56 protein-coding genes (2 of these 56 only partly in view) are annotated in these 57,148 nt (G+C 57.1%); 21 read left to right on the top strand and 35 right to left on the bottom strand.

The annotated features are described in order from the left end of the window. Positions 1-1,519 carry the 3' portion of a methyl-accepting chemotaxis protein gene (locus tag AC0J4F_RS04955; protein WP_473025597.1) on the top strand. Its footprint begins 170 nt before the window's first position, so 1,519 of the gene's 1,689 nt are visible here — the last part of the coding sequence; its start codon lies beyond the left edge, outside the window; it ends in the stop codon at positions 1,517-1,519. 89 nt (positions 1,520-1,608) lie between these two features. On the opposite strand, the gene coaA is transcribed toward AC0J4F_RS04955, so the two are convergent. The 8 genes from coaA to hisB form a co-directional block, all read right to left on the bottom strand. Then, positions 1,609-2,574 carry a type I pantothenate kinase gene (gene coaA / locus AC0J4F_RS04950; protein ID WP_133952708.1) on the bottom strand — a complete coding sequence of 322 codons (966 nt, stop codon included), beginning with the start codon at positions 2,572-2,574 and terminating at the stop codon, positions 1,609-1,611. Between the two features lie 50 nt (positions 2,575-2,624). After that, on the bottom strand, positions 2,625-2,948 hold the full coding sequence (locus AC0J4F_RS04945; protein WP_306149148.1) for a phosphoribosyl-ATP diphosphatase: 324 nt from the start codon (positions 2,946-2,948) through the stop codon (positions 2,625-2,627). Between the two features lie 35 nt (positions 2,949-2,983). Next, the gene (hisF, locus tag AC0J4F_RS04940) at positions 2,984-3,763 is read right to left on the bottom strand and encodes an imidazole glycerol phosphate synthase subunit HisF (RefSeq protein WP_473025595.1); all 780 of its coding nucleotides are present in this window, start codon (positions 3,761-3,763) and stop codon (positions 2,984-2,986) included. Between the two features lie 5 nt (positions 3,764-3,768). Further along, positions 3,769-4,503, bottom strand: coding sequence for a 1-(5-phosphoribosyl)-5-[(5-phosphoribosylamino)methylideneamino]imidazole-4-carboxamide isomerase (hisA, locus tag AC0J4F_RS04935; protein WP_473025594.1), 735 nt, complete (start codon positions 4,501-4,503; stop codon positions 3,769-3,771). A gap of 6 nt (positions 4,504-4,509) precedes the next feature. Further along, entirely contained in the window at positions 4,510-4,797 is a 288-nt protein-coding gene (locus AC0J4F_RS04930) for a DUF1330 domain-containing protein (RefSeq protein ID WP_473025592.1), read from the bottom strand. Between the two features lie 19 nt (positions 4,798-4,816). Beyond that, positions 4,817-5,470: an imidazole glycerol phosphate synthase subunit HisH gene (hisH, locus tag AC0J4F_RS04925; protein ID WP_473025591.1), complete on the bottom strand. Its 654-nt coding sequence runs from the start codon at positions 5,468-5,470 to the stop codon at positions 4,817-4,819. Continuing rightward, entirely contained in the window at positions 5,467-5,970 is a 504-nt protein-coding gene (locus AC0J4F_RS04920; RefSeq protein WP_473025590.1) for a DUF2628 domain-containing protein, read from the bottom strand. Before AC0J4F_RS04920 ends, hisH begins: the two co-directional genes overlap by 4 nt. A gap of 132 nt (positions 5,971-6,102) precedes the next feature. Continuing rightward, positions 6,103-6,696, bottom strand: a complete 594-nt coding sequence (hisB, locus tag AC0J4F_RS04915; protein ID WP_209176505.1) for an imidazoleglycerol-phosphate dehydratase HisB — start codon at positions 6,694-6,696, stop codon at positions 6,103-6,105. Positions 6,697-6,940: 244 nt separating this feature from the next. Between hisB and pyrF the strand changes: the two genes are divergently transcribed. Beyond that, entirely contained in the window at positions 6,941-7,666 is a 726-nt protein-coding gene (gene pyrF / locus AC0J4F_RS04910; RefSeq protein WP_473025589.1) for an orotidine-5'-phosphate decarboxylase, read from the top strand. A 105-nt stretch (positions 7,667-7,771) separates the two neighbouring features. Here pyrF and AC0J4F_RS04905 read toward each other — a convergent pair whose 3' ends face one another. Together AC0J4F_RS04905 and rocF are read right to left on the bottom strand one after the other, a co-directional pair. After that, positions 7,772-8,860 (bottom strand): ornithine cyclodeaminase, encoded by a 1,089-nt coding sequence (locus AC0J4F_RS04905; RefSeq protein ID WP_473025588.1) that lies wholly within the window; start codon positions 8,858-8,860, stop codon positions 7,772-7,774. Between the two features lie 7 nt (positions 8,861-8,867). Further along, positions 8,868-9,734 (bottom strand): arginase, encoded by an 867-nt coding sequence (gene rocF, locus AC0J4F_RS04900; protein WP_473026405.1) that lies wholly within the window; start codon positions 9,732-9,734, stop codon positions 8,868-8,870. Positions 9,735-9,937: 203 nt separating this feature from the next. Between rocF and AC0J4F_RS04895 the strand changes: the two genes are divergently transcribed. Both AC0J4F_RS04895 and AC0J4F_RS04890 read left to right on the top strand, forming a co-directional pair. Next, positions 9,938-10,399, top strand: a complete 462-nt coding sequence (locus tag AC0J4F_RS04895) for an Lrp/AsnC family transcriptional regulator (protein WP_008190875.1) — start codon at positions 9,938-9,940, stop codon at positions 10,397-10,399. A gap of 80 nt (positions 10,400-10,479) precedes the next feature. Continuing rightward, positions 10,480-11,397, top strand: a complete 918-nt coding sequence (locus AC0J4F_RS04890; protein WP_473025587.1) for a methylated-DNA--[protein]-cysteine S-methyltransferase — start codon at positions 10,480-10,482, stop codon at positions 11,395-11,397. Between the two features lie 163 nt (positions 11,398-11,560). Here AC0J4F_RS04890 and AC0J4F_RS04885 read toward each other — a convergent pair whose 3' ends face one another. The 5 genes from AC0J4F_RS04885 to AC0J4F_RS04865 all read right to left on the bottom strand — a co-directional run bounded on the left by AC0J4F_RS04885 (position 11,561) and on the right by AC0J4F_RS04865 (position 16,529). Beyond that, positions 11,561-12,823 (bottom strand): hypothetical protein, encoded by a 1,263-nt coding sequence (locus AC0J4F_RS04885; protein ID WP_473025586.1) that lies wholly within the window; start codon positions 12,821-12,823, stop codon positions 11,561-11,563. A gap of 36 nt (positions 12,824-12,859) precedes the next feature. Beyond that, entirely contained in the window at positions 12,860-14,176 is a 1,317-nt protein-coding gene (locus AC0J4F_RS04880) for a bifunctional folylpolyglutamate synthase/dihydrofolate synthase (RefSeq protein ID WP_473025585.1), read from the bottom strand. A 139-nt stretch (positions 14,177-14,315) separates the two neighbouring features. Further along, positions 14,316-15,281: an acetyl-CoA carboxylase, carboxyltransferase subunit beta gene (gene accD / locus AC0J4F_RS04875; protein ID WP_133952696.1), complete on the bottom strand. Its 966-nt coding sequence runs from the start codon at positions 15,279-15,281 to the stop codon at positions 14,316-14,318. Positions 15,282-15,363: 82 nt separating this feature from the next. Further along, positions 15,364-16,197 carry a tryptophan synthase subunit alpha gene (gene trpA / locus AC0J4F_RS04870; RefSeq protein ID WP_055673125.1) on the bottom strand — a complete coding sequence of 278 codons (834 nt, stop codon included), beginning with the start codon at positions 16,195-16,197 and terminating at the stop codon, positions 15,364-15,366. A gap of 161 nt (positions 16,198-16,358) precedes the next feature. Next, positions 16,359-16,529, bottom strand: a complete 171-nt coding sequence (locus AC0J4F_RS04865; RefSeq protein ID WP_008193839.1) for a hypothetical protein — start codon at positions 16,527-16,529, stop codon at positions 16,359-16,361. 247 nt (positions 16,530-16,776) lie between these two features. On the opposite strand from AC0J4F_RS04865, the gene AC0J4F_RS04860 reads away from it, so the two are divergent. Then, on the top strand, positions 16,777-16,995 hold the full coding sequence (locus AC0J4F_RS04860; protein WP_133952694.1) for a hypothetical protein: 219 nt from the start codon (positions 16,777-16,779) through the stop codon (positions 16,993-16,995). 52 nt (positions 16,996-17,047) lie between these two features. Here AC0J4F_RS04860 and trpB read toward each other — a convergent pair whose 3' ends face one another. The 5 genes from trpB to hrcA form a co-directional block, all read right to left on the bottom strand. Further along, positions 17,048-18,253: a tryptophan synthase subunit beta gene (gene trpB, locus AC0J4F_RS04855; RefSeq protein ID WP_133952850.1), complete on the bottom strand. Its 1,206-nt coding sequence runs from the start codon at positions 18,251-18,253 to the stop codon at positions 17,048-17,050. Positions 18,254-18,266: 13 nt separating this feature from the next. Next, positions 18,267-18,932, bottom strand: coding sequence for a phosphoribosylanthranilate isomerase (locus tag AC0J4F_RS04850; RefSeq protein ID WP_473025583.1), 666 nt, complete (start codon positions 18,930-18,932; stop codon positions 18,267-18,269). Positions 18,933-18,988: 56 nt separating this feature from the next. Then, entirely contained in the window at positions 18,989-19,219 is a 231-nt protein-coding gene (locus AC0J4F_RS04845) for a DUF2798 domain-containing protein (RefSeq protein ID WP_133952692.1), read from the bottom strand. An 83-nt stretch (positions 19,220-19,302) separates the two neighbouring features. Beyond that, positions 19,303-20,112, bottom strand: a complete 810-nt coding sequence (locus AC0J4F_RS04840) for a HesA/MoeB/ThiF family protein (RefSeq protein WP_473025581.1) — start codon at positions 20,110-20,112, stop codon at positions 19,303-19,305. A gap of 65 nt (positions 20,113-20,177) precedes the next feature. Then, positions 20,178-21,269, bottom strand: coding sequence for a heat-inducible transcriptional repressor HrcA (gene hrcA, locus AC0J4F_RS04835; protein ID WP_473026404.1), 1,092 nt, complete (start codon positions 21,267-21,269; stop codon positions 20,178-20,180). Positions 21,270-21,417: 148 nt separating this feature from the next. Here hrcA and rph point away from each other — a divergent pair, with 148 nt between their 5' ends. The 6 genes from rph (at position 21,418) to AC0J4F_RS04805 (ending at position 27,254) form a co-directional block, all read left to right on the top strand. Further along, on the top strand, positions 21,418-22,131 hold the full coding sequence (rph, locus tag AC0J4F_RS04830) for a ribonuclease PH (RefSeq protein WP_133952690.1): 714 nt from the start codon (positions 21,418-21,420) through the stop codon (positions 22,129-22,131). Positions 22,132-22,144: 13 nt separating this feature from the next. After that, positions 22,145-22,783 carry an RdgB/HAM1 family non-canonical purine NTP pyrophosphatase gene (rdgB, locus tag AC0J4F_RS04825; protein WP_209176517.1) on the top strand — a complete coding sequence of 213 codons (639 nt, stop codon included), beginning with the start codon at positions 22,145-22,147 and terminating at the stop codon, positions 22,781-22,783. Beyond that, entirely contained in the window at positions 22,780-23,952 is a 1,173-nt protein-coding gene (gene hemW / locus AC0J4F_RS04820; RefSeq protein WP_473026403.1) for a radical SAM family heme chaperone HemW, read from the top strand. Before rdgB ends, hemW begins: the two co-directional genes overlap by 4 nt. Before the next feature lie 309 nt (positions 23,953-24,261). Then, positions 24,262-25,782, top strand: coding sequence for a polyhydroxyalkanoate depolymerase (phaZ, locus tag AC0J4F_RS04815; RefSeq protein ID WP_420340563.1), 1,521 nt, complete (start codon positions 24,262-24,264; stop codon positions 25,780-25,782). Between the two features lie 164 nt (positions 25,783-25,946). Next, positions 25,947-26,372 carry a DUF2852 domain-containing protein gene (locus AC0J4F_RS04810; RefSeq protein WP_166672846.1) on the top strand — a complete coding sequence of 142 codons (426 nt, stop codon included), beginning with the start codon at positions 25,947-25,949 and terminating at the stop codon, positions 26,370-26,372. Between the two features lie 150 nt (positions 26,373-26,522). Next, positions 26,523-27,254 (top strand): M48 family metallopeptidase, encoded by a 732-nt coding sequence (locus AC0J4F_RS04805; RefSeq protein ID WP_473025580.1) that lies wholly within the window; start codon positions 26,523-26,525, stop codon positions 27,252-27,254. Between the two features lie 40 nt (positions 27,255-27,294). Here AC0J4F_RS04805 and AC0J4F_RS04800 read toward each other — a convergent pair whose 3' ends face one another. From AC0J4F_RS04800 to AC0J4F_RS04750, 11 genes are all read right to left on the bottom strand, one after another. Beyond that, a complete protein-coding gene (locus AC0J4F_RS04800; protein WP_473025579.1) occupies positions 27,295-29,571 on the bottom strand; it encodes a transglycosylase domain-containing protein in 2,277 nt (758 codons plus the stop codon). Positions 29,572-29,706: 135 nt separating this feature from the next. Continuing rightward, positions 29,707-30,576, bottom strand: coding sequence for a l-ornithine N(alpha)-acyltransferase (gene olsB / locus AC0J4F_RS04795; RefSeq protein ID WP_473026402.1), 870 nt, complete (start codon positions 30,574-30,576; stop codon positions 29,707-29,709). A 315-nt stretch (positions 30,577-30,891) separates the two neighbouring features. Then, entirely contained in the window at positions 30,892-33,354 is a 2,463-nt protein-coding gene (locus AC0J4F_RS04790; RefSeq protein ID WP_473025578.1) for a hybrid sensor histidine kinase/response regulator, read from the bottom strand. 131 nt (positions 33,355-33,485) lie between these two features. Continuing rightward, entirely contained in the window at positions 33,486-35,282 is a 1,797-nt protein-coding gene (locus AC0J4F_RS04785; protein WP_473025577.1) for an IlvD/Edd family dehydratase, read from the bottom strand. A gap of 84 nt (positions 35,283-35,366) precedes the next feature. Continuing rightward, positions 35,367-36,935, bottom strand: coding sequence for an HAD family hydrolase (locus AC0J4F_RS04780; protein ID WP_473025576.1), 1,569 nt, complete (start codon positions 36,933-36,935; stop codon positions 35,367-35,369). 597 nt (positions 36,936-37,532) lie between these two features. Further along, complete coding sequence (locus AC0J4F_RS04775) at positions 37,533-39,254, bottom strand: ABC transporter ATP-binding protein (RefSeq protein ID WP_133952682.1); 1,722 nt, start codon at positions 39,252-39,254, stop codon at positions 37,533-37,535. Between the two features lie 10 nt (positions 39,255-39,264). Beyond that, the gene (locus tag AC0J4F_RS04770; protein ID WP_133952681.1) at positions 39,265-40,209 is read right to left on the bottom strand and encodes an ABC transporter permease; all 945 of its coding nucleotides are present in this window, start codon (positions 40,207-40,209) and stop codon (positions 39,265-39,267) included. A 12-nt stretch (positions 40,210-40,221) separates the two neighbouring features. Further along, positions 40,222-41,196: an ABC transporter permease gene (locus AC0J4F_RS04765; protein WP_040451209.1), complete on the bottom strand. Its 975-nt coding sequence runs from the start codon at positions 41,194-41,196 to the stop codon at positions 40,222-40,224. Positions 41,197-41,269: 73 nt separating this feature from the next. Beyond that, entirely contained in the window at positions 41,270-42,853 is a 1,584-nt protein-coding gene (locus tag AC0J4F_RS04760) for an ABC transporter substrate-binding protein (protein WP_473025575.1), read from the bottom strand. 132 nt (positions 42,854-42,985) lie between these two features. Beyond that, a complete protein-coding gene (argE, locus tag AC0J4F_RS04755; protein WP_473025574.1) occupies positions 42,986-44,146 on the bottom strand; it encodes an acetylornithine deacetylase in 1,161 nt (386 codons plus the stop codon). 15 nt (positions 44,147-44,161) lie between these two features. Continuing rightward, a complete protein-coding gene (locus AC0J4F_RS04750) occupies positions 44,162-45,901 on the bottom strand; it encodes an adenylate/guanylate cyclase domain-containing protein (protein ID WP_473025573.1) in 1,740 nt (579 codons plus the stop codon). A 176-nt stretch (positions 45,902-46,077) separates the two neighbouring features. On the opposite strand from AC0J4F_RS04750, the gene AC0J4F_RS04745 reads away from it, so the two are divergent. Continuing rightward, on the top strand, positions 46,078-46,437 hold the full coding sequence (locus AC0J4F_RS04745) for an ArsC family reductase (RefSeq protein ID WP_473025572.1): 360 nt from the start codon (positions 46,078-46,080) through the stop codon (positions 46,435-46,437). 63 nt (positions 46,438-46,500) lie between these two features. Here the strand turns inward: AC0J4F_RS04745 and AC0J4F_RS04740 are convergent, their stop codons facing one another. Continuing rightward, entirely contained in the window at positions 46,501-46,890 is a 390-nt protein-coding gene (locus AC0J4F_RS04740) for a YcbK family protein (RefSeq protein ID WP_133952845.1), read from the bottom strand. 214 nt (positions 46,891-47,104) lie between these two features. Between AC0J4F_RS04740 and AC0J4F_RS04735 the strand changes: the two genes are divergently transcribed. The 3 genes from AC0J4F_RS04735 to purU all read left to right on the top strand — a co-directional run bounded on the left by AC0J4F_RS04735 (position 47,105) and on the right by purU (position 50,156). Further along, positions 47,105-48,421 (top strand): aspartate aminotransferase family protein, encoded by a 1,317-nt coding sequence (locus AC0J4F_RS04735; protein ID WP_133952677.1) that lies wholly within the window; start codon positions 47,105-47,107, stop codon positions 48,419-48,421. A gap of 2 nt (positions 48,422-48,423) precedes the next feature. Further along, positions 48,424-49,233, top strand: a complete 810-nt coding sequence (locus AC0J4F_RS04730) for a beta-keto acid cleavage family enzyme (RefSeq protein WP_209002642.1) — start codon at positions 48,424-48,426, stop codon at positions 49,231-49,233. Positions 49,234-49,298: 65 nt separating this feature from the next. Beyond that, positions 49,299-50,156 (top strand): formyltetrahydrofolate deformylase, encoded by an 858-nt coding sequence (purU, locus tag AC0J4F_RS04725; RefSeq protein ID WP_133952676.1) that lies wholly within the window; start codon positions 49,299-49,301, stop codon positions 50,154-50,156. A 9-nt stretch (positions 50,157-50,165) separates the two neighbouring features. On the opposite strand, the gene AC0J4F_RS04720 is transcribed toward purU, so the two are convergent. Beyond that, entirely contained in the window at positions 50,166-51,095 is a 930-nt protein-coding gene (locus AC0J4F_RS04720; protein WP_473025571.1) for a LysR family transcriptional regulator, read from the bottom strand. A 100-nt stretch (positions 51,096-51,195) separates the two neighbouring features. On the opposite strand from AC0J4F_RS04720, the gene AC0J4F_RS04715 reads away from it, so the two are divergent. Next, positions 51,196-51,429 (top strand): hypothetical protein, encoded by a 234-nt coding sequence (locus tag AC0J4F_RS04715; RefSeq protein WP_133952674.1) that lies wholly within the window; start codon positions 51,196-51,198, stop codon positions 51,427-51,429. Positions 51,430-51,441: 12 nt separating this feature from the next. Here the strand turns inward: AC0J4F_RS04715 and AC0J4F_RS04710 are convergent, their stop codons facing one another. Together AC0J4F_RS04710 and AC0J4F_RS04705 are read right to left on the bottom strand one after the other, a co-directional pair. Next, positions 51,442-52,188 (bottom strand): ABC transporter substrate-binding protein, encoded by a 747-nt coding sequence (locus AC0J4F_RS04710; protein WP_166672843.1) that lies wholly within the window; start codon positions 52,186-52,188, stop codon positions 51,442-51,444. Between the two features lie 135 nt (positions 52,189-52,323). After that, the gene (locus AC0J4F_RS04705) at positions 52,324-52,920 is read right to left on the bottom strand and encodes a LysE family transporter (RefSeq protein ID WP_133952672.1); all 597 of its coding nucleotides are present in this window, start codon (positions 52,918-52,920) and stop codon (positions 52,324-52,326) included. 97 nt (positions 52,921-53,017) lie between these two features. On the opposite strand from AC0J4F_RS04705, the gene AC0J4F_RS04700 reads away from it, so the two are divergent. The 5 genes from AC0J4F_RS04700 to AC0J4F_RS04680 form a co-directional block, all read left to right on the top strand. After that, the gene (locus AC0J4F_RS04700) at positions 53,018-54,427 is read left to right on the top strand and encodes an aminotransferase-like domain-containing protein (RefSeq protein ID WP_209002639.1); all 1,410 of its coding nucleotides are present in this window, start codon (positions 53,018-53,020) and stop codon (positions 54,425-54,427) included. A gap of 121 nt (positions 54,428-54,548) precedes the next feature. Further along, positions 54,549-55,325 carry an ABC transporter ATP-binding protein gene (locus AC0J4F_RS04695; RefSeq protein ID WP_133952671.1) on the top strand — a complete coding sequence of 259 codons (777 nt, stop codon included), beginning with the start codon at positions 54,549-54,551 and terminating at the stop codon, positions 55,323-55,325. Next, a complete protein-coding gene (locus AC0J4F_RS04690) occupies positions 55,322-55,933 on the top strand; it encodes an energy-coupling factor transporter transmembrane component T family protein (protein WP_473025570.1) in 612 nt (203 codons plus the stop codon). Before AC0J4F_RS04695 ends, AC0J4F_RS04690 begins: the two co-directional genes overlap by 4 nt. Positions 55,934-56,057: 124 nt before the next feature. After that, positions 56,058-56,612 carry a biotin transporter BioY gene (locus AC0J4F_RS04685; RefSeq protein WP_133952669.1) on the top strand — a complete coding sequence of 185 codons (555 nt, stop codon included), beginning with the start codon at positions 56,058-56,060 and terminating at the stop codon, positions 56,610-56,612. A 27-nt stretch (positions 56,613-56,639) separates the two neighbouring features. After that, on the top strand, positions 56,640-57,148 hold the beginning of the coding sequence (locus tag AC0J4F_RS04680) for an AMP-binding protein (RefSeq protein WP_133952668.1). 952 nt of this gene lie beyond the right edge of the window; the window shows 509 of its 1,461 coding nt (coding positions 1-509); it begins with the start codon at positions 56,640-56,642; the stop codon falls past the right edge of the window.

Raw genomic sequence — 57,148 nt, 5'->3', positions numbered from 1 at the left:
TGCCTACTACCAGGAGCAGGAAGTGTCCGGCGCGATGAGCAAGGAAGATGCTCAGGCCGCCGCAAGGGCTGCTATCGGCGCCATGCGGTTTGAAGGCGACAACTACGTCTTCGTTTATGACTATGCAGGCAACAACCTCGTTCACCCAAAAACGTCGTTGATCGGCACAAATATGATGGGCTTCACCGACAAGACCGGTGTGAAGATCGTTGCTGAACTGATCAAATCCGCGAAAGCTGGCGGTGGGTCTCTGCTCTACTTCTGGCCGCGCGCAAACAGCGAAGTCGCGATTGCCAAGTATGGCTGGGGTGCGGGATTTGAGCCCTGGGGCTGGATGCTCGGCACTGGTGTTTACATGGATGATCTGGACGCAGCCTATTGGAGCGCTGCCACTGTGATCATCGCATTGGCTGTGGTTGGTGCGCTTATCGCAATGGGCATTGCCATCTTTGCCGTGCGTGCAACAGTCGTTCCGCTCACCAAGCTCACCGGAAACATGAACCGTCTCGCAGATGGTGAAGTTGACGTTGTTATTGAAGGCGCAGATCGCGGTGACGAAATCGGCCAGATGGCCTCGGCAATGGAAGTCTTCGTTAAAAACGAAGCGGCCCGGCGTGACCTGGAAACTCAGCAGGATGTCATCCAGGAAGAGGCCGCTCGCAAGGGTGCTGAAATTCAGCAGCTCAGCGCGGAATTTGATCGTCAGATCACCGACATGATGAACATCATCGATTCCTCCGTTCAAAGACTGCAGTCGGCTTCTGCGGACATGACCGGCGTTGCCGCCCAGACCACTGAACAAAGCGGGTTTGTGTCGAACGCATCTTCTCAAGCTGCACACAACGTGGAAACCGTGGCTGCAGCGGCTGAAGAGCTGTCTGCATCGGTCAACGAGATCCGCCGTCAGGTGCAGTCGTCCAGTGAGATTGCGGCCAAGGCAGCCAATGAGGCTGCAGCTACCAACCAGCGCATGAATGGTTTGTCGGAAGCAGCCGGCCGCATCGGTGAAGTCGTCACCCTTATCCAAGCCATTGCCGAACAGACCAACTTGCTTGCGTTGAACGCAACGATCGAGGCAGCGCGCGCCGGTGAAGCGGGCAAAGGCTTCGCCGTTGTTGCAGCCGAGGTGAAGGAGCTTGCAACGCAAACTTCCAAGGCGACTGAGGAAATCTCAAGCCAGATCACTGCGATCCAGGATGAGACCGGTCACGCGGCAACCGCCATCTCTTCTGTCACTGAGATCATCAACAACATGAACGAGATCGCTTCGTCCATCGCCTCGTCTGTCGAAGAGCAGGGCGCTGCGACCCAGGAAATCGCTACCAATGCGACGGAAGCCTCCCGCAGCACTGTGGAAGTGACGACCAGCATTGAATCCGTCGCCTCTGCCGCGGAGAATACCCGTGACACAGCAGGCAATGTGGAGTCTTCCGCGCAGCAGCTGGAACAGAACGCCAGCATGTTGCGGGATCAGGTTGCAAACTTCTTGAGCGAAGTGCGCAAGCGCTCCGCCGCTTGAATCCAAGCGGACTGCAAATCAAAAAAACCCGCGGAGCACCTGCTTCGCGGGTTTTCTTATATGCGTCTGTTATTTGACTAACGCGCTCATCAGATTTTGCGCAGGGCGACTTTGGAGATCCGATGGCTGGCGTTCTTGGTCAGGATCAAGTCGGCGCGTGGCCGAGTCGGCAGGATGTTTTCCCGAAGGTTTACCAGGTTGATGTTCGACCAGATCGTGTTTGCAGTCTCCACGGCTTCTTTGTCCGTGATGCGCGAAAACTTATGGAAATAGGATCCCGGATCGCGGAAGGCCGTTTCCCTCAGGCGCATGAAGCGATCGACGTACCATTGCCGCAACAGTTCTTCATCTGCGTCCATATAGACGGAGAAATCAAAGAAATCCGAGACGAACGGAACTGCCCGACCGTCCCGTGGTAACTCGCGCGTCTGCAAGACGTTCAGCCCCTCGACGATCAAAATGTCCGGTTTGTCGACGGTCACCGTGTGACCGGGCATCACATCGTAATAGAAGTGCGAATAGACAGGTGCGCGAACATGCCGCTTTCCGGCCTTGATATCGGACAGGAATTTCAGAAGACGGGGCCGGTCGAAGCTTTCCGGAAACCCTTTTTTGGACATCAGGCCTTCGGATTCCAAAATAGCATTCGGAAACAGAAAGCCATCCGTCGTGATCAGGTCGACCTTGGGGCTGGCTGGCCAGCGCGCCAGGAGTTCTCGCAGGACACGGCTCGTGGTCGATTTTCCGACCGATACGGAGCCTGCGACGCCGATGATAAACGGGGTTTTGCCATCCCGCGTGCCGAGAAAGTCCTGGGTCGCCTGGTGCAGACCGACAGTCGATTCAGCGTAGAAGGCCAAAAGGCGCGAAAGCGGCAGATAAATCGCTTCCACTTGCTCCATGGAGACCGGTGCGTTCAGACCTTGGAGCTGGGCGACTTCCTTCGCGGTCAGGGTCATTGGTGTGTCGGCCCGCAGCCGAGACCACTGGCGTTCGGTAAACACCCGGTAGGGTGACAAATCCATGTCGAGCGCTGTCGCGACTTTCTGATCCATGGTGCCTTCGTCCCTGCTGCAGTGGCCGGCCGGCATCAGCCTATCAGGATTTATTCCTGTTGGCGGGATGCTTTTTCTTCAAGACCGGTTTGCCCCGTGCGCCCGGCAAGCTCTGCCATGACATCATCCAGCGGAACATTTAAGACATTCAGAACCACCAGCAGATGATAGAGAAGATCTGCAGCTTCCGACGTCAGTTCCTTCCGGTCTTCCTGGACGGCCGCAATCGCCGCCTCCACTGCTTCTTCCCCCAGTTTTTGAGCGCATTTGGCAACGCCCTTACCGATCAGCTTGCGCGTATAGGACATCTCATCCGAGCTCTGCGCGCGTGCCGCAATAATGGCGTCGAGGTCTTCCAGTGTGAACTTCGTCATTGGTCTATGTCCTTGCGGCAGCTCAAATGCGGCAATCAGCCGTCCATCCGCATAGCAATTCCGGCATCCGTCATGTGCTGTTTGGCTTCGTGGATCGTGTATTCGCCGAAATGGAAAATGGATGCAGCAAGCACTGCGGTCGCGTGACCGTCCCGAATGCCCTCCACCATGTGATCCAGAGTGCCGACACCGCCGGAGGCAATCACCGGCACAGGGACAGCGTCGGCAATCGCTTGAGTCAGTGCCAAGTTGTAGCCGGACTTGGTGCCGTCGCGGTCCATTGAGGTCACCAGCAGCTCGCCTGCGCCGAGGGCAACCACTTTCTTGGCAAACTCAATGGCATCGATCCCGGTCGGGGTGCGGCCTCCATGGGTGAAGATCTCGAATTTGTCCGGCTCGCCCGGTTCATTGACCTGCTTTGCGTCGATGGAGACAACAATGCATTGCGCGCCAAATTTCTCGGCGGCTTCTTTCACGAATTCCGGATTTTTGACCGCAGCCGTGTTGATCGACACCTTGTCCGCTCCGGCGATCAAGAGCTTGCGAATGTCTTCCACGGTCCGGACACCGCCACCGACCGTCACCGGCATGAAACAGGCTTCAGCGGTCCGGCGAACCACATCATAGATCGTGTCCCGGCCTTCATGGCTGGCGGTGATGTCCAGAAAACAGAGCTCGTCGGCCCCGGCCGCATCATAGGCCTTGGCCGCTTCCACCGGGTCTCCGGCATCGACCAGATCCACGAAATTGACGCCCTTGACGACACGGCCGTCTTGCACGTCCAGGCAGGGAATGACACGGGATTTAAGGGTCATGGTTTTTAGCTCCGGCTGGCGCGGATCAGATCCATCGCTTCCCTGGGATCGAGACGGCCGTCATAGAGTGCGCGGCCGGAGATTGCCCCTTCCAGAATGGCGCAATCCGGCTCCAAAAGACGGTGAATGTCGTCGATCGATGCAAGTCCGCCCGAGGCGATTACCGGGATAGAGACAGCTTTTGCAAGCTCCAGGGTCGACGGGATGTTGAGGCCTTTCAAGATCCCGTCGCGGTCGATATCCGTATAGATGATCGCGGAAACACCGGCGTCTTCGAACTGCTTGGCAAGATCAACGGCGGTCAGTTCAGATGTTTCCGCCCAGCCCTCGACCGCGACATAGCCGCCCTTGGCATCAATGCCGACGGCCACTTTGCCCGGAAACTTTTTGCAGGCTTCCTTCACCAGGTCCGGGTCGCGCACGGCGACCGTGCCAAGAATGACCCGCGAGATACCCTTCTCCAGCCAGTCTTCAATGTGCTCCAAGGTCCGGATCCCGCCGCCCAGCTGAACCGGGTTTTTCGTTGACGCCAGAATGGCATCGACCGCAGCACCATTGACGCTTTCGCCGGCAAAAGCACCGTTCAGATCGACCACATGAAGCCACTCGAACCCCTGGTCCTCGAAGGCCTTGGCCTGAGCGCCGGGGTCATCATTGAACACGGTCGCCTGATCCATGTCGCCGAGCTTAAGGCGCACGCACTGGCCGTCTTTCAAGTCGATGGCGGGAAACAGGATCATCTTGTCTTACATTCCTTCCACGATGACGATCTCGCCATCGGCTACTTTCTGGCGGATTTTGACCGCTTCCTGATATTCCGGCGAGTTATAGCAATCGACCGCGTGTTGGAAGCTCGGAAATTCAATAATGACGTTCCGGGCGCGGCCCTGGCCTTCGATGGTGTCGGTTTTGCCGCCGCGGGCGAGGAAATTCGCGCCGAAGCGTTCAAACGCTGGCTTTGCCGTCTCTACATAAGCCGGATAGCCATCCGGATCCCGTACGTCCACCCGTGCAACCCAATATCCCTTGGCCATTGTTCTCTCCCCGTCTTGTTTAAGGTGTCCAGTCCAGAAAATTGGCGATCAGCTCTAGACCGAGCCGCTGACTTTTCTCCGGGTGGAACTGTGTTCCGATCATGTTGTCTTTGGCGACCATTGCCGTGAACGCGCCGGCGTAATCAAATGTGGCCAGCCGGTCCGCGTCGTTGGCGCAGGAAAAATGATATGAGTGCACGAAATAGGCGTGCAGTCCGTTTGATCCCGTCTCGATTCCCTTGAAGACGGGATGGCTTTCCGGCTTCACATCGATGGTGTTCCAGCCCATGTGCGGGATTTTGAGGGTCTGATCGGCCGGTTTCATCTCGGTGACGTCGCCCGAGATCCAGTCGAAACCATCTATTGTCTCAAATTCCAGGCCGCGGCTTGCCATCAACTGCATGCCGACGCAGATCCCGAAAAACGGCTTGCCCTGTTTGTGAACGGCCTCTTCAAGGGCGTCCGGCATCCCGTCGACCGCCCAAAGGCCGCGTTTACAGTCGGCGAACGCTCCGACGCCGGGCAGCACAATCCGATCTGCCTTGCGCACCCTGTCAGGATCGGCGGTGATGATTACATCGGGAACATGGGCATGAGCGCGGGCCGCGCGCTCGAACGCCTTTTCGGCCGAGCGCAAATTGCCCGAACCGTAATCGATGATCGCAATTGTCATTGACGGGTCTCCGGACCAAGCGTCAGACCGACAACCTGCTCGCTTCCGATCCTTGGAATGATCGGATTGGTGGCTGGCCGCGTGGTCTGCTGGTCTCTTGTAATTGGGGTCTGTTCTTTGTTCATGCGATTGGCGAAGAATCGGATTTCGGCTTCTTCCCGGCCGTTCCCTTCGGCAACACCGACCATTTGCCATCCCTTGCGCTCCAAGGACCAGCAGCGCAGCGCCTGGGCCTCAAACCCGAACAGGATAGCAATCGCAAAGGCTGCGATGCCCATGGCAGCGCCGCCCAAGGAGAGCGCGGCGATCTCGATCACCAGGGTGACAGCCAGATAGCCTAGCAACACCAGCCACATCCGATGAAAAAGGATCCACGGAATGGAAAACAGGAAGGCAAGCGGCGAAAACTTGTCCGGCACGAATTGCATCCGGCCGGTGATTTCCGGGTCGCCATTAAGCGAGTCAAATTCGGGCGGTGCCATCACGACGTAACTGGTCATGTGCCGATCCGTTCTTCGAAGTTGCCAGATCAGCGAGCGTTAAATCAGAGTCGATTTTACGTCCAAAGCTGATCGCTTTTAAGTGGTTAAGCGTTTTTGGGCGTTTCAATCAAAACGCCCAATGCTCTAGCCTCAACCGCCGAGCTGACCTTTGGTGGTCGGCACGCGGTCGGCCTGACGCGGGTCGATCTCAATTGCCTTGCGCAGCGTCCGGGCCACGGCCTTGAAGCAGGTTTCGGCGATATGGTGACAGTTTGATCCGTAGAGATTGGCGATATGAAGCGTCAGACCGCCGTTCATGGCAAATGCGCGGAAGAATTCTTCGAACAGCTCCGTGTCGAAGTCGCCGACCTTGTCGCGGTCAAAGGTTACGTCCCAGACAAGGAAAGGGCGTCCGGACACATCCAGCGCGCAGCGTGTCAGGGCCTCGTCCATGGCTAGATGCGTGTCCGCATACCGCGTAATTCCGGCCATGTCTCCGATTGCCTTGGATAGAGCCTGACCGAGGGCAATGCCGGTGTCTTCGACCGTGTGGTGAAAATCGATATGCGTGTCGCCGTCCGCGCGGACCTTGATGTCGATCAGCGAATGGCGCGCCAGTTGTTCCAGCATATGGTCAAAGAACCCGACACCGGTCTGGACGTCATAGGCGCCCGTTCCGTCCAGATTGATCTCGACCGAAATTTTGGTTTCCTTGGTGTCGCGCGATACGCTCGCTGTGCGCATGAAGGGCTATCTCCTTTTAAGCCGTCAAAGCTGACCGGCGGCGCAGTTGTAGCAGCCTGAACCATTTAAGAAAATAGCTGAAAACACGACCATTTGCTTCATTTGTCCACTGCCAGAAAGTGGGTCCGTATTGGTTGTTTGTGACATCGTTTGTGAGAAGAGCTCACAAGGGGCCTGCGATATTCGGTAGTGCGGCGATATCCTTGGTGTTAGGAACGGGCAAATTCGCCACCAGGAGTTCCCAATGCCCACAAGCCGCTTTGCCCCGAAAACTGCGCTCGAGCGCTTGATGCTGCCGCTTGATGTTCCGACTGTCGCTGAGGCGGAGACGCTGGTCAAAAAGACGGAAGGCGCGGTCGGCGTCTACAAGATCGGCATGGAACTGCAGTTTGCCGGTGGTCTCGAGTTCGCCCGAGAGCTTGCCGAGAGCGGCCATAAAATCTTTCTGGACGTGAAACTCCACGACATCGACAACACGATCACAAAGGCGGTGCGCAATGTCGCCAAGATGGGCATGACTTTCATGACGGTGCATGCCTATCCCAAAACCATGCGCGCTGCGCTGAAGGGGCTGGCGGAAGAAGGCAATCCGGATCTTTGTATTCTTGGGGTGACGGTTCTGACCTCCATGGATGAAACCGATCTGGTGGCCGCCGGATACACCGGCCCGATTGCAAGCGTTGTCGAAGCGCGGGCAAAGGATGCCAAGCTTGCCGGAATGGGCGGGATTGTGTGCGCACCGACAGAATCGGCAGAAATGCGCAAGGTTCTCGGCGGTGAGCTGGTCATTGTCACCCCGGGGATTCGGCCGGCGGGCAGCGCTGCGGGAGATCAGCGCCGGGTGATGACACCGGCCGACGCGATCAAGGCTGGCAGCGATTATCTCGTCATTGGCCGCCCGATTTCAAAGGCAGATAACCCGAGAGCCGCCGCCGAAGCCGTCGTTGAGGACATTTCTTCGGCGCTTTGAGATAAGATGCAAAGGAGCCCGAAACCTTAGCCGGACAGCAGTGGGCTTGGCCCAAGGCTCCCCACCGTTTCATCTCCTAGCAGCACGGTCATATTCGAAGTTTTGTTAGGCCGCCCTATCGTCGCCATTGCTGGCATCTGAGCGCAGAACCATGCCGTAGAGATCGCGTGGGTCGTCGGGGTCTGCGAGAAGGTCAAGTTTTTCGAAGTGACCGGTGCTCGGCAGCATATCGTTGACATACCGAAGTGCGGAAAAGTCTTCGATGGCAAAGCCGACGCTGTCGAACAACGTGATCTGAGTATCAGAGGTTCTGGCCTCCGCTTGGCCTGCATAGACCTTCCACAGCTCTGTTACGGGATGATCGGCATCAAGTTGCTGGAGTTCACCCTCTTCGCGGGTTTGTTCGGGCAGTTCTACGAAAATATCGGACCGGAGCAGGATGTCCTTGTGCAGTTCGGTCTTGCCGGGGCAGTCGCCGCCAATCGCATTGATATGGATGCCAGACCCCACCATGTTGTCGGTCAGGATCGTGGCATAGCGTTTGTCGGCGGTTACCGTTGTGATGATTTCAGCGCCTTCAATAGCGTCTTCCGGCGTTTTGCAGATCGTCACATTCAATCCGGAGTGCGCGAGGTTTCGCGCAAGGCGTAGGCTGGCCGCCGGTTCAATGTCATAGGCGCGGATATCGGTGATGCCGAGCATGTCCTTGAAAGCCAAACACTGGAAATCAGACTGTGCGCCATTTCCGATGATCGCCATGGTTTTTGAGTTCTTTGGCGCCAGATATTTCGCCGCGAGCGCAGAATTGGCAGCTGTCCGCAGCGCGGTCAGGATCGTCATTTCCGTAAACAGCACCGGATAGCCGGTCGACATGTGCGACAGCACACCAAAGCCGGTCACGGTCTGCATGCCGGTGCGTGTGTTGCCCGGGTGACCGTTGACGTATTTGAAGCCGAAATACTCGTCATCGCTCGCGGGCATCAACTCGATCACGCCTTGCGGTGCATGTGCCGGAATCCGGGGCTTCTTGTCGAAGCTCTCCCAACGGCGGAAATCCTGCTCGATGTAGTCGGCGATGCCGCGCATGAAGGTCTCGGCACCAATGGCCCGGACGTTGCGCATCATGTTGTCGACACTGACAAAAGGCACATAAGCCAGATCGGACGGGTTCGGGTTGTGAAGGGTCTTTGTCATGGGGTCCTCAATAGCTGCGTGTCGGACGGTCGAAGACGCGGCGGCCGAACAAGCTGCCGGTCAGGTCGACCATCAAGCGGGCGGTCTTGCCGCGGTCATCCAAAAAGGGGTTGAGTTCAACGAGGTCGAGGGATGTCACGAGACCGCTGTCGTGAAGCATTTCCATGACCAGGTGCGCTTCACGGAACGTGGCTCCACCCGGAACGGTGGTGCCGACGGCTGGCGCAATGTCCGGATCCAGGAAATCCACATCGAGGCTGATGTGCAGCAGGCCATTTTCGGCGCGAACGCGATTGAGGAACGGGTGAAGGAGTTTGCCGATCCCCTCTTCGTCAATCCGGCGCATATCGGACACACCTGCGCCATGCCGGACAAGAAAGTCTCGCTCAGCCTCATCAATGGACCGCACGCCCATGATTTCCACCCGGTCTGCCGAAACCGGGTGGGTCAAGGGCGCGCCAAGCACGGCATCAAATCCCGGCAAGCCACAAGCGAACGCAAGCGGTGTTCCATGCAGATTGCCGCTGTCCGTGCTCTCCAGCGTGTGAAAATCCGAGTGGGCATCGAGCCAGAGAACAAACAAGGGCCTGCCTTTTTCAGCTGCAGCCTTTGCCTGCCCGGCCACGGTTCCTGCAGCCAGGGAATGGTCACCACCTAGGTAGATCGGAAAACTGTCACCGGTTCCGAGGTCGGAGGCTTTTTTGAAGAGCGATCGTGTCCAGCCGGCATAAGCGCCAAAATTCTTCACGGTCCCATTGGGAGGTCGGACATCATCCACCGTTTCCGGTTGCAGATTGCCGTCATCGCGGACGTGATGGCCAAGGGCTTCCAGGGTCTTGGCAAGTCCGGCCGTCCGGTAGGCATCAGGGCCCATGAGGCAGCCACGCCGCCCTGTACCTTCTTCGACCGGAGCTCCGACAAGAACGATATTCTGCTTCAAGGTCTTCCGCCTCTGCACCCATGACGATTGTTCGGGCCAAGAGTGCGGATGTGACGCGGCGGAGTAAATCCTGAGACTTGATCAAAATAGTGCTGAGATCTATCATTTTGAGAACTATAATTTATCAGAATGATACAATGGACAATCTTGATACACGTTTGATCTCGCTTTTACGTCACGATGGCCGCAGGTCGGTTTCCGATTTGGCAACCGATTTGAAAGTTTCCCGAGCGACCGTTCGCTCCCGCATGGAAAAGCTTATTGAAACCGGCGAAATTCTTGGGTTTACAGCCGTTCTGAGAGATGATTGGCGGGACTTGCCGATCAGGGCCGTGACGCTTGTTCATGTTGATGGGCGGAACACAGATCCGGTCAGCAAGGCACTCGCGGCAATGACTGAAGTGCGCGCCATCCACTCAACGAACGGAAAGTGGGACCTCGTTCTGGAAATCGCCACCAGAGACCTGGAAGCTTTTGATGATGCCCTTCATCGCATCCGGCTGATTGAAGGAATTGCTGGAACGGAAACCAATATCCTTTTGAGCACGCGAAAGGGCCCTGCTGTCTCGGCCGATCACTTCAAGGATGCGCTTGGGTGAGAATGGCTCGCAAATCGGGTCGAAGTCCCTATTCGCGGGAGATATAGTCCGGTCAAATTACAGGAAACGATGGTTTTGACATGACCAAGGCACTCGACCTTTCCCAATTGGCGTCTGACCCCAAGCCGATCTCTGTCGGTGAGGAAGCTGCTGAAAACTATGCAGTTGTCCGTCAAACGCTGAAACGGATCACAGAAGACTGGCGAGATCAGCCGACGCTTGAATTGTTGGCGAAGGAAGCCGGTTTGCAGCCGATCCAGTTGCAGCGGGTGTTTGCGCGCTGGGCTGGGCTCACACCGAAACAGTTTCTTCAGGCGATTACGCTGGATCATGCCAAAGCGTTGCTGCGCGATACGGCAAGCGTGCTGGACGCCTCTTATGAGGTCGGCCTATCGGGCTCATCCCGGTTGCACGATCTCTTTGTCACCCATGAAGCGATGACCCCGGGGGATTACCGCAATCGCGGTGCCGGTTTGAACATCGCCTACGGATTTCATCCCTCGCCCTTCGGCCAGGTGCTGATCATGGCCACTGACAAGGGCTTGGCCGGTCTCGGATTTGCGGATCCCGGGGAAGAGGACAGCGCGCTCAGCGATATGTGCGAGCGCTGGCCGGCGGCAAGCTTTCACAACGATCGGCAAGAAACGGCCAAATATGCAGGCCGGGTGTTTGACCCAAAGAAGTGGCAGGAAGACCAACCGCTCAACATCGTCATGATCGGGACTGATTTTGAGATCCGGGTTTGGCAGACGCTTTTGAAAATCCCGATGGGGAAGGCCACCACCTACTCCGATATCGCGGCCTGCCTTGGCAAACCGAAAGCGTCCCGGGCTGTTGGGACCGCTGTGGGGCGCAATCCGATTTCCTTCGTCGTGCCCTGCCACCGGGTCTTGGCCAAAGGCGGCAAACTTGGGGGCTACCACTGGGGCCTCACCCGCAAACGCGCGATTCTTGGGTGGGAAACCGGCCTGTCAGGCCCGGTTCTGGAGTGCGTTTGACCCAAACACTGAAAAGTGCCCGACAGCGTTTGTAAACTCAGTCATTCTTTCTTGACGGAACACGGCCTGTGTTGCTGTCCTCTCCTTGCGCCGGGGCCTCAATAGGTGCCCCCGGCTCAAGGCCGGGGAGGCTCTGCCGAGGTAGCACAGAACAGGGTGCGGTTCAGTGAACCGGGCCTTCCGGCATCGGATAATTTCCGGTGATTTCCCAACCAAAGGCGGTCATGCGTTCGGCTGCCATCTGGGTCACCGTTCCTGTGATTAGAAAATCGACGCCTGTTGGCGGGAACGGCAACCGATTCAAGCCCTCTTGCAGGTCCGAAAAGGTTTTGGCAGCCAGTTCTGTCCACGCAACAGTGTCATAGGGCATGACGATGGCCGCCATACCGTCGCGCCGCATCGCGACCAAAAGGCCACCGACGTCCCGGATTTGACCCAAGCCGGAAATCTTGCGGTGATAGGTTTCCAAAAGCACGATCCGGCGCAGCTGGAAATAGGCAAGTCCCCTGTCTGTCACGCCTGCGGCATCTTCGGCAATCAGATCAAGCCGCTGAACGCTTGGCATCGCCGCCATCTGGTAGGCGATGACGGCCTTTTCCGAGGCCGTATAGTGAGGATTGGCGTCGATGTTCATGATATTGCGTTCCGAAATTCCCGCCTTTCGGAAGGTATCGAGCGTCCGCTCGCGCAGTTCGCTTTCGGTGCTGTCGACAATCACGTTCCGGAAATCTTCCGCGGCCCGGGTGGCATTGACGAAGACGCCGCCGGGAATAAGCGCCGTTATCGCAGTCACTGTCCAGCTCCCGGCAGATGTAACGCTCGCCGTCTCATCGAGCTTTGCCGACAGGGCCTTGTCGAATGTGTAAGGGTCGACGCCGAGTTGAACCGCCAGCTCGCGCCGGGCTTGCGCCTGTCCGGTGATCGACTTGGCAATATCCGCGGCTGAACCGCCCTGACCGGTTACGGCGGATTCCACGCCTTTGCCCAACCGGCTGAAAACCCGGCCCACACCTGAAACGGTACTTTTGGCCGTCCCGACGGGATCCTGAATGGTGCTTTCGACAAACTCGACGGGTTTTTGTGCAGACTGTTTCAAACCATCCAGGAAGCTTGCGTCATTCTTCAGGCTTTCCAGCGCGACAAATGCCTTGATTTCCGACAATCGCATTTTCAAATGGCCGTCGCCGACGACCTTTTCGTTGCCCTGATCGGCTTGCAGCTCATAGTCGTGCAGAAAGCCCGTGCTCCTGACCGGTGGCAGCACGGCATAGCCCGGACCAACCTCTTTCCCGTCAAGGAGTTGGGCTGGTGCCACTTCTGGCGCGGTTTCATATTGGTCAGACAGGCTCAGAGCTGGTCCGGTGAGCAATCCGGCAAAGAGTGCGCACGCCGCCAATCGCTTGAATGCCAGACCCGAAACCATCATCAACAAACCTCCAGAGTACCTGTGTCAGGGGTGAGGTCAGTCTGGCGCCATATTGTTTCGGGCCAGTGCCTCACCTGCCAAGTAAAGCGAACCGCAAATCAAAATGCGCGGTGGTTCGCCATCTTTTGCGGCACAAGCTGCCACATCGGCAAGGGCCGCGTCCAGTGATGGAAAGGGTGTCGCTTCAAGACCGGCACACCGGGCGAGATCTGCAAGGTCTTCCGGCGTGCGTGCCGTGTTGGTGGTTGCGATCGGTACCGTGCCGACATGACGGACAAGTCCGTCAAAGGGCCGGAAAAAGCCGACAGGATCCTTCGTAGTCAGCATCCCGGCAACCAGATAGAGCGGCCGCGGTCCCCGCTCTTCCTGCTCTCCCATGAATTGGGCGACGGTGACCCCAGCGCCCGGATTATGACCGCCGTCGAGCCAGATTTCTGACCCGTCCGGGCACATGTCTACCAACGGACCATGGGTGAGCGGTTGGAGACGCCCTGGCCAGTTCACGGATTTCAATCCCGCATCGATGGAGGCGACATCCGGCAGAAGGTTAGCGGCTTTAAGAGCGGCCAGGGCAAGAGCGGAATTGGCATACTGATGGCCGCCTCCGAGAATTGGCTGCGCGAGATCCAAAAGACCATCGTCGTCCTGATAGGCCATGCGGCCCTGATCCGGGTGCGCGACAAAATCCTCGCCACACACCTTGAGGGTTGCTCTGCATCGTGCAGCCTGGCGGTCAATAACCTTTTGGGCCGCAGGGTCCTGTTCAGCGGAAACTACCGGGCGATCGGGTTTGATAATGCCGGCCTTTTCGGCGGCAATGACGCTGAGGTCATCACCCAGGAACTTCTCATGATCCATCGAAACCGGCGTAATGACTGAAACCAGCGGATCATCGATCACATTGGTAGCGTCCAGACGCCCGCCGAGGCCGACCTCCAGCAAGACGACATCTGCAGAATGTTCAGCGAACAACAGAAAAGCGGCCGCTGTCGTAATCTCGAAGAAGGTGATTTCCTCGCCGCCATTGGCCTCCTCACAGCGTTGCAGCGCATCGAAGAGCTCCGGGTCGGAGACGAATCTACCGTCACTTCCGAGCCGGATGCGTTCGTTAAAGGAGACGAGATGGGGCGATGTATAGACGTGGCATCGTTTTCCGGATGCCTCCAGAATTGCACGCAGGGTCGCGGTCACTGAACCTTTGCCGTTTGTCCCGGCAATGTGAATGACCGGCGGCAAGCGCTTTTCGGGTGATCCAAGCGCTGCGAGCAAACGGTGCATGCGTCCGAGAGACAGATCGATCTCTTTCGGATGCAAGGCCAGAAGGCGGTCGAGAATTCTTGTGATTTGATCCAAGGCGCCCTCCGGAGGGTCCCATGTGTGTCCATTGGCGGCTCTGCCCGCCTGTTGGAGATAGCGGGTCAGGAGGGTCCATGACCGCCCGGAACTGACTGACCTTGGTCGATTTCCGACATAAGCCAGTCAACTCTGTAGGTTATTCAGCGACTTCAGGCTGTTTCTTCGGCTCCTGGGCGTCTGAAGTTGTCGCCTCTTCGGTCTCCGAAGCCTCTGCAGTCGAGGTCTCGTCGGCGATCATTGCCGGTAACTCGACTTCGCGTTTCATCAAGATGCCGCAGACCCGCGCAAGGGTATCCTTCATTTCCTGACGCGGTACCACCATGTCGACCATGCCATGATCGAGAAGGTACTCCGCTGTCTGGAAATCGTCCGGCAGCTTTTCACGAACGGTTTGCTCAATCACGCGGCGGCCGGCAAAACCGATCATCGCGCCGGGCTCTGCTATGTGCACATCGCCAAGCATCGCATAGGACGCGGAAACGCCGCCCGTCGTTGGGTTGGTGAGGACAACGATGTAGGGAAGCCCGGCTTCGCGAAGCATCTGGATGCCGACGGTGGTGCGCGGCATTTGCATCAAGGACAGGATGCCTTCCTGCATGCGTGCTCCGCCGGATGCGGTGAACATGACAAAGGGTGTTTTGGCTTCCACGGCCTTCATCATGCCAGAAAGGATCGCCTCACCAACGGCCATGCCCAAGGACCCGCCGACAAAGTCGAAGTCCTGAACGGCGGCGGTCATGTCCATGCCGTTGACCTTGCCCTGGGCAACATGGATTGCTTCTTCTTCGCCGGTCTTTGCCCGAGCATCCTTCAGGCGGTCCGTGTAGCGTTTGCTATCGCGGAACTTCAAAGGATCGATGGTGACATCCGGCGCCTCGAGGCGGGTGTAATTGCCCTCGTCAAAAAGGGACTCGAGCCGCTTGCGTGCCGGCATCCGCATATGGTGGCCGGAGCTTGGGATGACCCACAGGTTTGCTTCCAGATCGCGGTGAAACACCATTTCACCGGTCTCAGGGCATTTGATCCAGAGATTTTCCGGAACCTCGCGCTTTTTCCAAAGACCGCTGATCTTTGGGCGCACAATAGAGTTGATCCAGTTCACGTCAAACGCGTCCGTCTACTCGAGTTACACAACAGCGGAGCGATATGTCCGCCGGAAAACGTACATTTTTAAGGCCTTACCTTTAAGCGGCCCGGGCCCGCGCGCAACCTGACGCAAGATCTGCGACCACGTCGGCAACGGCTTGCACGGTCTTGTCTGTGGCCTTGCCGTCAGCATCCAGGCTGTCCTTGACCGCGTTCACCAGCACCGAGCCGACGACGACACCGTCAGCGTCCTTGCCGATAACTGCAGCCTGATCGGCCGTTTTCACGCCGAAACCGACGGCAACCGGCAGATCTGTATGACCCTTGATGCGGTTGACAGCCGCTGTGACACGGCCGGTATCGGCAATCTGCGCGCCGGTAATACCAGTCACGGAAACGTAATAGACGAAACCGGAGGTATTGGCCAGAACTGCCGGAAGACGTTTGTCATCAGTGGTGGGGGTGGCGAGGCGAATGAAATTCAAACCGGCTTCCAGGGCCGGAATGCAGAATTCATCGTCGGCTTCTGCCGGTACATCAACGATGATGAAACCGTCTACGCCTGCTTCCTTGGCGACGTGAACGAATTTCTTCGGATCGCGTACGTAGATCGGGTTGAAGTATCCCATCAGAATGATCGGCGTATCCTGATCCTGTTTGCGGAACGTCCGCACCATGTCCAGTGTGTTGTCCATGGTGTGACCGGCGGCAAGTGCGCGCTGGTTGGCAAGCTGGATCGGAATGCCTTCTGCCATCGGATCGGAAAACGGCATGCCGAGTTCGATCACATCGGCTCCGGCTGCCGGAAGGGCATTGAGAATGGCTTGTGACGTTTCGAGATCGGGATCGCCCGCGGTTATGAACGTGACCAGAGCCGGTCGGCCTGCGTCGGCACATGCCTTGAACCGTCGATCGATACGCGTTTCCGTCATTCAGCTGTCCTCTTGCCACAGACGCAGGCTGTCACCGCCTGCCAATCATCAGAGCGATGTAGGGGAGCGGGCAAGGGGATGTCAATCAAAGAACGGTTCTTTGCGGCCCCCTGAGGGCCTTGACGGTCTTTGATGCACCATATGAGGACAATTTGGCGCGCTTAGCGGCCGCCGAAGTACTTGTTGTAGAGGTGGTTTGCGATGTCGTTACGCTCAACACCCATCCGGGACAGGCTTTCAGGCGACATTTGGCGCATGCGATTGTAGTCGGCGCTCATGCGTTGCGCTTGACCGATCTGGTCGAAAAAATTGGAAACGGAACGAAAAGCCATTGGAACATCCTTTCAGGTCTTCGAGAAGCTGAGTTTGTTTCCTCTAATGTAAACAACCGCATGGATGTGAGTAGCGCCGGTTTTGCATTGCAGCATTACCGAATTGTCGGACCTGGGCGATCAGACTTCTGTGACCCAGGCCGCTATGCATCGCGTGCAGATCAGCCCATCGTCAAATTTTCGAACTGGAAATGTGCACTTGGTGCGCCTATATTCCTGGCATAGCCAAGAAAAAAAGGAGCCGCAAATGGCCCACTCCCTCTTTGAACCGGGTCCAATGCCGTTTCATGAGAAACTCATGCGGCGTATGCGCGACCTCAGCGGCCATGTGCCAGCGCGGATACCAAGGATCGCGGCCCGACTTCCGGCCGATCCCGGTTTGGTACGCCAGGCCAAGCGTCTGGACGCGCGTGGACAACAATTGCTGCTGGAAGCGGTTTTCGACGCAGAAACGCCCGCAAAATAAAAGCCGCGCACCTTGGGGTGCGCGGCTTCTTTTTTAGCTGTGGTGTTGCAGCTTAAAGGTCGAATCCAAGCATCTCGCCGACTGCGAAAACATCCTTGTCGCCGCGGCCGCATAGGTTCATGACAATGATCTGATCCTTGTCCATCTGCGGAGCCATCTTAGCGACCTGCGCCAGGGCATGCGCCGGTTCCAGCGCCGGGATGATGCCCTCAACCCGTGTCAGCATCTGGAAAGCGGCCAAGGCTTCGTCATCCATGATCGGGATGTATTCGGCACGGCCGATTTCTTTCAGCCAGGAGTGCTCCGGGCCGATGCCCGGATAGTCGAGACCAGCGGAAATCGAGTGGCCTTCGAGGATCTGGCCGTCGTCATCTTGCATCAGATACGTGCGGTTTCCGTGAAGGACGCCGGGCTTGCCAGCATTCAAGGAAGCGCAGTGTTCTTCACCGGTCAGGCCACGGCCACCAGCTTCAACGCCAACAATTTTCACGTCCTTGTCGTCCAGGAAAGGATGGAACAGGCCGATCGCATTGGAACCGCCGCCAACGGCAGCCACGAGGACGTCCGGAAGACGGCCTTCGGCTTCGAGCATCTGTTCGCGCAGTTCCTTTCCGATCACGGACTGGAAGTCGCGCACCAATTCCGGATACGGGTGCGGACCAGCGGCCGTCCCGATCAGGTAATAGGTATCGTCAACATTGGTGACCCAGTCTCGGAGCGCCTCGTTCATGGCGTCCTTAAGCGTGCCGGCCCCAGCAGTGACCGGAACGATTTCGGCGCCCAATAGCTTCATCCGGAACACGTTCGGCTTTTGCCGTTCAACGTCGGTCGCACCCATGTAAACCACACAGGGCAGGCCAAAACGGGCACAAACGGTGGCTGTGGCAACGCCATGCTGCCCGGCACCGGTTTCTGCGATGATCCGGGTCTTACCCATGCGCTTTGCAAGCAGGATCTGGCCCAGGCAGTTGTTGATCTTGTGGGAGCCGGTGTGATTCAGCTCATCCCGCTTGAAATAGATCTTCGCACCGCCCAGCTCCTCGGTCAGCCGCTCTGCGAAATACAGCGGAGAGGGCCGACCGGTGTAATGAGTGTTGAGACTTTTGACTTCGGCCAGAAAGTCCGGATCGTTCTTGGCAGCCTTGTAGTGCTCTTCCAGATCCAGGATCAGCGGCATCAGGGTCTCGGCGACATACCGGCCACCAAAAATGCCGAAATGTCCGCGATCGTCCGGACCAGTCCGGATGCTGTTCGCCATATCGTTCACGCGTTTACTCCTTAACCGCTTCCGCCTGAATGTCCTTTACCTTCGCCAGGAAGGATCGGATCAATGCCGGGTCCTTGACGCCGCGTTCGCGTTCGACACCGGACGACAGGTCGATTTCCTTGGCTCCGCTCAGGCGGATTGCCTCGGCAACGTTATCCATATTCAATCCACCCGAAAGCATGAACGGCTTCTTCAGGTCAAGATCTTTCAAAAGTGACCAGTCAAACGAAACACCATTGCCACCTGGGATGTCTGACCCCGCCGGCGGTTTGGCGTCGAAAAGGATCCGGTCAGCTACAATAGAGTAGTAAAGCGCCTGTTCCAGATCCGATTTATCGGAAACGGAGATCGCCTTCATTATCTTCTTGCCATGCATCACCTTTGCGGCTGCCAGGGATTCCGGGGCTTCGCTGCCGTGAAACTGGAAATAGTCCGGCGCGACCAGCTCGTTGATCCGCGACAATCCGTCCAGATCCATATTGACTGTCAGGGCGACGATGTCGGCTTTGCCGCGCGCCATATCCGCCAGCTTGCAGGCATCTGACAAGTTTACATGGCGCGGGCTTTTGGGAAAGAACACCAGCCCGACCATATCTGCGCCCGCATCAAGGGCCGCTTGCATGGTGTCTTCGGTCGACAGACCGCAGATTTTAACTTTGATATCCGACATGGCTTCGAGGTATCGCCGCTGCGGAAGGGTTTGTCAAAAGGAGATGGCTTCCCCTTTCATTCTTCCGTTTGTTTTACCAGTTTCGCGACAATTTTGCGCACGATCGGCGCTAGAACGAGGACAGCGGGAAACGCGACTGCCCAGGCAAACAGCCAGGACTCAATCCAGAAGCTGAAAAACTCTGCATGAGGGCCGACCGCTCGAAACGTCGCGATGCCGGACACGAGGAACGACATGGACCCGGACAGCATGGCGCCGAAAAGGTAAGGAGCGAATTTTGGATGCATGGGTGGGTCCGGATCCTTGGAATGAATGCTTACTACGCGACAAAGGGCCTGATCGGCGCTGATCAAGTGTGTGGCAGGTGGAGTTATCCCTCTTCCAGCAACTCGCCCCAGGTTTTTGGATTGTCACCATTGAGCGGGTTTTTGGGCGAGCATTTGTAGCGGATGGTTTCCATCCGGAAGGCCTTCGCATCAAACATCATCAGCCGGCCAGTGAGCCCCTCGCCTGTGCCGGTGAGTTCCTTCAACACTTCCATGGCCTGCATGGTGCCGAGAATTCCGGTTAGTGCGCCAAGAACGCCCGCCTGTTCGCAAGTCGGCAACAATCCGGCCCGGGGCTTTTGCGGGAAGAGGCAGCGATAAGTCGGATTGGGAGTGCCGTCTTCTCCACTCTCGAAGGGCCGCAAGGTGGTTATAGAGCCATCAAATTGACCGACAGCCGCCGTTACCAGCGGTTTCTTGGCAAAAAAACAGGCGTCCGACACAAGATAGCGCGTGTCGAAGTTGTCTGATCCATCGACCACCAGGTCAAAGGCGGAAATCAGCTGCAAAGCGTTTTGCCCGGTAATCCGGAACGGAAACGGCTTCACCTCGACATTCGGATTGAGCCTTGCAATGGCTTCGGCAGCGCTCGCGACCTTCGGCTCACCCAGTTGGTTGGTGTCGTGGATCACCTGCCGCTGCAGGTTGGAAAGCGAGACGGCGTCATCATCGACGATGCCAAGCATCCCGACTCCGGCGGCGGCCAAGTACTGCAAAACCGGCGCGCCCAGACCTCCGGCGCCAATTATCAGAACCTTCGCGGCTTTCAGTTTCTGTTGCCCAGCTCCGCCGATGTCCTGAAGGACAATATGGCGGGCGTAGCGTTCCAGTTCAGCGGGCGACAATGACTGCATAATGAGGAGGCCTGTCCTGAGATTTCATTGCTTAGATGGGGTCAAATAACGGTTTCGATCAAGCGTCAGCCCAAAATCCGGCTGACCAGCCGCGCTGTATAGTCGACCATCGGAATGACTCTCGAATAATTCAGCCGGGTCGGCCCAATGACGCCAAGAGCCCCGACGATCCGCTGGTTGCTGTCCCGGTACGGCGAAACCACTAGAGAGGATCCAGACAAGGAAAAGAGATTGTTCTCCGAGCCAATGAATATCCGGACGCCCTCGCCTTTTTCGGCCAGGCCCAGGAGCTGAATGAGATCCTTCTTGTTCTCCAGATCGTCGAACAAAAGCTTTATCCGCTCCAGATCCTCGGCTGCATCCAGGTCGGACAACAGATTGGACCGGCCGCGAACGATCAGCGTACCGGGATCTGCGACACCGTCTTCCCCGGTCCAGACGGCAAGGCCGGCATCAATGACTTTTTGACTGAGTTGATCCAGCTCGGCCTGATCCGCCGCGCGCACTTTTTCAAGCTCAGCCCGGATCTCGCTGATTGTGCGCCCTTGAATCATCGAATTCAGATAGTTTGAGGCCTCGACGAGAGCGGAGGACGGCAGATCCGGTGGCAGCTCGACGACCCGGTTTTCGACCGATCCATCTTCTCCAACAAGAATGGCGAGGGCCTTCAGCGGTTCAATGCGGACAAACTCGATGTGCTTCAGCCGCATGTCGGACTTATGGGTCAGCACAACACCTGCGCCCATCGACAGGCCTGACAGCAATTGGCTCGCCTCAGTCAGAACCTGTTCTGCGGAATTGGCCTGTTGAGAGGCCTTGACCTGAACATCGATCTGGCGGCGCTCGTCCTGGGTCAAATCGCCGACCTCAAGAAGCGCATCAACAAAAAACCTGAGGCCCATTTCTGTTGGAAGGCGTCCGGCGCTGGTATGCGGCGAATGCAGGAGGCCCATGTGCTCCAGATCCGACATCACATTGCGGATCGAAGCTGGCGATAGCGATATGTTGGGGTTGCGCGAGATGTTGCGCGAGCCGACCGGCTCTCCGGTATCAAGATAGGATTCCACGATCGAGCGGAAGATTTCCCGGGATCTTCTGTCGAGGTCGCTGAGGCTCAAGGTGTTTGTCTCCGTCGCAGTCACCAAAAACGCGTTGATCCAACGCTCATTCTTCAAGATATAGGCGCAAAACGGTCCAATGGTGAAGCTTGGCCTTTACGGCGCTGGGAAATGGGGTCTAAAAGGCCGTGAACAAACGGGGCGAACCTTTGGGTTTTGCCTTGATAACGGGCTGAAAGGGAGAGCCATGCGTCCGTCAAAACGCGCTGCCGATGAACTTCGTGCCGTCACGCTGGAGCGTGGCGTATCCAAACATGCCGAGGGCTCGTGCTTGGTGAAGTTCGGCGATACGCATGTCCTGTGTACCGCAAGCCTGGAAGAGCGTGTCCCGCCGTGGCTGCGCGGCCAGAACAAGGGCTGGGTCACCGCCGAATATGGCATGCTGCCACGTGCCACCGGCAGCCGGATGCGCCGTGAGGCGAGCGCCGGCAAACAATCCGGCCGCACACAGGAAATCCAGCGCCTGATTGGGCGCTCCCTGCGCGCCGTTGTGGATTTGCAGGCGCTGGGCGAAGTTCAGATTTCTGTCGATTGCGATGTTATCCAGGCTGATGGCGGCACGCGAACCGCTGCTATCACCGGGGCCTGGGTGGCTTTGCGGGACTGTGTTGAGTGGATGAAAGCCCGGGACATGGTGTCCGGGGAGGTGTTGACCGACCACATTGCGGCGATTTCCTGCGGGATTTACGAAAACACACCGGTTCTTGATCTGGACTATGATGAAGACAGCACGGCCGAGACTGACGCCAATTTCGTCATGACCGGATCTGGCGGCATCGTGGAAATTCAGGGCACAGCGGAAGGCAAGCCGTTCTCAGAGGACGAGTTCGGTCAGCTGATGAACCTTGCAAAGGCAGGGATCACACGCTTGGTCGACCTTCAGAAAATGGCAATCCTGTAAGGACGTGACCACCATGAGCCACCGCAAACTGGAACCGGGAAAGCTGGTTGTTGCCAGCCACAACAAGGGCAAGCTGCGCGAGATCAATGAGCTCCTGCAGCCCTACGGGTTTGAGGTGGTCTCTGCGGGGGATCTGGGCCTTCCTGAGCCGGAAGAGACCGGAACAACGTTTGAAGCGAATGCCGAAATCAAGGCTGTGGCGTCCGCAACGGCCGCCAATCTGCCGGCCTTGGCCGATGACAGTGGCTTTTGTGTTGCCGAACTGAACGGAGATCCCGGTATTTATTCCGCGCGCTGGGCGGGGCCCGACAAGGACTTCGCTATGGCCATGCGCACCGTGGAAGAAAAACTCCAATCGGCCGGGGCAACGACACCGGAGCGCCGCCGCGGCTCGTTTGTCGCGGTGTTGTGCCTGGCTTGGCCGGATGGGCACAAGGAATTCTTCCGTGGTGAGGTGGAAGGCCAAATCGTTTGGCCGCCGCGCGGCACGCAAGGTTTTGGCTACGATCCGGTGTTTCAGCCGGACGGACATGAGCGCACCTTTGGCGAAATGACGTCGGAGGAAAAACACGGCTGGGGTCCGGATACACCTGCCTTGTCGCACCGCTCGCGCGCCTTCGAGCTGTTCGCTAAGGCCTGTTTGAAGGGATAACCGACGTGGCACTGATCCAGGCGTCCGATGCGGGATTTGGCATTTATGTGCATTGGCCGTTTTGTGCGGCCAAGTGCCCGTATTGTGATTTCAATTCGCATGTGCGCCACCAGCCTGTCGATCAAGCCCGCTTTGCGGCCGCATTCGAGCGTGAATTGAGCCATTTTGCCGAGATGACACAAAGCAAGGTGGTCCAGTCAGTATTTTTGGGTGGCGGGACCCCGTCCCTGATGGAGCCGGCGACGGTCGAACGTATTCTGACTGCAATTTCAGACCGTTGGTCACTGGACCCGAATGTTGAAATTTCTCTGGAAGCCAATCCGACCTCGGTGGAGGCAGAACGGTTTAAGGGATACCGGGCAGCCGGCGTGAACCGCGTCTCTTTGGGCGTTCAGTCGCTTCATGATGAAGACCTGAAACTGTTGGGCCGCTTGCACGACGCTGCTACGGCCCGCCGGGCGATTGAAACGGCCCGGGCGACCTTCCCGCGTTTGTCCTTCGACCTGATCTATGCCCGGCCCAATCAGACCTTGGCGCAGTGGGAGGCCGAGCTGAAGGATGCGATTGCGCTCGCGGCCGATCACCTGTCGCTCTATCAGCTGACGATTGAGGAAGGCACACCCTTCTACACGCTCTATCACGCTGGCAAGCTGACCATGCCGGATCAGGATTTGGGCGCAGAGTTTTATGATTTGACGCAGAAGGTTACGGAAGCTGAAGGCTTGCCGGCCTATGAAGTGTCCAACCACGCCAAGCCCGGCGCCGAATGCCGTCACAATCTCGTTTATTGGCGTTATGGCGATTATGTCGGCGTTGGTCCGGGCGCCCATGGCCGTTTATCCGTCGGAGTGAACCGGATGGCGACCTCCGTCGAGCGCCACCCTGAAACCTGGCTGGAGGCTGTTGAGCAGAACGGCCACGGCATGATCGAGTTCTCCGGCCTTAACGAAGAAGAGCAGGGTGACGAATTCCTGCTGATGGGACTGCGATTGACCGAAGGGATTGATCTGAAACGCTATGAGGCGTTTGCGCATCGTTCCGTCGATCCCAAGCGTTTAAACGACCTTCTGGAACACGGAATGGTGGAAGAACTCGGGGAAAACCGGGTTCGTGCAACGCGGGAAGGATTTTTTGTTCTGGACGCTGTGGTCGCGGATTTGGCTGCATAACCTGATTTTCTTGAGCGCTTTAATACATTTATCACTTTGATTTAAATAGCTAACTTTCTTAATCACCGGGTAACTGCTTTGGCGGCAAAATAATTCGTTCGCCGAAAAAAGGTCTAGAATGACCGGGTCCCTACCAATTACCAGTATTGCCGGGGCCAAGTGGCGTGGCTATCCTGCTGCAATGCAACAGGTGGTGCAGGAACAACCGTCATGTATTCCGAGTTCATAAAAACGGCGGGTAGCAACTACCTGAACAAAGGAGATGCCCCTTTGCCTTTTTATCATCTTTACGAGCTGAACCATGCGGCCATGGCGCCTCTGCGCGCAATGGCTGACATGACCAAGCTGTATTTTCAAAATCCTCTGAACCCGATGACCCACACCAGCATGGGCCGGCAAATTGCCGCCAGCTGTGAGGTTCTGGAACGCACAACACGGCGCTATGGCAAGCCGGAGTTCGGCATTGACGACACGGTTGTCGGCGGTGTTCGGGTCCCTGTGCGGGAAACCGCGGTATGGAGCCGTCCGTTCTGTGATCTGATCCGTTTTGAGCGCGGCGTCACCACACAGCGCAACGACCCGAAGATACTGATCGTTGCGCCGATGTCCGGACACTATGCGACACTGCTCCGCGGCACTGTCGAAGCGTTGCTGCCAAACGCTGATGTTTACATCACGGACTGGATCGATGCGCGGATGGTTCCTATCCAGGACGGCAAGTTCGATCTGGACGACTACATCGATTACATCATTTCGATGCTGCACTTCCTCGGCCCCGATGCTCATGTGCTTGGCGTTTGCCAACCGTCCGTTCCGGTTTTGGCCGCCGTTGCCGTGATGGAAGACCGGGACGATCCATATGTTCCGTCCACAATGACCTTGATGGGCGGACCGATTGACACCCGCGTTGCGCCGACCGCTGTGAATGACCTCGCCGTTTCCAAGGGAATCGACTGGTTCAAGAACAACGTCATCATGAAGGTGCCCTTCCCGCACCCGGGTTTCATGCGCGATGTCTATCCGGGCTTCCTACAGTTGTCCGGTTTCATGAGCATGAACCTCGACCGGCATGTGACCGCGCATAAGGACTTCTTCCAGCACCTTGTGGAAGGTGACGGCGACAGCGCGGAAAAACATCGCGAGTTCTATGACGAATATCTCGCAGTCATGGATTTGACGGCCGAATTCTACCTTCAGACGGTCGAAACGGTCTTCATCGACCATTCGCTGCCCCAAGGCACGATGATGCACAATGGGCGCTTGGTGGATTGCACCAAGATCACGCGTACGGCTCTCCTCACAGTCGAAGGTGAGAAGGACGACATCACAGGCCGGGGTCAGACGAAAGCCGCCCATGCGCTCTGCACCAACCTTGCAGACGACATGAAGGCGCACTACGAGCAGCCGAATGTCGGCCACTATGGTGTCTTCAACGGATCCCGTTGGCGGGCAGAAATCGCACCGCGTGTGATGGACTTCATCCGTTCGAACCGGGCGGATATGCGCGGCAAGAAATCGGCACCTGCAGCGTCAAAACCGGCTGCTGCACCTGCCAAAGCTGCGTCTGCGGCCGCGCCGTCCAAGGCACCACTGGAAAAAATCCTGTTGGCCAAGCCGAAGGGTGTCGCTGACGATTTGACGGCGATCAGCGGTGTCGGCCCCAAACTGCAAGCAGCGCTCAATGAGGCAGGCATCTTCCATTACTGGCAGATCGCTTCGCTGACTGATGAGCAGATTGAAGCGCTTGATTCCAAACTGGATTTCCGTGGCCGTATGGCGCGTGACAATTGGATCGAGCAGGCCCGTCAGTTGTCTGAAACGGTAAGCTGACGCGATAATCCGCGCTCGCTTTTTCAAGATTGAAATCCCCGCCGGAAACGGTGGGGATTTTCTCGTTTGGGGTGCGGGAACGCCTGAATCCGGATCACAAATCCTTGAAGCCCGCTGCGTCAATCCCCACCTGAAGGTCGTGGATGTCTTTAATGGATAGGACAATGACGACGACCAAAAGCTGCATGATTAAACCTGCCTGGACGCCGATGACCATTGGTCTGATGGTGCTTGGGTTCGTGGTGTTCTGGCCGCTGGGCCTCGCCATGTTGGCCTACATTTTGTGGGGCGACAGATTTGAGGGAATGGCGCGTGACGCGCGGGATCAATGGCGTGGAAGTCCGCTGAAAGGAGCATTTGAAAACATGAACAAGCCTTCTTACAGCCGGACCGGCAATGTTGCGTTCGATGAGTATCGCGAGCGTGAACTGAAACGTCTTGAGGAAGAGCGGGCGAAGATCGACGCCATGCGCAACGAATTCGATGAGTTCCTGACTGAGTTGCGCCGTGCGCGTGATCAGGAAGAGTTCGATCGCTTCATGGCCAATCGTGGCCGTCCCAACACCGGGCCGGAAGCAAACCCGGCCTAAGTCTGATACCTCCTCCCAGAGCCGCCTTATCCCCGGGCGGTCAGACCGAGAGCGGCGCCCTGAAAAGCGCCGCTTTCGTCCGTTTAAACGACCGGCTTTCTCGCCTAATATTCACCCGCAATGATTCGACTAAAAGCCCTGGGAACCAAGTTGCGCGCCCGAAAACCGGCACTGCCGGACCACATCGAAATAGACACTGGTGACGCGCCGGTGCGCATACGTCTGCGCGCTAATCCGAGAGCGCAGCGCTATCTCTTGCGCTTGCCGGCGGACCATTCCGGACCGGTTCTGACGGTGCCGAGAGGTGGTGATTTACAAAGGGCCGAGCGGTTTGCCCGCCAGCACATCGATTGGCTCCTTGAGCGGCTTGAGGGTCGGCCGGACCACGTTGCGCTGCGTCCTGGCGATCTCGTGCCGCTGCGGGGTAAAGAGCATTTGATCGTCCCGACTGGTCAGCTTCGTGGTCTGGTCTCTACTGGACAGGCTGTGTGCGGGACCCCGGCACTGCTCGTGCCCGGTGCTGAGGAGCACGCGCCGAGGAAGGTGACCACCTGGTTGAAGGGGCAGGCGAAGGCCGATTTGACGGAACGCGCCGAAGATCATGCGACAAAGATCGGCAAGAAGATTGCCGCGATCAGTGTTCGCGACACAAAGAGCCGCTGGGGGTCATGCGCGTCCAATGGCCGATTGTCCTTCTCCTGGCGACTTATCCTGGCACCACCGGACATTCTGGATTATGTCGCGGCCCACGAGGTGGCGCATTTGAAGGAAATGAACCACTCGGACCGGTTTTGGCGCTTGTGCGAAGAGCTGGCTCCGCAAACACCTGAAGCCCGAGTCTGGCTCAAAGAACACGGGGTCCGGCTGCACGGCTACGGATGAGGCGCTGGACCATCGTGCGTTCAGGAAAATGCGCGCTGATCTAACCACCGCCGCCAAAGAGATTGCGCAACAGGTTGAGCGGTCCTTTCCGTTCACCCGTATCACCAACACCAGCCGGAGGCACAGGGCCGCTGTCAGGTCCGGTGCTGGACGGTGGAGCCACCGGTCGTTTGGGCGCAGAAACGGTCGCAGGCAGGCTCGGAACGCCTGGCAGATCTGCCACAGGACGGCTCTTGTGCGCGGAATCCATCACCGATTTCCACACTTCGGCGGCAATCTTGCCCCCTGATGCCTTCTTGGTCGGGGAATTGTCGTCATTGCCGAACCAGACGGCCGTCGTCATGTTGCCCGTGTACCCAATGAACCAGGCATCACGGAACGCCTGACTGGTGCCGGTTTTGCCGCCGGCCGGGCGGCCATCTTCCAGCCGGGCCTTCCGGCCGGTTCCGGTCAGAAGCGTTTCGGACATCATCAAGTTCATGTTGCCGACATCGCGCCGGTCAACCACGCGGCCTCGGCCATCGCCGGTTCGAGAGTAGATCGTCTTGCCGTCCACGGTTTTGATCCGCCGGATGATGTGCGGCAGAACCCCGTAACCGCCGTTGGAAAACGGGACATAGGCGGCGGCTATTTCAAGAGGCGTGACTTCGGAGGTGCCCAGCGAAAGAGACAGGTTTGTCTTCAGATCCGATGTGATCCCAAGACGCCGTGCCGTTGAGGCGACATTGCCCGCACCGACCTCATAAGCAAGCCGGGCGGCCACAGTGTTGAGGGACAGGCTCAAGGCGCGTGTCAGTGTCACAGGGCCATAATATTGTTTCGTATAGTTTTTCGGCGACCAGCCACCGATGGTGATCGGCTGATCCTGGCGGACGGTTTGCGGCGTCATGCCGTTTTCAAGAGCCGCAAGGTAGACAAACGGCTTGAACGCAGAGCCTGGCTGGCGTTTGGCATAGACGGCCCGGTTGAACTGGCTCTTGGAGTAATCGGCGCCGCCGACCATCGCCTTGACCGCGCCGGCCGTATCCATCGTCACAATCGCGCCTTGCGACACGCCCAAGGCCTGCCGGTTTTCCGAGATGGCAGCGCGAAGTGCGGCTTCGGCAGCTTGCTGGATGTCAGGGTCGATCGTCGTGTCAACGATGATGTCGCTGTCTATGGAACCGACGAAATGGGGCAGGACGTCCATCACCCAATCGGCGGCATAATTCTCGCTGGCGGTTGTGTAACGGCGGACAACCTTCGCCGGGGCGGCCAGGGCATTTTTGGCTTCATCTGAGGTGATGTATCCCTCTTCGTGCATCGCAGCGAGCACAAGCTGAGCCCGGTCTTCCGCAAGATCCGGATTGACAGCGGGAGAAAAACGGGACGGCGCCTTCAACAGCCCCGCGATCGTGGCCGCCTCTGCAATTGTCATGAGCCGGGCGGACTTGCCGAAATAGCGGCGCGCGGCGGCATCAACGCCGTAAGCGCCTGAGCCAAGATAGACCCGGTTCAGATACATCTCCAGGATCTCGTCCTTGGAGTATTCGGCCTCCAGCCAGAACGCGAGGACCAGCTCCTGGATTTTCCGTTTGATCGTCCGGTCCGGTTCCAGAAACAGGTTTTTGGCAAGCTGCTGTGTGAGCGTCGAACCGCCTTGCACGAGCCGGCCTGTCGTGATGTTTGTGACGAAGGCCCGGCCAAGGCCGATGGGGTCAATGCCGAAATGGGACCGGTAGCGGCGATCCTCAATCGCGATCACTGCATTGGGCAAATAAGGTGGCAATTGTTCGAGACGGACGGCTTCGCCGCCTGTATCGCCCCTGTTTGCGATCAGCTGGCCGTTGGCAGCAACGATTTTTACGTTTGGCGGCCTTGCTGGAACCTGCCATTCGGATGTCGGCGGGAGGTAAGCGGCATAATAGCCAACAATACACACGACCGCGATGCCGACCCAAATTCCAAGGACCGCGCTCCAGTATAGTCCGCGTTTCAAGAGCCTGCCCAGAGCGGGCATAAACGATGAACGGGCTTTTCTTTTCTGGCTGCGGCGTTTGGCGCCGGACCGGCCACCTCTGCCCTTCGAGTTTCCGGACCTCGATTTCGCACTGCCACGCTGGGAGGTGGACTTGGCAGACGAGGGTTTCTTTGACTTCGGGGTGCTGCCAGCTTTGGACTTGGGCTTCGATTTGGATGTGGTCTTGGCCTTCGTGCGCTTCTTGCCCGACGGGGCGCTCGGACGGTCATCCGGGCGCAGCCGCAGGTCCAGCAGACTGCTGCTGGATGCGCCGAAAGTCGGCTCGACCCGTGCCTGGCGTTTTGCCCGTGGCGCCATCAATTTCCGTCCCATACCAAGTTGCCGGAAACTCCGGCTTTCCCCGGTCATGATTCTAGAATGCGGCGATTTAAGGGGGCGTTAAGCCTTTCGGAAATTGGGCTTCAGAATGGAGATTCGATCTACAACGGACGATTAGCTGGCGTAGCGGCTCGCGTCGGCGCCATAGTAGTTTACATACCGCGTGTTCAGTTCTGAAACCGGCATCACGATCAACACGTCGGTCGTCCCGAACTGATGGTCAATCACCGCACCGTCGCCGACAAAGGCTCCCAGACGGAGATACCCTTTGATGAGCGGTGGCAGCGCCCGGAGGGCTTCTTTCTGGTTGATGTCGGCAGCGGGCCTGCGATTCATGTCCACAAAGCGGTTCTCGACAGCGCGAACCCGCCATGCTTCCGGCGCAAGGGAATTGTGGTGCAGAAAACCCAGCTGATCAGCCATGGCGTCGGGGTTGGTCCCTTCAATGGATGCACAGCCCAGCATGACGTCGATTTTGTGCCGCAAAATGTAAGACCAAAGACCGTGCCAGAGCAGCTCGATGGTCTTCTTGTTCCGGTAAGGTTTCAGAACGCAGGACCGGCCAAGCTCCATGAACCGTTTGCCGGGATTGGCATCGATCAATGACTGGATGTCGTATTCTGCGGATGTGTAGAACCCGCCATGCCGGTCCGCAACATCCTGGCGCAAAACGCGGTAGGTGCCGACGATTTCGGGCTTCAAACGGCCGAGCTTGTTTCGCTTGAGAGAGGCGTGATCAACGACCAGAAGATGGTCGCAATAGGCATCGAAAGGATCGGCGTCGCGCCGTGTCGCCAAAGTCTGTGCGTCGGCAACCGCGGACATTTCTTCATAAAACACTTCATAGCGAAGGCGCTGGGCTTTTTTGACTTCCTTGAAATTGCGCGCCATGCGCACTTCGAGGGATCCGATACGTCCAAGAGTTTCGCCGGTTTTGACCGGCATCTGAACGGCCCCGTGCGGGACAGCTGGCAGCGGGCGCATCGCAGGCGTAAATTTCCGCACCAGTTTTCTTGGAGAAAATAGGTTCTGGCGCATCATGGACGGTCCACCCTTGGTCTGTTTCTTATCGAAAACCGGGCCGGATCATTGCATTGACCGCTTGGATCTCCGCCAGTCTTCCTATGCCGGCTCGGATTGCGAATCTAGGCTGGCTCTGGATTGACAAAGCCGTAGACCATACTTTTCCGACATCTGCATGACATTGGGTTGAGCCCGGCGTCTTTCAAGGCCAGCTTATATTACAAGATGGTTATTGGGAAATCTGCCGGTCGTGAACCGCTGGCGGGAGTCCGCCGGTTAGCCGGCAGCTTTCATCCGTCCAATTTCCGCAAGAGCGTTTGAGATATCGTCTACCGACAGTGGTTTCGTGAGATAGCCCGCGGCTCCAACGTCGGCCGCCTGATCCCGGGCTTCCTGCATAACATCAGCCGTGACAATAAGGACCGGCACTTCAGGGCGTCCACTATCACGCTCGTCGCGGCGGATTTGCTTGACGGCGCTGATCCCGTCAAGGCCCGGCATGTGAAGGTCCATGAGGATCGCATCAAATGTCCCGCTTGCCGCTTCGACGACAGCCTTTTCGCCGTCCACGACCATCACAGGGACGTGGCCGAGCTTGCGCAACATGGCCTCGCTGAGCAGGCGGTTGATGTCATTGTCTTCTGCGACGAGCAATTTCAGCGGCCGGCCGGGTACCGCGGCACGGTTGGAGAGGAAACTGTTTTGAACGGGTTCTGCACTGACGTCCCAGGCATGGTCGGTGGTCTCGGCGTCCAAAAGGCCCGAGAATACCTGAACAAGCGTGTCAATGCGCACGGGGCGGATCAGATAAGCCGCATAGCCGGCTTCCCGTAGATGCTCGAGGCGGTCACGCTCTGGCGGTGAGATCAAGACGACAGCCGGTGCTTTACACCCGCTCAGGTGCGCCGATGCCAGCCATCCGGCGCTGTCCGAAAGCGCCGAATTGTCAACGACAAGCAGGTCAGCAGCCATGAGAGCCGTATCCAGCCCTTCGTTGCCAGGTTCCAGAACCGAGACTGTCGCGTCATGCTGTTCCAGCCGGTTGGCAATCAGGGGGCACTCGATCCGGCTGGAGGTGACGAAAACGATCTTCCTGCCGGAAAACTTCTCCAGGCGCGGGTCTGTTGTTTCGGTCAGATCTTCCGGGATTGGCAGGGAAACTTCAAAAAGTGCACCGCCTTCTGAAGCCGGGCGCGCGCTGATGCCGCCGCCCATCAAGTGGGCCAGTCGTTGCGCGATGGCCAGGCCAAGGCCGGTGCCGCCAAACTTTCTGGCTGGTCCATGATCGACCTGTTCAAACTCCTGGAACAAGCGTTCCGCCTCGTCGGCGGCAAAACCGATGCCGGTATCCCGTACAACCAGATCAAGAAAGCTGCCACCTTCAAGGTTCGGACGGCCGTAGAGCTCAACAGCAACACCGCCTTCATCGGTGAACTTGACGCCGTTCCCGATGAGATTGAAGAGGATTTGGCGCACACGGGTCGCATCGAGCGTGACGTGTTCCGGAAGCCGGGAATCGATCAACGTACCAATTTCGAGGTGCTTCGCATGGGCTTTCGGCGCCAGCAGTTCGACCACGCTTTCAGCCAATGCACCGACTTTAACCGGGGCGGCGTGAATATCCAGTTTTCCTGCCTCAACCTTTGAAAAATCGAGCACTTCGTCGATCAAAAGCAGCAAGGTTTCGCCTGAGGTTTCCAGTGCCTCGATATAGGCGCTCTGTTCCTTGGTCAGGCGTGTGTCGCGCAGCAAAGCTGCCATGCCGAGAACGCCGTTCAGCGGCGTGCGGATTTCATGGCTTACCGTTGCGAGGAATCGGGATTTGGCTTCGTTGGAGGTTTCAGCAGAGTGGCGGGCCGCGAGCAGCTCTTCTTCGATCAAGCGGCGCTCGGTGACATCGCGCAAAACTGTCTGGACCAATTGCCGGTCGGTAGCCGTGTCCCGGACCGGAATATCGATCCGGGAAAACCAGCGCTCGCCCTGGGCGGTGCGCAGCCGAAGGTCACCAAAACCAATGCCGCCGTTGTTTTCCGCCGGTGCATCCAGATCGAATATCTCACCTGCAGCCTTGTTCGCGATCGGCAACTGCATCAGCCGCCCGGGCTGCAGCTCATGGTTTTTTCCAAAAACATCGTCCGCAGCGGAATTGGCGTAGGTGATCGTGCCGGCTTGGTCGCGCCGGATGACCACGTCGCCGAGCGTTCCAAGGATACTGGCGTGCCGTTCGTCGGACTCACCGAGTTCCCAAGCCCGGTCTTCCAATTCCTCACAACGCGCCATCAAGCGGCGGATCTTTTCGTCCTTGTGCTGCAGGGACTGGATAGAGCGCTGCATGTCATCGGCAAACAACCGCCAAACCGCCAAACCACCTGCAAAAAATGCCAGTCCGACCCCGAAGAAGCGGTTGATACCTTCTCCGGCGGCGACATAGAGAGCGGCCGCCAAAGCGACGACCAGCCCAACCGTTGCTAGGTTCTGAAGTGCTTTTGCAGGCGCATCCACCGGAATGTCTGTGGCTCGGCGTCCGGGGCCAACTTCCGGGATGTCATCGAAATCGAACGTGGTCCGGCTGGGCCGCTTCGCGCGGGTGTCGACCACAGCACCGTTAAGGTCGATGTCGCTGGTATTCGCGGCGATGGTGACCTGCTCTTCAGCAGACGGATCGGTGGCGCGCTGCTCTTTGTCCAGAGCAGCGTCCATCTCGTTAGACGACGCTGTTTTGCTGGTGTAACTGCCCAAGAAACCTACTCACTACAAGACCCAGTTCAGGTCACAGTGCACGGGAATCTTTGAAAAATCGTTTCATTGGCAGTTTTTCCGAGGATGTAAGTCTCCTCGGGAGTTTTCGGCACGCACCGATATCTTTTCGCTCAGTGATTGTCGCGGGGCAGACCTTTGTGCGCGACGTCCTGATATTTGACCGCGGGCTCCAAAACCATGCCCTTGTCGAACTGGGCCACCATACCGCGCTGGATTTCCTGCCAGGGCGTTTGGCTCTCGGCAACTTGGAACCCTCCGCTTTCTTCAAGCTGTGCGCGGCGCTGGGCCAATTCTTCGTCCGATATGAGAATGTTGGCTGATCCTGCTTTCAGATCGATCCGCACACGATCCCCGGTTTGCAACACCGCTAATCCGCCCATTGCTGCGGCCTCGGGAGCTGCATTCAGGATCGAGGGAGAACCTGATGTGCCGGATTGACGGCCGTCGCCGATGCATGGCAGGGCCGTGATCCCCTGTTTGATAAGCGCTGCCGGGGGCTGCATGTTCACCACCTCAGCCCCGCCCGGGTAACCGATCGGACCTGTTCCGCGAACGAACAGCATACAGTTTTCATCGATCTCCAGCTCCGGATCGTCAATCCGGTGATGGTAATCCTCCGGACCTTCGAAAACGATCGCGCGGCCTTCAAAAGCATCCGGGTCGTTCGGATTTGAGAGGTAGCGGTTGCGGAACTCTTCAGAGATCACGCTGGTTTTCATGATCGCGCTGTCGAAGAGGTTGCCCTTCAGGTTCAAGAACCCGGCCTTTTCCAGCATCGGCGCGTCGAATGGTTTGATGACATCGGGCAGATCGGTGACAACGCCGGTGCAGTTTGCCTCAATCGTTTTCCCGTTTGCTGTCAGCGCGTCTGGATGCGGAATTTGTCGATGGCGGAGTAGCTCGGCAACAACAGCCGGGACACCGCCCGCGTGGAAGTAATCTTCACCCAAATAGGCGCCGGCGGGCTGAAGATTGACCAGAAGCGGCACGTCATGACCAATCTTCTGCCAATCGTCATTCGTGAGCTCGATCCCAAGATGCCGGGCGATGCCGTTCAAATGAATTGGAGCGTTTGTGGACCCGCCAATTGCCGAATTCACGACGATGGCGTTTTCGAAGGCTTGCCGGGTCATGATGTCGGACGGTTTCAGGTCCTCATAAGCCATTTCCACGATCCGGCGGCCGGTTTGATAGGAGATGGCGCCGCGTTCCCGGTAAGGCGCTGGAATGGCGGCCGCGCCCGGAAGCTGCATACCAAGAGCTTCGGCGAGAGAATTCATGGTCGTTGCCGTGCCCATTGTGTTGCAATAGCCAACAGAGGGAGCGGAGGAGGCGACAAGATCCATGAAGCCTTCATAGTCGATGTCGCCCGCGGCCAGCATTTGCCGGGCTTTCCAGACGATGGTGCCCGAACCTGTACGCTCTCCCTTGTGCCAGCCGTTGAGCATCGGGCCGACCGACAAGGCGATTGCCGGGATGTTGACCGTCGCGGCGGCCATCAGGCAGGCCGGTGTGGTCTTGTCACAGCCGATAGTCAGGACAACCCCATCAAGCGGGTATCCATGCAGCAATTCGACAAGACCGAGATAGGCAAGGTTCCGGTCGAGCGTTGCGGTTGGCCGCCGTCCGGTTTCCTGAATCGGATGCACGGGGAATTCAAATGCGATCCCGCCAGCGTCCCGAATGCCTTCGCGCACACGCTTGGCAAGCTCAAGGTGGTGGCGGTTGCACGGTGAGAGATCCGACCCTGTCTGGGCGATGCCGATGATCGGTTTTCCGGACTGCAGTTCTTCGCGGGTAATCCCGAAATTCAGATAGCGTTCGATGTAAAGCGCTGTCATCCCCGGGTTGTCTGGGTTGTTGAACCAAGCGGCAGAACGGAAATTCGGAGTCTTGGTGTGTGTCATCGGCGCCTTACCCTCTGTTCCCCTCACGGCAGAGGGTGTGAGCCGATAAATACCCGCTCGAACAGGCTTGTAAAGCGCATTAGATCAACTCGCCGCGATCAGGCTCCCTGCTTTCGTTTCTTGTTTGGGATCCGCAATAGAATAACGCGCGAAAGCCCAGAGGACGGTGAGACTGACAAGGAATAGAACAGGGGCCGCCGACATGGGGAGCAGCATCGAACCACCGCAAACCCCGCACAAAATCGACAGGCCCGACAAAAACCGTTGCGCGTGGGCGGCGAGCGCCGTGCGTCGCATGGCAAGGTCCTTAAGTGCAGGAAAAGCGCCGATGTCTTCGGTGTTGCTCACAGCCAGGATCACCGTTTGCGGCGTGCTGTGATCTTCCATGGTCTTATGGACGGATCTCAACTCCAAAGAGGTGCGATCCTGCGACAAGGTCAGCACCAAAGGTTGTTGATCGCCCAAACAGCGGTATGCCGCTTCCACTGCGCTTTCGCCGGGACGCGGGTCTGCAACCGGTTCAAGGCCCAGCATGTTGGCAAGGGCTTCGCGCGTCTTTTCACTGTCCCCGCTATAAAGCCAGGGCACGAGACCTTCCCCGCGCAAAGCAAAGGCAGCAACACCTGCATCCTGACGCAAGGTGCCTTCAAGGCCTAGGACACCGACTACCCGGCCGCCCACAGCAACCCGCAGAACCGTTTTGCCGTCCGCTTCAAGTGAGCGGGCAATGGCGTCGGCGGTGAAGCTGTCGATCTTGTGCTTCTGCATCAGGTTGGCCGTGCCGATCACGACACTTTGCCCGCCGAGTAAAGCGACTGCGCCCAGCCCAGGCGCTTGCTCGAAGCGATCGGGCCGCTTGATGTCGACACGCCATTGCTCCGCCAGTTGGCGCAAAGCTTCTGCGACGGGATGATCGCTCCTGCTTTCAGCCGATGCGGCAACGGCAAGCAGTGTTTTGGGTTCATTGTTGAAAGCCATGACATTGGTCACCACCAGGTTTGGGCCCGACATTACGGCAGCCTTGTCGATGACGATATCGCGGGCTGACGCGACCTGGGCGAATGCAGCAGTCCCAAGGCTCCGAACACCGGCGGCCCTGGCCGCTTCCAAATAGACCTTGTCAGCAAAGGCGTTGATGCCATCAACGAGATAGGGCCAGGAGAGCACCAGGCAGACAACAGCCGCTATCGGTGCCTGATCAGGATTTACGCCAAGCCAAAGGGTGCCGCATAGAAGGCTGAGTTGGCTGGAAGCAAAAGCTTCTTTGAGCCCGGTCCGTTCGCCACGTGGTGGCAGGATCCAAACAGCGAGTGCGCGAAGGATCATCATGATGCTGGCGGAAAACGCAGGGGCATGGGGGGTGATTCCTCCGGCTGAAATGAATGGGAGGAAGGGATCTACAATCAGCAGACCTCCGCAAACGAGCGCCGTTGCATAGTTCAAGCTCCGTCCAGCCGCGGCTTCCGGACAGAAAGCCAGACTGGTGGCTGAGAACAGAACCGACATCGCGCAGAGGCTGATAACGGACACAGTGTTTGGTTCTGTGCCTGAATGCGCTGATGCTACGGCGAGAAGAGTTGATGCGATTGCGATCAGTGTCGCCCTGCTAATGACTTCCAGTGAGAGAGCCGGCTTTTTTGCGGCCTGTTGCATGATGATCCCCGTTCCCTGTGCTTTCCCGGTCGCGTGATGCCGGGTGTCGCTCCGGATTGAAAATGCAGTACAGGCGGTCTGCACTTCAATCTGGCGGTCAGATAGCTCCAACGGAGGACGGCTTCGTCCCTTGGCAAGAATACCGATGATTTGGTCGATTGGATCGAAATGAAATGCCAGAGAACAAAGAAAAACAGAGTTTATATGAATTAATATGGAAAATAAAATTAGGACAAATTTCAAATAAAGAAATAAAAAATCATTACAACGAATTTCTGATTAGAAGAATAGACTGTTTTTTATAATTATAATTTAAAAAATGCGCTGAGATAACTTCTCAAGGATCTGAATTACGATTGATTGGCAATTGAATATCCCCGAAAACACTAAATGGAAAAGACTTGAAAACAGGGGCGGCAACAATTGCCGGGTCCTGAGTCCACTGTGACTATCGCTGGGCGGCAGATCGGGAATCAGGAGTGTCTGCAGAGTCAAGTGGACGACTCAGGCGAATCTCAAAAAAGACTCATAAACAGTGACTTAGCTGGTTTGGGACACTGTCCCGCGGAAGGCGGGACAGTGCAAAGCTTTGAGGTATCAGGCTGTTTCCAGATTGGCTCGGGACAGCAGTTCCATTGACGGCATCAGATTGAGAAGCTGCTGCGTATATTCGTGCTGCGGGTTTTCAAACAGTTGATCGCAGTCCGCGACTTCGCAGAGCTCGCCGTTGCGCATGACACCGATCCGGTTACACATCTGGCGGATTACAGCGAGGTCGTGACTGATGAACATCATAGTCAGCCCGAGCTCTTCTTGCAGATCCTTCAGAAGATTGAGAATCTGTGCTTGGATCGACACGTCCAACGCGGATGTCGGTTCATCGCAGATCAAGAAACGCGGACGGGTCGCGAGGGCCCGCGCAATTGAGATCCGTTGGCGCTGACCACCGGAAAACTCATGCGGGAACTTCTGGCCCGCGGCAGCGCCCAAACCGACATGATCCAGGAGATCATCCACGATCTGGCGGACTTCAGAATTGCTGGAGGCCAGTTTGTGGAACTTGATCGGCTCGGCAATGATGTCCTTAACCCGCATCCGCGCATTGAGCGACGAATAGGGATCCTGGAAGATCATCTGCATCTGCCGGCGCATCGCCAAAATTTCTTTCTGGTTCTTCAGTGATGTCAGTTCCGTCTTGCCGAAGAGGATCGATCCACCGCTCGGGTGATAAAGCCCGGTAATCACACGTGCGATCGTGGATTTACCAGAGCCACTCTCACCGACGACACCGAAGGTCTCGCCTTCGTGAATATCGAAACTGACCTTTTTGACCGCATGGAAGTATTCCCGCTTCGAGGGGAAAATCGATCCCTTGGTCTCAAAGCGCATCTCCAGGTCCCGTATCTGGACCAGAGGCCCTGTCACCTTGTCATAGTCCCGGGACTTGCCGAGCCAGTGGGTGGAGATGTCGATATGTTTTTGCGGCGTGCCAGCCTTCTCGATGTAGTTGACCACCGGGAATCGCTCGACCTTGATATCTGGCCGGGGAACGGCGGAAATCAGGCTCTGCGTATAAGGATGTTTCGGAGCGCCGAGGACCTGATTGGTTTCCCCGTACTCCACCAACTCGCCGTGATACATCACCGCAACATGGTCGGTAATGTCCGCAATCACGCCCATGTCGTGGGTGATCACGAGCATTGCAACGTTTCGTTCTTCACAGAGCTTTTTCATCAGCTCTAGGATTTGTGCCTGGATGGACACATCAAGCGCTGTAGTCGGCTCATCAGCAATCACAAGCTCCGGCTCGGCGCACAGTGCGAGCGCGATCACAACACGCTGGCGCATGCCGCCGGAGAACTGGTGCGGGTACTGTTTGATACGCTCAGCCGGACTGGGAATGCCGACCGCGTCGATCAATTCAATCGCCCGCTGCTGTGCTTCCTTTGCAGAAAGCGGCAGGTGCGTGCGGATAGTCTCCACCAGCTGAGATTCGACCGTCTGCAACGGATCCAGCGAGGTCAGGGGATCCTGGAAGATCATGCCGATCTTCCGGCCCCTGAGCTGCCGCATTTTCTTGTAGGGCAGTTCATCGATCCGCTGGCCATGCAGATAGACTTCACCGCCTGCAATGTGGCCGGGCTCCTGTAGAAGTCCGATCACGGCGTTGCCGACGGTGGACTTGCCAGCGCCCGATTCCCCGACCACGCCGAGGATCTTGCCGGCATCCACTTTCAAGCTCACCCCTTCAACCGCAACGAAAACCGATTTGCGGCCCGGGAACTCGACCCGAAGGTCTTTGATATCTAGGACGTTCACGGGAGGCACCTCAGCGCAGTTTCGGGTTGAGGGCGTCACGCAACCAATCGCCCAACAAGTTGACGTTCAAAACCAGCAGAGCCAGCGCAATGCCCGGGAAAATCGCGATCCACCATTCCCCGGAATAGAGGAAGTCGTTGCCGATGGCGATCAGGGTGCCGAGAGACGGCTGGGTGGGCGGCATGCCGACGCCGAGGAACGACAGGCTGGATTCTGTGACAATCGCTAGCGCCAGATTGATGGTCGCAATAACCAGAACTGGACCCATCACGTTCGGCAGGATGTGGCGGACCATGATGATGACCGAAGGAATGCCGATCACGCGGGCTGCTTGAACATATTCCTTGTTCTTTTCCACCATTGTTGACCCACGTACGGTCCGGGCGTACTGCACCCAGAACGACAGCGCGAGCGCCACGATCAGGATGTAGAAGGCGAAGACTTCTCGGTCGATCCCGCCGAAGATGCCGGCGGCGACACCGTCAATCAGAAGCGCGATCAAAATGGCCGGGAATGTGAGCTGAACATCGGCGATCCGCATGATGATCGCATCGACACGTCCGCCCATGTAACCGGCGACCAGACCGGCGGTGATGCCGATGATCGCGGCAGCGATGACCGAACAGAAACCGACAATGAGCGAAATCCGCATGCCGTAGAAGATGCCGGACAACAGATCCCGGCCCTGATCATCTGTGCCGAGCAGGAAGCGGGGGTCGGCAAACTCCATCCAGACCGGTGGAACGCGAGCGTCCAGAATGGAAATTGTCGCCAGATCAAACGGATTGTGTGGCGCGACCCAGGGTGCAAGGAATGCGACCAGGAACAAGATCAGTGTCATCACTGCGGCAACTACGGTGACCTTCGAGCGCAGGAAGGAGTGGAACAGGTCGCTGTCGATGATGCGTGCGAGGCGGCCTTTCGGCTCGCTGTTCGGTGTGGAGACATCAGCCATGGTCAAGTCTCCTTATGGCCGTCCGACCCGCAGACGCGGATCGATGAAGAAATAGAGAATGTCGACGATGAAATTGATCGCGACAAACAGGAAAGCAGTCAGCAGCAGATAGGCCGACATGATCGGAATATCGACGTTCTGAACAGCTTGCAGGAACATCAAGCCCATGCCAGGCCACTGGAAGACGGTCTCCGTAATGGTGGCAAAGGCGATGATCGACCCGAGCTGAAGACCGGTGATCGTGATCACAGGAACCATGGTGTTCTTCAGCGCGTGCCGGAAGTGGACCAGCCGGTCTGGCAAACCGCGTGCGCGGGCAAACTTGATGTAGTCGGTTCGGATGACTTCTAGCATTTCCGCCCGGATCAGGCGCATGATCAAGGTCATCTGGTACATGCCGAGCGTGACCGCCGGTAGGATCAGAGCTTTCAGGCCGGAAACCGTCAGGAAGCCTGTTGTCCACCAGGACCCGACCTGGACGACATCGCCGCGGCCAAAGCTTGGCAGCCACTGCAGCGTGACCGAGAACAGGAAGATCAACAAGATCCCGATGAAGAAGGTGGGCAGGGATATGCCGATCAGAGACACTGATAGAAACAGTTTTGAAATCGCCGATTCGCGATTGAGACCGGCGTAAATACCCATTGGGATGCCGACAACCAGCGCAAACATGAAGGACGCGAAACTGAGCTCAAGCGTTGCCGGAATACGTTTGGCAAACAGCTCCGAAACGGGTTGTTTGAACTGATAGGATGTGCCGAAGTCGAACTGCACAGCATTGCCGATGAAGCGGGCGAATTGGACAGGGATGGGGTCGTTCAGACCCAAACGCTCGCGCAGTGCTTCACGTTCTTCAATGGATGTCTCGATCCCGACCATCTGGTTGATCGGATCTCCGACGAAACGGAACATGGTGAAGGCGAGCAGCGCCACCACCAACATGACAATCATCGCTTGAAGCAAACGACGTGTTGCAAAACCTATCATTTCGGCTCTTTACGTTTTCAAGAAAAGGCGCCCCCGGCGGAACCGGGGGCGCTTCATTTTTTAACAGGACCGCTTAGTTCTTTGTGACGAAGCGGAAGTGGAACTGGTTGTCCGCGCGCTGGACGAGCTCAACGTCGTCCGCAACGCCCCATGCCAGACCCTGCTGATGCAGCGGGATGTAGTAGGCATTATCGTGGGAGATCTTGTAGGCTTCCGCGATCATGCCGTCGCGTTTCGCCGGATCGTTTTCAACCAGGATCTGTTGTGTCAGCTCATCGATTTTCGCATCGCACCAGCCACCGTTGTTGAACGGAGAGCCTTTGCCAGCTTCATCGCGGCAGTTCATCAGGTTGGACAGAACGTTGAAGCTGTCGAAGGAACCCGGGGTCCAGCCAAGCAGGTAGAACGACGTATCGTAGCCACCAGAGGCCAGGATCTTGGCGAAGTACTTCGCTTTCGGCTGGGCGTTCAGGTCAACCTTTACGCCAACGCGGGCGAGCATTGCAGCAACGGCCTGACAGATGGCTTCGTCGTTGACATAGCGATCGTTCGGGCAGTCCATACCGACAGAGAACCCGTCCGGATAACCAGCTTCTGCAAGAAGATCCATTGCAGCCTGCGGGTCATACGGATAGCGCTCGAACTCATCCGACTTGGAGAACAGGAACGGGGAGATCATGATCGCGGACGGTGTTGCGAGGTTGCGCATCACTTTCTGCTTGATCGCTTCAATGTTGATGGCCTGGTAGAACGCTTTGCGAACCTTGGCATCCTTGAACGGGTTTTTGCCCTTCACGTCGGAATACAGCAGCTCATCGCGCATCTGGTCCATGCCGAGGAAGATCGTGCGCAGCTCAGGACCTGTCAGGGCGACAGTGCCGTCATTGTCGTTGATGCGTTTGATGTCCTGGATCGGGATCGGGTAAACCATATCCATCTCGCCGGACAGAAGCGCTGCAACGCGGGTTGCATCGGATCCGATCGGAGTGAACTCAACGGTGGTCAGGTTGTGAGACGCGGTGTCCCACCAGCCGTCGTTTTTCTCATAAACGGTTTTCACGCCTGGCTCATGGCTGACCAGCTTGAACGGGCCAGTGCCGTTCGCGTTCAGGGCCGCATAGTTCGGGGTGGTGTCGGAAGCAGAGGTGACTTTGACCGCGTCGTTGGCCTCGGTCCACTCCTTGTCCATGATGTAGAACGTGTCCCACTCATAGTGCAGGATCGGGTTCGGACCGGTCAGAACGAAGTCGACGGTGTAGTCGTCAACAATCTCCACCTTGGCATCGCCCGGAACGCGGGTTGTTAGGTCGGACCCTTCGGAGCGGACACGGTCAACGGAAAAGGCGACGTCTTCAGCTGTAAAGTCGTTGCCATTGTGGAACTTGACGCCTTGGCGAAGGTAAAAACGCCAGCGGTTCGGCTCGACAACTTCCCAGCGCTCGGCAAGGCTCGGCTCGATCTGCAGGTCTGCACCGCGGCGGGTCAGACCTTCATAGGTGTTGCCAAGGGCGGACAGCGTGAAGGTTTCGTTGAGGCTGTACGGGTCAAGGGCGTTCAATGTCCCCTGAAACGCAAACTTCAATGTTTCCGCCTGCGCAGCGGATGCCACGCCAAACGTTGCCACAGCAGCAGCAATCAATTTGGTTTTGGTATTCATAGTCCCCTCTTCAGTGCTATTCAGCGCTTATGTGAACTCGTTGTTGTTCAATTTTTTCTTCACGACCGGAAAGTCGTAAATTGTGCCAATTATGACAGCGTTGGCGGAATGCATCAAATCGGATTTCTCCGATTAGCGCAAAACTTTTTCACACAGGTCATCCAGAAAATTGGCACATTTATCAAGTTCCGTAAGGTCGATAAACTCATCGGCCTGATGTGCTTGGTCGATTGATCCGGGTCCGCACACCACCGTGGAAAGGCCATGTTCCTGAAACTGACCGCCCTCTGTAGCGTAGACAACGACATGACGGCCGTTGTCACCGGTCAGGCGCCGGACCAATTGCTCCGCGGTTCCGTCTGTTTCTTCGGCAAGCCCTGGAACCATGGCAAGGACATCGATATCAATCCGGCAGTCCTTTGAGATCTCCTGCATGTCAGGAAGAACACGGTCTGCGGCATATTCCCGGTATGCCGAAATCCAGTCTTCCAGGTTTTCGCCGGGCAGCAACCGGATATCTGTCATGAATTCGCAGGTCTGCGCCGTGATGTTATGCGCCTTTCCGCCCTGGATCGTGCCGCAATGCAAGGTCGTGTAGGGCGGGTCGAATGGACATTCCGGATCTGCTTTGGCTTTGTTCTCTTCGGTCTGCCCGTCTAGCCATGAAATGAGTTTCACTGCGGCGGAAATTGCAGACACCCCGCGGTGCAGCTGGCTGGAATGTACCGGATGTCCGTGGACCCGGGTTTTCAGAACGGCAATTCCCTTATGCCCGGTAACCACCTTCATGTTTGTCGGCTCTCCAACGATCACCGCAGACGGATGCGGCCCCTCGGCCAGCATCGCATTGATCATCGGCGGCGCGCCGAAGCAGCCCACTTCTTCATCGTAAGACAGTGCTATGTGGATCGGTTTAGAGAGGTTTGCGCCTAGAAAATCCGGTACTTTCGCTAAAACTGTTGCCGCAAACCCCTTCATGTCGGCGGTGCCACGCCCGTAGAGGCGGCCGCCATCCTCCCATGCCGAGAACGGATCCGACGTCCAGTTTTGCCCGTCGACGGGCACCACGTCTGTGTGTGCCGACAAAACGATACCACCATCGATATTTGGCCCGACGGTGGCAAACAAGGCGGCCTTTTCACCCGTTGCGTCCGGGACACGCACGGCGGATACGCCGTGACTGGACAGGTACTCTTCGACAAATGAAATAAGCTCGAAATTGCTGCGATCGGACACCGTGTTGAAGGACACGAGTTTCGTCAACATTTCCCGCGGTGTATAGGTGTTTGGCACGTGCGCCCCGGCTATTTACACGAGGTCTTTTACCCCTGTTTCCCCAGGCAGCAATAAACCATCCATTTGCTTAAGTGCAAAGACTTGGAGTGGTTTTTCCTTGCCGCGCACGCTGACGTCGTACAGCGTTTCATCGGGTGCCGTTGCGCGAGCCGCGTCAATTACGTCTTTGGAAACAACGAGGAAGCTGTTCCGCGATTTATTTTCAGTTTCCAGCCGGCTGGCGGTGTTGACGACGTCGCCAAGCGCGGTGAGCCCACCTTCAGTTTTACCGGATCCGGCAGCGCCAATACGTCCCAGGATGGCCTGGCCGAGATGGAGGCCAACACCGAGACGGATCGTGTCGCGGAACTGAGGGCCCTTTTCGACGTTCAGTGCTTCCATGACTTTCTCGATGCCCCGGCAAGCCTTCAAAGCCTGGCGCGCACCGGTCTCAGCACCCGTCTCCATCCCGAAGATGGCCATGACGCCATCACCTATGAATTTGTCGACATAGCCGCCCTCTGCCCGGATTACGGCCGAAACGCGGTCAAGATATTGGTTCAGAAGAAAGACGACATCGTAGGCAAGTTGCGCCTCGGTCATGCTGGTGAAGTTCCGGAGGTCGACGAACATGACGACGACATCCTGTTCGACGCCCCAATAGTAAGCATCCTGAACATGGTCCTGCCGCACCAAGTTTGCCTTCACCGGCACCAGCGGTTGGATTTCCAGATTTGCAGCTGGCCTGATCTGGCAAGCCAGGCGGACATCCTCCGGCACTCCAATCCGCTTCAAAACTGTTGTCTCTGCCGGGTTTGGCTGTGACAAGCTCTCCAGTCCGTTCAAAACCTTGACGCGGCAGGTCGAACAGCGTGCACGGCCGCCACAAACGGAAGCTACGGGAATTCCGTTCATGCGGCTGATCTCAAGAAGAGATGCACCTGGTTGGGCCCGAACGGTCAAACCGCCGGGATAAGAGATCGAAATGCCTGCAGAAATACGGCTTGCGAGATACCGGATGACAATGACAAACAGGCTCAAAAATATCAGGCCGAACACTATGGCTCTAATGTTGTCGGACTGCGCATAGAGCCATGCCCACTGATCGTCCGAGACCTTGACTGTCACATCCCTTGCCAGGGCCAGGCGCCGGGCGCCTTCGACAAAGCCCCAAAGCGCCATCACAGGCCATGCAATGGCGGCGGCCAGGGCGATGTACTTGATCCGGTGGTAGAACGGGTAGAGCCGCAGCCAGAAATGCAGCCCGATCATGGCGTGGGTCCAGACAACCAGCAAAAGGATGGATTGCATGACTGCATTTTGCGGCCAAAGGATCGTCAGCATCTGATGGTAGTTCGGGATAAAGCCGAACTCTTTCGCCAGTCCCATCGTTGTGATGACATGCGGAATGAGCGTCCAGGGGATGTAAAGCCCCAGCACAAGCTGAGCGAACTCCCAGGGCGGCATGCGCAATGTGCGTCTCTTGGATGTTCGCCAGAGCGCCAGCGCGACATGGGTGAGAGCTGCCGTGATCAACACGGTTTCGCCGATCGGCCCGCGCCAGATCCAGTAGTGCCACAGGGACATTTTCTCCATCGCATTGACGGAAATGATTCCCATCGCGTGGTTGGAAAAGTGACTCAGGCAAAACAGGAAAAGAACCAGTCCGCTCAACAGGCGCAGCCGTTGGCGCCAGTTGCCGTGCCCGGGATTGGGCCATGCCGCATCTCCAGCGGTTGCGGGCACCTTTGATGGAATGGCGGGGTCGGTCACAGTGTTTGAACGCCTGGCGGAAAAGTAGACTGATCGTAGGTGACGACAGTGCAGCTTGAAGCGGCCGCGTCAAGACGGAACCGGGCTGATCGTGGATTGTTGGACGATGGTCTTGAAACACTCAGGACAAAAAGCAATTGTGCCGCCAAATGAACTGCAAACCGGTAAGAGGCATCATGAAGGTCTACGGCATCAAGAATTGCGATACGGTCAAGAAAGCGCGGAAGTTTCTGGATGAAGCCGGGGTGGAGTACAGTTTTCACGACTACAAGAAAGACGGTGTTAATGCCGACAAGCTGGCCAAGTTTGTTGGCGAATTTGGCTGGGAAGCGGTTTTGAACAAGCGTGGCACGACTTGGCGCCGGCTGGATGAAGCCACCCAGGATGGCGTGACCGATGCAAAAAGCGCGCTGGACGTCATGATCGAAAATCCATCCGTCATTAAGCGCCCGATCGTGGAAGGCGCTGAAAAGAACTTTATCGGTTTCGATGCTGTTGCCTGGGAAATGGCGCTGGAGCTGGGTGAACTGAAGTAGTGCATTCACTTCATCTGCGAAAGAACCAAGGCTCCGGCGTCAAACCCCGGAGCCTTTTGTTTGTTACCAGGTCCGGCGCGGCCCGGTGTCAATGTGATAAAATCCTGACGAATAGTACTTGTAACCGCCCACTGCAGACTGGGACTTCAGGAAAGCCAAAACGGAAGACGGGTTGCCGCCGACGGAAAAGTCAACGGCCTGACAATTCAGGTGATAGGAACTGCGGGCGCCACCTTTGCGCCAATTCTCGAACCACCAGCGTTTGGTGGAATGAACCTTCACCGTACCGTACCGTTTCGCGACCTTGTTCAGGACCTTTTTTAGTTTTCTCGGCACGCACCAGGACGAGTCGTTGTAGTCGATCGCGCTGTGCGAGGCCGTTGCCCAGCCCATGCCGGTGACACCGGCAACCGATCCACATCCAACCAGAACAACGGACAATCCCAAAAACATTATCCAGGCTAAAAAACGCTGACGCATAACAAACAGCCTTGCAAATTCTAAGTGTTTGCCCCCTCCCCAGAACTGCCAGCAATTTGATTAAAATTTTAATGAAAGAGATGGTTAACGCGACAAAGAAACATTTGTTTCACACGAGGCAAATTCATGATACAAATGTCTCAAGCGCACAATCCGGCGCGATACACCCTTGGTGAGGTTCGTGTTCATGTCTCACGTTTTTCCGCGTCATACCAAAGCATCCATCCCTGTCGCTGTTGGTGGTAATGGATGTTACATTATTGATAGTAATGGTAAAAAATACTTTGATGGATCGGGCGGCGCGGCAGTGTCGTGCCTTGGCCACAGCGATCCCGACGTGACCGCGGCGATCAAGGGCCAGGTCGATCAGATTGCCTTCGCACATACCGGTTTTTTTACCTCAGAGCCTGCAGAACAGCTGGCCGATCTTCTGATCGATCATGCACCGGGCAATCTGGACCGGGTGTACTTCGTATCCGGCGGCTCAGAGGCAATGGAAGCCGCTCTGAAACTGGCGCGTCAGTATTTTTTGGAAAAAGGCGAAACATCCAGGCATCGGGTCATTGCCCGCCGGCAAAGCTATCATGGCAACACGCTCGGGGCGCTCGCAACAGGTGGCAATCAGTGGCGCCGCGAACCCTTCGCGCCATTGATGATCGAAACCTCCCACATTTCACCGTGTTACGAGTATCGCGGACGGGCGGACGATGAAACGGCCGTCGAATACGGGCGACGCGTTGCCAATGAACTCGAAACCGAAATTCAGCGCCTTGGCGCGGAAAACGTGATGGCATTTGTGGCCGAGCCGGTTGTCGGCGCAACGGCTGGTGCGGTCCCGCCTGTCGAGGGTTACTTCAAGCGGATCCGGGAGATCTGTGATCACTATGGGATCTTGCTCATCTTGGATGAAGTGATGTGCGGCATGGGACGCACAGGCAGCCTGTTTGCTTGTGAGCAGGATGGTATAGCGCCGGATATCCTTGCGATCGCAAAAGGCCTTGGAGCAGGGTATCAGCCGATTGGGGCTATGCTGTGCACTTCGGAGATCTATGAGGCCATCGAAAACGGGTCCGGTTTCTTCCAGCACGGCCATACATATATCGGCCACCCGACGGCGTGCGCGGCCTCTCTTGCCGTTCTGAAAAAGCTCACTGGCGGCCTGGTCGATCAGGTTCATCCTCTGGGTGACAAACTGGATGCGACCCTGACAGAGGCTTTCGGACAGCACCCTCATGTTGGCGATATCCGTGGACGCGGCCTGTTCCGCGGCATCGAAATTGTTGAGGATCGGGAAAGCAAAACACCCTTTGACACCAAACGGGGGGTGAACAAGGCTCTGAAAAAGGCCGCGTTCGAGGCCGGGCTCATCTGTTATCCGATGGGCGGCACGATTGACGGCGTGAAAGGGGATCACATCCTGCTGGCGCCGCCCTTCATCATGGAAGATCAGCACATCTCGGAGATTGCAGATAAATTGCAAACTGCGTTCAAGGCCGTCTTCTGATCATGGCCTCTGATACCAAACCTCAGGCGCTGCCACTTATCATGGTGGCGCCGAATGGCGCGCGGCGCACCAAGGTGGATCATCCGGCCCTGCCGATGTCGATCACCGAAACGGTGGAGGCAGCCGTCGCTTGTTTCGAAGCCGGCGCGGGCGCAATCCATGCCCATGTCCGCGATGAAAACGGGGCACATGTTCTGGACAAAGACCTCTACCAGGCGCTCTTGTCGGAATTGAATGCTGCATTGCCGCAAATGCAGGTTCAAATCACCACCGAAGCTGTTGGAAAATACACACCGGACGACCAGCGCAAACTGGTCCAGGAGTTAAGGCCGTCACTGGTGTCGATTGCTGTGCGCGAGATGGTGCCGGACGATGACACAGATACGGCTGCAGAGTTTTATTCCTGGGCCCTGAAGGAAGGAATATCTGTTCAACACATCCTCTACAGTGCAGAGGACCTCGACCGGTTCTTCGACCTCGTCGAAAACGGCAGTATTCCTGGCATTACGCATCAGGTGCTGCTGGTTCTAGGCCGCTATGCGGACAATCAGGAAAGTGCGCCGGAAGATCTGCACCCCTTTCTGGATCGTTTGAAAGCACGCCGGAGCGATCATGAGATCGATTGGGGTGTGTGTGCCTTTGGGCATCGGGAAACAGAATGTCTCGTGTATGCCATCGAGAACGGTGGCAAGGCCCGGATAGGATTTGAGAACGGCCTTTGGAATCGCGATGGTGCAGTTGCGAAGGACAACGCTGACCGGGTCCGGGATCTGGTGTCGGCCCTGGAAGAAAAAAACATCTCCGTTCTGTGAGGCTGAGCCGCCTTCAGGGCGGTTCACATTCGGGCAAGGCCCGACAGAGTGGAGAGACTGAAAACATGGCCGAACACCAATACGTCCTCACGCTTTCATGCGCGGACAAGCCGGGAATTGTCGCAGCCGTCACAACGGAATTGGCCGATTTCGGTGCGAATATCGCAGAGAGTGATCAGTTTTGGGACCGTGCCACCAATCAGTTCTTTCTCCGCATCGCCATGCTGGCGCCGGAAGGTGTGACCTTGGAGAGCGTTCAAAAGGCGCTTGATCCGGTCATTGCCCGCTTTGACATGAAAGCAAAGCTGGTCGACACGGCCAAGCGGCCAAAAGTGATCATCATGGTCTCCAAGTTTGACCACGCGATGCTACATCTTCTTTACCAGATCCGGGTTGGCTGGCTGGATGCCGAGGTGGTTGCCATCGTCTCCAATCATCCGGACAGCGCCCGTACCGCCGATCATGAAGGCATTGCGTACCATCACTGGCCGGTGACCAAGGAAAACAAGGCGGAGCAGGAGGAAAAACTCCTGAAGCTGGTCAAGGAAACCGGCGCAGATCTGGTGGTGCTGGCGCGCTACATGCAGGTACTGTCCGATAACCTGTCCAAGCGGCTCTTCGGCAAGGTGATCAACATTCACCACTCGTTTCTGCCGAGCTTCAAGGGCGCCAAGCCGTATCATCAGGCCCATGCGCGCGGGGTGAAGATGATCGGAGCGACTGGGCATTATGTGACGCCGGATCTCGACGAAGGCCCGATCATTGAACAGGACGCAGAGCGCGTCAGTCACGCATTGTCGGCAGATGATTTCGTGGCGCGCGGTAGGGATATTGAATCCCGCGTGCTCGCACGCGCTGTCAAATACCACCTGGAAAACCGGGTCATGATTGTTGGCAACAAGACAATTGTATTTACGCCGTAAGCCCAACGATCAGACGGTTTCCGCCTCCCGCCCGAATGGCAGCTTGCGGCCGTCTTTTTCAAGTTCGGAGAAAAGCCAATCCCGAAACAGCCGGATTTTCCGGCTGTTTTTATTTTGCATCGGATAGCTCAGGTTCCAGGATTCGGTTTCAATCCGCGAAACCAATTCGAAAGGTTGGATCAGCTGTCCGTTTGCAAGTGCGTCCCGTACGAAATACGGGGTAAGAATCGCGACCCCCTGCCCGGCAATGGCCCGGTTGGCTTCCAGTGCCTGTGAGCCCATCCGGCTGGACGGGTTTTGGCTAAGATCAACATCCGGCAAGCCGGCATCAGCAAACCATGTTCGCCACCAATGGTCTTCAGGGTCGATGATTGGCGCCTTCAAGAGATCAGCCGGTTCGTGGATCCCGCCAAGTTTTTCTGCAAGTAGCGGGGAAATCATCGGAGTGAACTCGGCCTGGATCAGCTGGTGATAATAGCACCCCTTCGGCGGTTGATAGCAGGCGGTAATTGTCAGATCACCATCATTAAAGGCCGGTTTTTCCCAGGGGCCGAACGGAACTAGCCGGACGGCGATGGTGGGGTTTTGAATTTGAAACTCGAACAGGCGTGACGACAGCCAGGTGACAGCAAACGTCGTGTTGCTGCTGATTACGAGTTCGGACGATTCTGCTTCCTGGACGTCGTGAAACGTGCCGCGAAGCCGGTCGAATGCGTCAGTTACACCATCTGCAAGCTGTTGGCCGCGCGGCGTCAGCTCAATTTTCCGGGGTTTTCGCTCAAACAGTGAAAATCCGAGTTTTTCTTCCAGGAGCTTGATCTGATAGCTGACCGCGGCCTGCGTCATGCCAAGTTCATCACCTGCCTTTGTGAAGCTGAGGTGCCTTGAAACGGCATCGAACGCCCGGACAGCGGACAACGGGGGCAAAGAGGCGGACATGCATAAATACTCCTTATGCATGTCTATTGTCTTTTCATTGGTCAATCAACAGCCGACCAGCGATACATCCTTAATTCATCAACGAATTCGGGAGATTTTCATGTCTTCTATCGATTGTAAATGCACCAAATCGAGTGCGCGCTCTAAATTGGGATTAGTCGAATTTATCCATGGCTTGCTTTCTGGATGGTATGGCCATCGGCGTAAACGCGCTGTTCTCTCTGATTTGCCAGCGGCATTGAAACGGGACATCGGCCTTGACGACATACAGCCAAGCCCGCAAAGCCTTGAAGAAAAATGGCGCAGTGAGTTCGACAGGTTGCAACGCCGCTAAGCGTAGAGAGCATTACCGGTACCGGGCGTGGATACCTTCGTAGGTTCCGTCAGCTCGTATTTCCGCCAAGCCTTCATTGAACACCTGTCTCAACTCTTCAGAGTCAGGGTGCTTTCGTGAAAAACACAAGAAGTAGTCCCAGACAACGAAGGACCGGAAACCAAATTCATTGCGATAGCCAAGTTTCTTTTTGAGATGCCGACCGGCCGCTTGTCCGGTGTGAAAATAGTCGACACGCCCCAGTTCAAGCATCTTGAAGCCGGCCGTATCCGTGGCGATGTTGACCAACTCCGCGCCTTGCCTCTCCATTTCCGCATTTGGGGCGTATTCAAGAACAGAGGCGACCCGCTGGCCCCTAAGGTCTGCAATGCTCCGAATGTTTTCGACCGGATGCCCTGTTCGGTAGAAAACGCCATAGGCTTCCTGACTGATAGGCGCGCTGAAGAGAAAGTGTTCAGCACGTTCAACGGTATGGGCGCAGGTCAGAAGGCCGGGATAGTTGCCAGCTTCGGTTTCGCTGACCGCTCGGGACCACGGGACATAGACAACCTCTGCCGTGATGCCTTTGCGCTTGAAGGCTTCAACGGCAACTTCGTGGTCAATTCCGAGACGGTCATCTTCGGGCTCTGCGATATCAAAGGGCGGGTAATCGGTCGCCAAGATGATCACAGACCCTGCCGGATGCCCGAGCGTCGGCAGTCCGATCGGCGATATACCGACCACCAACAGCGCAACCCAGAGCCAGGACCGTATCGCCACCGGAAACGACCTCCGTGAAACATCGGAACGAGGCCGTATGGGACCACACAAACATATAATTTTTTATTGGCAGTTTTCTGTAATCTGCTCCCTTCTCAAGCTATCGGCCCGCGAGGACCGGTGCCGGGTGGGTATTTACAGCATCAGAGCCCAGACAGTTGCGACGAGCATCGTGAGCGCCATCGCAACTGTGATGGAGCGCATCAAACGGCCTTCGCCAATCAGAGCCAGAATAGATACACCGACCAGCGCCCAAAGCGAATGAAAGACCATTCCGCCCAAGAGGAAACCGGTTGCCAGGATGGCGGCGTTGGCATGCAGATCCAGACCGTTTCCTGCAAAGAAAGTCGAGAATGCGACGAGGCTCATGGCCCATGTCTTGGGGCTTAGCGGGTGGATCAACAATCCTTCCCAAAAAGTCAGAAGGGTGGTTTCACCCTTAGGCCGGATGGTCAGCGAAATAATCCGCCAGGCCAGAAAGGCCATATAAGTCAGGCTCAAAGCCTTGAATACCGATACGATTATCCCGCCCTGCGCCATGATGTGACCAAGCCCGTAGGCGACTGCCAGGTTTAAAGGCAGCGAGCCGATCTGTGATGCAATGATGACCGGAAATGCCGTCCGGTACCCGGAACTCGCCCCGATCGCGAGGAAAGCCAGGTTTCCGGGGCCTGGGGTGCCGGTCATGATGATCACAAAGACCGCGAAGGCCATAAGTGTGGCGGTGTCCATTTCGGGAGCCTCATACAATTTCGATATAATCGATACAAAAGCGTATGGACAATCTCTGTATTGAAATATTGTATCGGTCAATGATAACATTGTTCTCATGACAATGTGGGTTCCGAACATCGAGACGGCTTCCGGGCCGATTTATCTTGCGATCGCAGACGCGCTGGAAGCTGATATTCTTGCCGGCAGTCTCGCCCAGGGCGACCGGTTGCCGCCGCAACGCGAGCTTGCCTATCAGCTCGGCATAACGCTCGGAACGGTGACCCGGGCCTATGCGGAGGCGGAGCGTCGGCGTCTGGTCAAAGGCGAAACTGGCCGTGGAACGTATGTTGCCCCGGAAAGCCAGAAGGTTTCTCCCCTGATCCCGAAGGAAGGGGAACCGGAGACGTGTGATCTGGCGCGCAACTTTGCCTATCCGTTTCTCAATCCCAGCCTTTCCGATGGGCTGGTTCGCATGGCTAAAACGGCCGGAATTGAGCGCCTCAACGGATTTGTGCCTTCCGAAGGATTGAAGGCCCACAGGGAAACAGGGGTTCTCGTGTTCAAGGACTACGGACTGGATGCTGATCCGGACCGGGTCGCGGTGACATGCGGTGCGCAGCATGGCATTCAGGTCACCTGTCAGGCCCTTTTTCTACCCGGCGATGCCGTGGCGGTGGACCAATTTACGTATCCGTCGATTTTTAGTTCGCTCGCCGCGCAAGGGCTGAAAGCTGTGCCGGTCCCGGCGCTCATCGGCGATGATGGAGGGCTGGGCGCAATGGATCCGGATGCACTGGCTCAAGCGGTTCGGATGCATCACGTGAAGGGCGTTTTTCTGATGCCCAACATGCAGAACCCGACCACCCACACCATGTCGATGGATGAGCGCACACGGCTTGTTGAGGTTGCCCGTCAGTTTGACCTCAAGATCATAGAAGACGATCCCTATACGCCGTTTCTGACCGACCCTTTGCCGGCATTCGGCGCTCTTGCGCCAGAGCGGACGGCCTCGATCGCCAGTATCTCAAAGGTGTGTTCGCCCGGCAGCCGGATCGGCTTTGTTCATGTTCCGGCGCCCTTTGAAGACTCAATCCGCAACAAAATCGGCGAAAGCACATGGATGGCATCGCCGATCACGGCGGAGCTTATTTCCGGTTGGGTCCGTGAGGGGCATCTCAGCAAGGCGCTCCGGGTCAAGCGGCGCGTCAACAGTGTGAGATTTGACCGCGCCAAGAAGATTTTGGAGCCGTACTTTCTGCAAAGCGGCAGCCACAAGGTTTTTGGATGGCTTGCTTTGCCGCAAGACGTTGACCCGGATGCGCTGCAGGCGGCCTTGTCTCATCAGGGCATCTCGGTGCTGTCCTCAAGATACTTTCAGGCAAAAGGGCAAAAACCGGCAGCCTATATCCGGCTTACCTTTGGATCTGAAGAAAACGAAGACCGCTTCGATTGGGCGCTGGAGCGTATAAAGACCACCATCTCAACCTTTGCGGCGCCACCGGATTTGACCCGCCTTGTCGGGTAGGCCGCCCAGGTTTCATGTGGGCATCATTGACTGTTTTTTGACAAGCTGTCCGTTCCAAACCATAAGCGGGCAAACGCTGCGTTAGAAAAACACCGTTGCAGCACTTCCGCGATAGGACTTCATGGTGCTTTGGCCCCGCAAAAAAGACAAAGAACAAACTAGCGGCTGCAATCCGGACATCACGCCCTATGCACGGCTTGAAAACGCCGGTCTCACCCTTGGCAGCCGGAAGGTCCTGTCAGGCCTTAGCCTTGATTTGGAAGAGCGCCGGGTCGGCGTGATCGGACTGAACGGATCTGGGAAAAGCAGCTTCGCACGCCTCTTGAACGGTCTTCATCTCGCTGATGAAGGCCGCGTCACTGTCTTTGGCGCAGATGCGGCTTCCGTCCAAGCGGAATTGCCACGTCATGTCGGTTTTGTTTTCCAGAACCCGGATCACCAGGCAATTTTTCCGACGGTAGAGGAAGAAATCGCCTTTGGCTTGACACAGTTGGGCGCCTCGAAAGACGAAAGCCGTGCCAAAGCCTTGGAATTTCTGGTCCTTCATGGTTGCGGCGACTTAGCCGCTAAACCTTTTGCTGAATTGTCGGGAGGGCAGAAGCAACTAGTCTGCATTCTGGCAGTTCTGGTGATGAGACCGGCTGTCTTGGTTTTGGATGAGCCGATGACGAGCCTGGATGCGCTGGCATCCCGGCTGATATTCAACAAGCTCATGTCGCTGCCGCAACGGATTGTGATGGTCAGTCATGATTTGAGTCTGCTGACCGGGTTCGACCGGGTGCTGTGGTTGGAGGAAGGGCAGTTGCGTATGGACGGACCGGCAGCAAAGGTGATTGCAGCCTATCGGGACGACATTGAACGCCGGTCTGGAACCGTCATGGAAGCAGCTGCGATATGATGTCGGTCTACCTGTCAGGCGCCAGCTGGGCGCATCGCCTTCCAGCAGGGGCCAAGCTGCTCGCAGTTGCGATCGGCAGCCTTTTGCTTTTCAGGACCGAAACGCTCTGGGTCTTTGTTGTTTGCTTGGCCCTGGTGCTCGCGGCCTATGTTTCTCTCGGTCGCGGAGCCGTTCAGCGCTTGCGGCTCCTGAAGGGACTGTCGATCTTTCTGGCAGCAATCCTGGCGCTGCATTGGTTATCGGGAACCGTCATGGACGGTGTTATCGCAATCCTGCGCCTTTGTGTGATGGTTCTTGCCGCCAGCTTTGTCTCGATGACAACGCGAATGGATGATATGCTAGCAGCCGTGATGCCGTTGTTCCGACCGTTGGAATGGGCTGGCTTTTCAGCGCGCAAGCCCGCGCTGGGTGTCACACTTGTGTTGCGGTTTGCACCGCATTTGATGGAGATCTTCGCCGTCCTTCGGGAGGCATACCAGGCGCGCACGGGCAAAAAGTCGTCCTGGAGGCTGATTGCGCCCTTTGCGCTCCAGGCGCTTAAAATGTCGGACAATGTTGCCGAAGCTCTGACGGCGCGCGGCGGCTCGCAAGGACTGACCCTGAAGTAATGGGCGCCTTTAACGACATACGACAAGGCCGGCTGGCGGGTGACGCCGCAGCCATAGAGACAAACAATAGACTCGGGTCGGAAAACGTCCCAGAAAAAACGACGATAAAGAAGGATAGACTCCCATGACAGATCGTTCCCTTGTGCACGTTGCATTTTATGCAGCTCTCATCGCCGTCCTCGGTTTGCTGCCGCCGGTCGCAATTCCGGCGCTGGGCGGGGTGCCGATTACAGCGCAGACACTTGGTGTGATGCTGGCGGGCATTATGCTCGGACCGGTCCGCGGCAGCCTCGCCGTGCTTTTGTTCTTGTTCCTGGTTGCGCTCGGCGCACCGTTCCTTTCCGGCGGCCGAGGCGGTCTCGGCGTGTTCGCCGGTCCATCTGTCGGTTTCCTGATTGGCTGGCCGGTTGGCGCTTTTGTCGCGGGTCTGATCATGCGCGCGACAACCAACGCCAGCGTCCTTGTTTCGGCGGCGGTTGCTGGCGCAGTTGGCGGAATTCTTGTCGTCTACGCCTTCGGGATTCCCGGCATTTCCTTCATGACGGGCCTGTCCCTGCCGAAAGCGGCCATGGGCAGCGCAGTCTACATTCCAGGTGACCTCATCAAGGTCGCAATCGCAGCGGTGATTGCCCAGACGATTGCGCGCGGCCTGCCGGGCGCTGTTCTGTCCCGGTCCTGATCCGGTCGCAGCAGGATCTTACGCCGCATGGGCTACATCGGCGAACGCCTGGAAAAAAAAGCGCGGGCCAGCAAGGCTGGACCCGCGCTGCAAACTGGCGGGTGCGTCTTCTCATGGGAAGAGTTCCTGTCATCTGTTCAGGAAAGAGAGCAGCAGCTTCGGGATAACTCTCCCGAAGGTGCCCAGATTGCGCTCTTGTTGGCCGACCCCACTGACATCCTCGTCAGCTTCTTTGCTTGCGCACGCTCAGGCCGCACTGCCCTCGTCATGGACCCTTCCTGGCCGCGGCATCAGGTAGAAACCGTGCTCAAGGCCGTGCAGCCGGCTTTTTGTCTCGACGACGACCAACTCGCTCAATTTGTGGCGTCTCGAAACGATGAACTCGACACGCGCCCAAGCGACCCGCCTTTGGAAACCGCTGAGTTTTATGCCGGGTTCACATCTGGCTCGACGGGCATGCCAAAAGGCTTTGTGCGGTCTCATCGGTCGTGGTTGGAAAGTTTTCGTCTAAGTGAACCGGATTTTGAAGACCTCGA

The organism is Roseibium sp. R5 (genome assembly GCF_055755305.1).
Note: the sequence above shows the minus strand (reverse complement) of the source record. Positions and strands in the feature narration are given on the sequence as shown.

Bases quoted from the DNA above. Each gene is read 5' to 3' on its own strand.
- AC0J4F_RS04715 (WP_133952674.1), top strand. From the start codon at position 51,196: ATGTCTTCTATCGATTGTAAATGCACCAAATCGAGTGCGCGCTCTAAA.
- hisA (WP_473025594.1), bottom strand. From the start codon at position 4,503: ATGATCCTGTTTCCCGCCATCGACTTGAAAGACGGCCAGTGCGTGCGC.
- AC0J4F_RS04770 (WP_133952681.1), bottom strand. From the start codon at position 40,209: ATGGCTGATGTCTCCACACCGAACAGCGAGCCGAAAGGCCGCCTCGCA.
- AC0J4F_RS04785 (WP_473025577.1), bottom strand. From the start codon at position 35,282: ATGACACACACCAAGACTCCGAATTTCCGTTCTGCCGCTTGGTTCAAC.
- rdgB (WP_209176517.1), top strand. From the start codon at position 22,145: ATGAGCCACCGCAAACTGGAACCGGGAAAGCTGGTTGTTGCCAGCCAC.
- AC0J4F_RS04920 (WP_473025590.1), bottom strand. From the start codon at position 5,970: ATGACCAGTTACGTCGTGATGGCACCGCCCGAATTTGACTCGCTTAAT.
- rph (WP_133952690.1), top strand. From the start codon at position 21,418: ATGCGTCCGTCAAAACGCGCTGCCGATGAACTTCGTGCCGTCACGCTG.
- hisB (WP_209176505.1), bottom strand. From the start codon at position 6,696: ATGCGCACAGCGAGCGTATCGCGCGACACCAAGGAAACCAAAATTTCG.
- AC0J4F_RS04690 (WP_473025570.1), top strand. From the start codon at position 55,322: ATGATGTCGGTCTACCTGTCAGGCGCCAGCTGGGCGCATCGCCTTCCA.
- AC0J4F_RS04890 (WP_473025587.1), top strand. From the start codon at position 10,480: ATGACCAAGGCACTCGACCTTTCCCAATTGGCGTCTGACCCCAAGCCG.
- trpA (WP_055673125.1), bottom strand. From the start codon at position 16,197: ATGACGGAAACGCGTATCGATCGACGGTTCAAGGCATGTGCCGACGCA.
- AC0J4F_RS04930 (WP_473025592.1), bottom strand. From the start codon at position 4,797: ATGGCCAAGGGATATTGGGTTGCACGGGTGGACGTACGGGATCCGGAT.
- hisH (WP_473025591.1), bottom strand. From the start codon at position 5,470: ATGACAATTGCGATCATCGATTACGGTTCGGGCAATTTGCGCTCGGCC.
- purU (WP_133952676.1), top strand. From the start codon at position 49,299: ATGGCCGAACACCAATACGTCCTCACGCTTTCATGCGCGGACAAGCCG.
- olsB (WP_473026402.1), bottom strand. From the start codon at position 30,576: ATGCGCCCGCTGCCAGCTGTCCCGCACGGGGCCGTTCAGATGCCGGTC.
- AC0J4F_RS04760 (WP_473025575.1), bottom strand. From the start codon at position 42,853: ATGAATACCAAAACCAAATTGATTGCTGCTGCTGTGGCAACGTTTGGC.
- phaZ (WP_420340563.1), top strand. From the start codon at position 24,262: ATGGCGCCTCTGCGCGCAATGGCTGACATGACCAAGCTGTATTTTCAA.
- AC0J4F_RS04945 (WP_306149148.1), bottom strand. From the start codon at position 2,948: ATGACGAAGTTCACACTGGAAGACCTCGACGCCATTATTGCGGCACGC.
- AC0J4F_RS04720 (WP_473025571.1), bottom strand. From the start codon at position 51,095: ATGTCCGCCTCTTTGCCCCCGTTGTCCGCTGTCCGGGCGTTCGATGCC.
- pyrF (WP_473025589.1), top strand. From the start codon at position 6,941: ATGCCCACAAGCCGCTTTGCCCCGAAAACTGCGCTCGAGCGCTTGATG.
- AC0J4F_RS04695 (WP_133952671.1), top strand. From the start codon at position 54,549: ATGGTGCTTTGGCCCCGCAAAAAAGACAAAGAACAAACTAGCGGCTGC.
- AC0J4F_RS04780 (WP_473025576.1), bottom strand. From the start codon at position 36,935: ATGCAACAGGCCGCAAAAAAGCCGGCTCTCTCACTGGAAGTCATTAGC.
- AC0J4F_RS04700 (WP_209002639.1), top strand. From the start codon at position 53,018: ATGACAATGTGGGTTCCGAACATCGAGACGGCTTCCGGGCCGATTTAT.
- AC0J4F_RS04705 (WP_133952672.1), bottom strand. From the start codon at position 52,920: ATGGACACCGCCACACTTATGGCCTTCGCGGTCTTTGTGATCATCATG.
- AC0J4F_RS04895 (WP_008190875.1), top strand. From the start codon at position 9,938: ATGGACAATCTTGATACACGTTTGATCTCGCTTTTACGTCACGATGGC.
- AC0J4F_RS04765 (WP_040451209.1), bottom strand. From the start codon at position 41,196: ATGATAGGTTTTGCAACACGTCGTTTGCTTCAAGCGATGATTGTCATG.
- AC0J4F_RS04735 (WP_133952677.1), top strand. From the start codon at position 47,105: ATGTCTCACGTTTTTCCGCGTCATACCAAAGCATCCATCCCTGTCGCT.
- trpB (WP_133952850.1), bottom strand. From the start codon at position 18,253: ATGGCGAACAGCATCCGGACTGGTCCGGACGATCGCGGACATTTCGGC.
- AC0J4F_RS04800 (WP_473025579.1), bottom strand. From the start codon at position 29,571: ATGGCGCCACGGGCAAAACGCCAGGCACGGGTCGAGCCGACTTTCGGC.
- AC0J4F_RS04730 (WP_209002642.1), top strand. From the start codon at position 48,424: ATGGCCTCTGATACCAAACCTCAGGCGCTGCCACTTATCATGGTGGCG.
- rocF (WP_473026405.1), bottom strand. From the start codon at position 9,734: ATGGGCCCTGATGCCTACCGGACGGCCGGACTTGCCAAGACCCTGGAA.
- AC0J4F_RS04745 (WP_473025572.1), top strand. From the start codon at position 46,078: ATGAAGGTCTACGGCATCAAGAATTGCGATACGGTCAAGAAAGCGCGG.
- AC0J4F_RS04845 (WP_133952692.1), bottom strand. From the start codon at position 19,219: ATGCATCCAAAATTCGCTCCTTACCTTTTCGGCGCCATGCTGTCCGGG.
- AC0J4F_RS04860 (WP_133952694.1), top strand. From the start codon at position 16,777: ATGGCCCACTCCCTCTTTGAACCGGGTCCAATGCCGTTTCATGAGAAA.
- hisF (WP_473025595.1), bottom strand. From the start codon at position 3,763: ATGACCCTTAAATCCCGTGTCATTCCCTGCCTGGACGTGCAAGACGGC.
- AC0J4F_RS04840 (WP_473025581.1), bottom strand. From the start codon at position 20,112: ATGCAGTCATTGTCGCCCGCTGAACTGGAACGCTACGCCCGCCATATT.
- AC0J4F_RS04850 (WP_473025583.1), bottom strand. From the start codon at position 18,932: ATGTCGGATATCAAAGTTAAAATCTGCGGTCTGTCGACCGAAGACACC.
- coaA (WP_133952708.1), bottom strand. From the start codon at position 2,574: ATGGATCAGAAAGTCGCGACAGCGCTCGACATGGATTTGTCACCCTAC.
- AC0J4F_RS04810 (WP_166672846.1), top strand. From the start codon at position 25,947: ATGACGACGACCAAAAGCTGCATGATTAAACCTGCCTGGACGCCGATG.
- AC0J4F_RS04865 (WP_008193839.1), bottom strand. From the start codon at position 16,529: ATGGCTTTTCGTTCCGTTTCCAATTTTTTCGACCAGATCGGTCAAGCG.
- AC0J4F_RS04740 (WP_133952845.1), bottom strand. From the start codon at position 46,890: ATGTTTTTGGGATTGTCCGTTGTTCTGGTTGGATGTGGATCGGTTGCC.
- AC0J4F_RS04885 (WP_473025586.1), bottom strand. From the start codon at position 12,823: ATGATGGTTTCGGGTCTGGCATTCAAGCGATTGGCGGCGTGCGCACTC.
- AC0J4F_RS04905 (WP_473025588.1), bottom strand. From the start codon at position 8,860: ATGACAAAGACCCTTCACAACCCGAACCCGTCCGATCTGGCTTATGTG.
- AC0J4F_RS04685 (WP_133952669.1), top strand. From the start codon at position 56,058: ATGACAGATCGTTCCCTTGTGCACGTTGCATTTTATGCAGCTCTCATC.